A 57671-nucleotide genomic window follows, 5' to 3' on the forward strand; every position below is an offset into this window, starting at 1 on the left:
CTCCGAATGTGCTCTTCTGACGCTCGCGCGTAACGCGAAGTCTTCGTTCGATCAAGATGATCCCCGCAGTTACGACTTCAACCAAGAAAAAGCCGGCCAAGGCATCCATGATTACGTGTTGCTTCACGAATAAAGTGGACATAATAATAAGGCTGGACATCCCCGTAATAAGCGTTACGTTCCATTTATTGCGGAAGCTGCTGGTCCAGATTGCCCTCATGACCATATAGCTTGAGAAGCAATGGATGCTTGGAAAACAGTTAAAGGGTTGGTCCCGATTATAAATGTATCTCATTAGATGAGAGAAAGGATCGCTACCGACAATCATCGGACGGTCCACAGTCGTCTGGAATACGGAATAGATCAAGTAACAGAGCAATGCGCAGACGACATAAGTCATCAGCGAACGATAATAGACGTTAATGTCTTTCTTGAAAAAATAAAACAAGCAAACGTAAATGTAGAAAATCCAGATCGAATACGGCAACGCAAAAAATTTAATGAACGGGATAGCCTCGTCTACGCTCGTAATTAATCTGTAAACCTCTTGATCCTCTATATTATTGGTCAAAGCGTACATCCAACCCAGAACCGGAAAAACCAGCATCAACAGTAGCGGCGCGTACTTTTTCCATTCTATATTTTTAAGTACCACTATCTGACCCCCCTAATCATTCTATAACGCCAAGTGATCATTCATGCTTCGGCAAGTGGCTGACATAACTGTCGGATAATCGCAAAAGCTCCAACGCACGATTATATTCACTTTCAGTAGAATCGGTCTCACTTGGTTTACCGCCATCATACATGTAATGAATTCCGTCATCATAATTGAGACCCGGCACGAAAATTCCTTTATCGTTTACGAATGAGCCCGAAGGCAGATAATAACGTTGCGGCAGCAAGTTATGCGTCGTATTGAGAAGATCTTGCCCGAAATGAATATGCCCTTGCAAAGAAACACCCAGCAGGTTAGCGAGCGTCGGCATAATATCGACTTGGCCGCCCGTCTGCTCCATTCTCTTCGGCTCCGTTATCCCAGGAGCTATAACCATCAATGGGATGTTCAACATTTCGGAGTACTTATAATCGCGATTATAAATTTCTTTCATGAGATTCATCTCGCGATCGCTTAGCGAATAGATGGGCAGTCCAAGATGATCCCCGTAAATGACGATCACCGATTTGTCCCACAAGCCGTTGGCTTTCAACTTGTCTATGAACGTCCCAAGCGCATAGTCCGTATAGTTCTGAGCCTGGATGTAGTCCCCCACTAACGTGTTCTTATATCTCTCCGGAAGCTGAAAACGGATTTTACGGTCCGGGATATTAAACGGATGATGGGAAGACATCGAGATAATCTGCGAATAAAACGGTTGGCCGGTTTGACTCATCTTCAGCAATTCATCGGCCGTCTTATCATACAATACTTCATCGGAAGGGCCGAAGAACACCATATCGTCGCTGCCGAAAAACTTAGCATCATAGTATTGATCGAAGCCGATGGCTTTATAAAGCTCTTTGCGATTCCAGAACTGTACATCATTCGTATGGAACGTCGCCGTCTGATATCCGTGTTCCTTCAACACCTTAGGCATGCTCGGAAGCTCACGATCTCCATAATCCTGAGCCGCCGCTCCGTGTTGAGGAATATAGAACGAAGTGTTAACGACGAATTCGGCATCCGAAGTGTTGCCTTGTCCGACCTGCTGATAGAAATGCGGGAAATAGAAATGTTCCTTCATCAGCTTGTTCATAACGGGAGTGACTTCTTGCCCGTCGATCTTAAGATCGAGCAGGAAATTCTGAGCCGCTTCGAGCTGCAGAACAATTACGTTCTTCCCTTCGGCCTTGCCCCAGTAGAGCGGAACTGCAGGTTCTTGCCAGGCCTTTAGGTTGCGGATAGCATCCTCCGTTACGTTGCTAGGGTCTTCCACCTCTTGCGTCGCGCTAGCGAATACCGCGTAGGCTTCGTAGTTCAAGATCCCCATATTCTCCGCTTGTTTAAGCTCGTTGATGCTGTCTTGATGCGTCCAGACCGTCGTTACTGACGTTATTAGAGATAGGGAGAACAGGGATGCAATCCATACGTTCGATTCGCGAACCGCAAGCGATCTGCCCCAGTTCCTAAACCGCCGGCTCATATATAACAGTAAGAACACGACCACGTCTGTATAAATAAACAAGAAGTACGGGTGAAGCAAGGAGAAAACGCTCCCTCTCACCTCCGTTACTTGGTTCACTTGCTGTAAGGCATGGTAAGTAACGATAACCCCGAAATATTTGTAATACATGATAACCGCGAAAAAGATCGTCGTGAGCAGGAGATTAACCGTTATATAAACACCTAATTTTCTCCGTGGCGCAAGCCACTCGATCAGGCAGAATATCACCCACACCGACGGAATACCCGTCGCGAGTTGAAGCCACGCCGACGAACTGTCGAAAATGACGATTCTCGCTAAGTAGATCTTGATCACCATCAATAGAGTGAAAAAAATAAACGGTTTGGATATCCATGCTCCTAACCTTGAAGACTTCATGCTATTCACCTCCGTAACCTCATTTATTATAACGAATGTAAACTCAGTGTTAAAGTGTTACATCAAGGGAGATCATCTAAAGGTTGGCTAAAGAATAAAGTGTCGCGTATAATGAAACAAAACTTGAGAGGGGCATCCCCTATGGCAATCGCATATACAAGAGCATATGATCACATTCTCGATGACTTGTCCCGCGCTTTATCTACAGTACCTCAATTTTATGAAGCTTTCGAAATGGAAACGAATGACTGGGAGAGCCTCAGCAAAGACGAGCGCGAAGTTTGCATTCGCACGCTCGCCGATGATCTGTTCTATGTGCTGGGTACGGAATCTTCAACGGAAGTCGGATCGGGAACGGCTGAGTACGACTCTGGCCACGCGGTCATTAAAATTACGGCCAATCCGCAGCTCGTTCATCTCATCTCATTGCGGGAGTAGCTTGCCCGGACTGCGCCGATTTGGAAAGCTAGATAGATGAAGAATAGCGTTAATACCGCTCCGATTCCCATTACGGAGTGATTGACAGGCACATTCATCTGCCTAAGCATCAAGTACAGGAACAATCCGATAACCGTCAAGGAGTTCTCCACGAAATTTTGCACGGCTATCGTTCTGCCCGAGCCGATGGCGGATTTCCCTTCCTCCTGCAACATCGTATTCAGCGGGATTAGGAAAATACCGCCCATCACCCCGGTAATGAATAGCAACGTTACCGTCAACCACAGTTCGTTCGTAAAGTTGGCGGCCATAACGGCTGAAACCATCGCGATTCCATAATAAAATCCCCGATAAAGCCTGCCCTCCGGCACTAACTTAGGCGTCAGCCAAGCACTAGCCACGACTCCGAGCGCCGTTACTCCGATAATCATCGATTGTTGGTCCGTGTCTTCGATTCCTAGATTCAAAGGAAGCCATGCTATAAGAGCAATACGCAGTACCGATGCAGTCAGCCAGAATGCCCCGGTGCCGATTAACGAGAAGCGGCTCCTGCGGCTTCGGAACAACTTGAATACATCGCGGAAAAATTGTCCTGCGGCTTGCTGATAACGAATATCGGGATTTCCTGCCCTTACCGGGACGAGGAACGTCATGCTCAGAGACAATAAATAGATAAATAAACAAACGAGAATAGCCGGCAGGTCCGAATTCGCTGCGAGGAATCCTCCGGCAACCGTACCCAACAGGATCGCAAGGATCGTAGATCCCTCTACCTGCGCGTTTGCCCTTAACAGATCCCGTTCGTTATTCGTTAATTCCGAGAGTATGCCATACTTTCCGGGAGAATAGACGACTGCGCCTACTCCGACGAAAAAGTAGCAGAATGCGGGAGGAACCCCGACTAGCAACAACATGATTCCAGTCGCTTTAAGTATATTACCTAGCAATAAGACGTGCGACTTGGCTTTCTTATCCGCGAACGCGCCTACGATAGGAGCTAGTATAACATAGGCAATTAAGAACGCCATTTGAATGTAGGTGACCATCCCGTCGGGATCGGACGCGCCTTCTCTTTTGACCAATCCTACGATTAAAAAGAAATTCAAGTTATCAGCGAACGCGCTTAAGAATTGCGTCCATACGACCGCATTAAGCGGCGAAAGCTTCTTTCTCAAACCCAACAACTTCCTCCACCCTTTCTATTCAGCCCCCTTATTATACTCTTTCACTATTGGTTCGTCTTTATTAGATGTTACTTTTTTACATAAGATTTAGACTTGGTCACTCGTTTGACAAAAACGGTCTCGCGACGTTATGCTTAAACCCACAAGTGATAATGATTATCATAATCAGAGTAGGTGAAATCCCCTTGGACTTGAAAATGTTCGAAGAGCATTTCCATATCTCAACCAGCGGCTCGGACGATCCGATCCTATCCGTCCCGCTGACAGACGTACTTCATGCTGACAAAATGAAAGAAGTATTACAGCAGGGATCGATATTGGTGAAAGGAATCGGTCTCGAGCTCGCCGTCTCTTTCATCGGCCTAGCTTTCTTCGGTCTCGCGGCTACCAAGCAGATCGTCATGTCCCAATATAATCGAAAATTGGATCTCTCCCTGGACAATTTAACGCTACAATTAGAAGCCCATAATGATCACGCCCATGTCGTCTTCCAAATCAAGGAGCTGAAGTGGATCGACCTGCCAACGATCGACCGAGATGCGGCTATGGTAGAGGAATGGACGCGTTACTTCTCCGACACCGTGAATCCGCTCGTTGAAACGGCAGCTTCCGCGGCAGGATTGAAACCAGCCATCATCTGGAACCAATACGGCGCCCGAATCGCATATGTCATGGATTACTTGCGGCAAATCACTCCCGAAGGGCCTCTCCGACAAGTGATCGACGCCGATTATTTGTTGTTGGCCGGACTGCCCGGGGAAACCTTTAATCGCAGGAAGAACCCCTTCGACCACACGCCTTGTTACCTTGACAGCCCCTACAGTCCCGGGAGTCAAATCATCTTAAGATCGGCATGCTGCATGTATTATAAACGAGAGAATGGAACAAAATGTTACAACTGCCCTATCCTCAAAGTGGATGAACGCGCTGAGCTGAAGTTGAAAATCGAATCGGCAAGGGAAGGACAGACCGCTTAAATACATCATGAACTAAACCGGCTGGATGACCAGCCGGTTTATTCGCGTATGCTTTATATTTAACGTCTGTAAGGTTTGACCGCTTCGCAAATGAGCTCTATCGTACGGTTTAAGTCCACGTTCTCGAAGACATGCTCGCACGATTTACGATAAGTTACTTCTTCCATGTAATGTTCCAAGTAGTTCTCTACGACCTCGTATCCGACGCCTTTGCTTTCCAGACGTTCGCGCACCGTTTGTTTGTCCACATAGATGAATAATCGTACAACTTTGTCCCCGTAACGTTGTTTAAGCGCAGACGCCCCTTCCCGGTTAAGAATGAGGTACACGTCCCGCTCCCCTGTTAATGCCGATTCCAAATCCTGAAGCAGTACGCCGTATTTGTTCTTATCAATCATCACCGTCTGTACGAACTTGCCTGCCTGCTCCCATTCATCGAATTGCTCACGACTAATATATTGATAATCGCCATCAGGTTGGTCTGGATTACGAGGCACGCGGGTCGTACAGGATCGCACCGACACCCAACCGAGCTTCTCTCCCGTCTTCCGGGCAACCGTTTTACGTCCTGATCCGCTAGTACCGGTTAATACGAAGATCGTTGGCTTCGACATAAGAAGCACCCCCATTTCATGGTTCGTACTATATATATCGGCATTTTACCTAGTGAATGTTTAATGTTGTCAAATGGTTGCCGCGCATGGGCTATACGACTTAGGACCTAGAGGAAACACAACCTAAGACCGCACGTGTCTCCCGGCACATTAGTCATCCCGGCTGTATCAAACCCTTCTCAATTATGATTAGCTTATAAAGCCACCATTTGGCAAATGATAATCAGGAGGATCCTCATGCGTCGCTTGACCGTATTTGCATTAATGATTACCTTATTTTGCACAAGCAGCATTGCTTATGCGCAACAACAATTGCCCTTCAAGGATATTAAAGGCCATTGGGCCGAGAAAACGATAACCGACATGGTCAATAAAGGGATTCTGGACGGCTATCCTAACGGAACCTTCCAACCCAATCAACCCGTTAAAGTCGACCAATTCATCAAGATGCTCATCCTCTCTTACTCCGATCTGCATCAGAACGGGGAACGAAGCTGGACGCCCAGCTTCTTGCAATCGTTGAGTTCGGAGAATCAGACGATCATTAAGCAAGATTACCGTTATTATAATTTCAAACCGGCTACGGTAGGCTACTGGGCCAAACCCTACATTGATGTCGCGAGCGATCTTCATTTCTTGAACAGAAGCCGTTACAGCGATTTCCAAAGCGATATGACTCGGGAGAACGTAGCGGAAATCATCTACTATACGCTTCAGGAAACGGAATTTCTGGAGGATAGCCAATTCAGCCAGAAGCTCGCTCAATCGTACGGGGATTTAATGAGCGCATCGGAACGCGAGCAGAAATTCATCGCGGAGGCTTTGGCCAAAGGAATTATGCAGGGCTATCCGAACGGTTACTTCGGTGTTGGCGACAAAGTCACCCGAGCGCAATCGCTTGTGCTCCTGAATAGGCTCACGAACAAAAAAGAAAGAATCGCCGTTACAAACTCCTCCGCGGACCGGCTTCAACTGTCCGTGCCTACGATCGGCGGGGGAACGAAAGTAATCGTATTCCCCGACCAAAGAATGCGGGATGCCTACGACGTGCTGAAGCAGGCAGGTCAATTAAGAGGCGCAAATCATGAGTTGCTGGACACGACGCTTCGGTTGTACAAAGACCAGAAGGAGAAAGACAGCGTAACGGCATCGTCCTCCGGGAAAACGAAGCAGCAGGAAGAAGTCGCTTTATGGCTAGATCCTCTATACAACACCTACGGGATTACGATTCAACTTCGCGAAGGTACATTTGCACGTAATGAGGAAGCGGTCGAAACGTTCTCTAACTACTTGTTCGGATATAACGCCGCTACTTTCCACAAATGGTTTACTGAAGTTTGCACCCATGTGGAAGCCGGAACGATCGTATCCTCTAAGCAAGTTACTATCGGCAACGATACGGTTAACATTAGCATCGATGCCAACACCAAGACCGTTATCTTCTCTATCGCCAAGAAAAGTTAGTTGAAGCCAACGCAGGACACAAGAAATGCACCCCATGGAATGGACATTGAGACAAAACCTTTCAATGATGTCCTATTCTAGGGGTGCATTTCCTATTCGTCGTGTTTGCGAGGACCTGCGTCCGGTTCAAAAAGACAAAAAGAAAAAGAGCACCTCTCGCGGTGCTCTCCAACAAGTTTGGTTATCCGATTGTAACGCCTTTACGAGTGGATTTCTGATCCTTGCTCGTGTTTACAAGCTGAGGAAGCATCTTCATCCCGCTTTCCATCGGCTTGTGGCAAATGCCGCAAGTCGGCGCTGTTTCGAAAGCGAAATTATCTCTCATCCACCCATTGCAATCATCACTCGTACAGGACCAGATCGCCGTCATTTCTTCAGGAATTTCTTCGAACACCTTTTTCCGTGAGTACATGGACGAGCCCCCTTCTCCATTAGCATAACCTAAAAAAATGCCCTTAACTAACCGTTAAGGGCATTTTTGTACTGGATTTACAGTTTAACAACGTTCTCCGCTTGTGGTCCGCGGTTGCCTTGTACCACGTTGAATTGAACGCGTTGTCCTTCGTCCAAAGTTTTGAAGCCTTCACCCGTGATCGCGCTGAAGTGCACGAATACGTCGTTGCCGCCTTCAACCTCGATAAAACCGAAGCCTTTGTCTGCATTGAACCATTTCACTGTACCTGTTTGCATGTAATTCACCTCCAACTTCTATTGCCTCATGAACTTTTTTATTCATACGAATAAAAAATCCACAACATGGCGAGGGTTTAATTCAAAATTATAACCCTTTCCATTTTGTGAATCCAGGTCACGATTTCGATAGTTTTTACTATAACAGGTTCCCTCATAAAAAGCAAACTTAATTATCTGCTTACGTAACCATCCACACAACTCCTTTTTCCCTATAACAATAGCCGGATACAAGCGACGCTTCATCTACAAGCGCCGCTGGTTTAGTTTACCCTTCTTAGAAGGTTATATGCGCCTTTTATTGTCCTAGGTTAACCGGGCTGGCAACCGTTGCCCAGTCCCCTATCGGGGTTACAGCATACTTTTTGCCGACTTGCAGTTGGCCGTCGTTAAGAAGATCGAATACGCCGACCGCACCTTTGCGGGACTGGAATTTATATTGCGCCGTTAGCACCGTTCCATCATCGGCCGTCAGCGTGACTCCGCGTCCTGCGAACAATTCGTCTTTGGGATCCGCAGCCAACGTAATTTCAAGCGAAGTGGCGCTTGTTTGCTTGGCGCTCTCGATAACGAGTGGAGCGGCTTGCTGAGCCACGAAAGTCTGATTCTTCAGCGTAAACCAATCCGCCGTTACCGTATAAGAAGTTCCAACCTTCAAAGATTGACCTGCAGGCAACCGGAATTTCGCACCCTGGCGGCCATCCGTAGATTGGGTGAACGGCACATAGGCTGCCACAATCGGTTCACCGCCTTGCGGTGTGATTGTTGCCACGCGATCTCTAAGGGAAGAAATGATTTGAAAGGCTTGTCCGTTGTATTGATTGTCCTCGTCCAGCGCGAAGGCTAAGGAGCCGCGTCCGCCAGCATAAGCTTGGATCACATACCCGTAATCCACCACGCCGTCAGTCCTAAGCGATTCGACCTCGAACGTGTCCGACGTTACAGAACGCGTGGAATCCATGCGGATATTCTCTTGGCTGGATGCGAATGAACCAGCCATTTTGCCTTTATAGGAGAATGTATATGTCGTAGCCGCCTTCTGAGTCGTTACCGGTACGATATAAGTCGAAATCGAGCCGCTTTTCAGCCGGGGGACGTTGACGATTTGCAAACCGTTATTGAAAGTCAAGTTTTTTTGGGCCAAATCCAGATTCGCTTCTTCCTCGGCGATAGGCTTGGACAAGACAATCTCTACCGTCATTTTACTAAGCGACTTGACGCGCATCACTTTAACCGGCGCATTTGCCAGAGCTTCCTGAGCGGAGGTAACGACTTGCGCGATCTCCGCGCGGGTTATGACCGCCAGAGGAGAGTATTGAGACAGCCATGAAGTAACGGTCGCCATATCTATTTGGGTAATGCGAGAAACTACAAGCGCCAGCTGAGCTTGAGTAACAGGTGCAGCAGGCTTGAATGTAGTGGCTGAGGTTCCATTCATGATTCCGAGTCCGCTTATGACGTTGATATACTGCGAATGCCAAGCTCCGTTAGGGACGTCGGAGAATGTTTTTGCCGTAGCGCTTCCTAGCTCTAGCTTGAAGGCTAGCTGCGCGATCTTAGCCAACTCCGCGCGGCTTGCTTGTTGCTCAGGCTTCAACCCTTGCGTTCCGTATCCGTTCAGCACGCCCTGCCTCACCAATTCATTCATTGCCGCTTCGCCATTAACGGCCATAGCCGCATTCGTCGTATCTGCTTCTGCAGCGAAGGCTTGTCCGGCAACCGTTGCGCCTACCGCCGCAACCAGCGCCATCGAAACAATCTTCTTATTGATCTTCATGATGCGAATCACTCCTCTTGATTTGTTTAACGTTGCTCACAGACTTCATCTTAAGCGGTCATTCTAAACTCAGCCTAAACGGGATATTAATCATTTCTTAAATCCATCCAATCATTTGATTAAATCATTGCAAGAGCACCGATTGCCGCTATCGCCACATCCGCAATCGCCTTAAATAAAAAAGAGATCTTCCGATAAGTCGAGTGACTTATTCGAAAAACCCCTTGCTTACAAACGATAGGAGAGTTCCCAGGTTGAATCACACCGTAAACCGGTACCCCGCCCCCCACACGGTCTCTATATATTGAGGATCGGATGGATCCGTTTCGATCTTCTCTCTCAACTTGCGAATATGAACGGTAACGGTCGAAAGATCCCCTGCGGCATCGAACCCCCATAGTTGCTCGAACAGATGCTCCTTGCTGAATACCCGGTTAGGATGATCGGCGAGAAAAGTGAGGAGGTCGAATTCCTTCGCGGTTACCGTTATCTCCTTATCGTTAACGAATACGCGGTGCGCCGCGCGGTCAATTTTCAATCCGCGGATGTTGATTTCATTCAACCGCGCTATAGGGTCACCCCTCAGACGGTCATAACGTGCTAAATGCGCCTTAACTCGGGCCACCATCTCGCCGGGACTGAACGGCTTGATCATGTAATCGTCTGCCCCCAGCCCAAGTGCGCGAATTTTGTCCAACTCTTCCTTCTTGGCGGAAATGAATATAATCGGAATGTCGATCTTCGACCGGATTGTCCGGCACACCTCGAATCCATCGGCCTTGGGCAACATGATGTCGAGCAGAATCAGATCGTATTGATTGCTTAACGATTGCCTAATCCCCGCATCCCCGTCCGCCACGATATCCGCGGCGAACCCGTTGATCTCCAAGTAATCCCTTTGTAGCTGGGCGATGCTCGGCTCATCTTCTATGATCAATATTTTTTTCAAATGTCCGTCCCCCCTTCCAATCGCTTTAACGTGAACGAAAGGGTCGTCCCTTCGCCTTCCCGACTCGTGGCCCAGATGCTGCCGCCATGCTCGTGAATGATTTGTTTGACGATGGAGAGCCCGAGTCCGCTTCCGCCCGTCTGCAAACTCCTCGACTGCTCAGCCCGATAAAATCGCTCAAAAATATACGGAACCGCTTCAGCCTCGATCCCCGGACCATTATCGCTCAACTCGACGAGAATTTCATCGTGTGACAGGACGGATAACGTAATCCGAATCTCTTTAAGAGGCTTGTCCATGTACTTCACGCTGTTGTCCGTCATATTGAACATCGCTCGCTTAAGCTTATCTCGGTCGACTTTGGCATACAGCGGACCGCCATGCGGAGAGAGGTATCGAATGGAGATTTGCCGCTCGGCCAGATCCATCTCCAACTCCTCTACCAAGTCCTCCATATACCGCCCGATATTCACCTTCTCGAAGTTAAACGGAACTTTCCCCAGATCAAGCTTAGAGAACAAAAACAACTCGTCGATCAACCGATCCATCGCGACGGCTTTGGAATAGATCGTCGACAAATAATTGTCCAGCTTGTCCGGCGTATTGGCCACCCCATCCCGAATCCCTTCCACATAACCTTTAATCGTCGTGATTGGCGTCTTCAGGTCGTGGGATATATTCGACAGCAATTCCTTGCGATTCTCCTCGTATTGTAGCTGCAGCTTGACCGACTGCTCCAACCTCCGCCGCATTTCCTCGAACGAATGAAACAATTGTCCGATCTCGTCTCGAGAACCCGTGCGGACCTCGAACGCCAAGTCTCCTTCACGTATTTGATCCGTAGCTTGCTTCAGCTCTTTAAGAGGATTAACGATGCTTCGCGAAACGAAATAATTAAGCAAACCATTCACGAGCAACGGCAATATCAATAAGAGTGCGATCATGACCGGAAACCACTCGCTCGTCATTTCTCCGTAGGGGCTGACTTGCTTTACGATGTAAATACTGCCGGGAGTTTGATTAGGGAATAGAAAATCGAATTTCACGTACGTAAAAAACCGATCGTCCGCCGACCAGGTCCCCCGTACATTAATATTGACCATCTCGTACGGTGGCAGTTCGACGGCTGCGCTCGACAACTTAAGTGCCGGCGTGGCATATAGGATGCGTTCGTCCTCCCTCACGATCAAGCCGGATTGTACCGAGGGCAACCGGATATCGAGGGTGGACAACAACTCTGCGTCAAATAGGCGATTCGGGGTTTTCTTCGCTAAGTACCTTACTTCGTCGAAAGCATTTTGCTCTTCTATGGATATTGGTTTAAGCGCGTACTGCTTGTCGAATAAATTGCGGACTCCGGTCAAATCGCCCGTAATGGCGATCGCCACCGTTAGCAGCAACGCCAGGATCGACAGCACGGATACGAGCATCATAACCGTGTAAGAAAGCAGCATTCGCCTCCGGATCGGCATCGGAACTCCTCGTTTCTATAGTATTGAACTACCTTTTTGAATGGTGGCATATTCAGGATGCCCTCCGATTCTATACTATAGGACAGAAATTAACCGCATCTAAATCGGTTCTTAAATCTTTATTAACTGGGTACGGGTGAAACGGGGCTGTAGTTGGGTTTTTCCGAACTCTAATTGAATGCGCCACGGAGATGCAAATCCACATCATTAGCCAAGAGCAGGTAAGGAATTCCTTTTGCGTAACGGATATTTCAGCGCTTTATTTTACGGTATACTGGCTGTATAGATTGGAGCGTGAAGAGAAGCATGGCAACAACAACCGATACCATGACCGTCCGGTCGGTCTGTCCTTTCGACTGCCCGGACACTTGCAGCTTAAATGTAAAAATGAACGATGGCGTTATTGCTTCTATCGACGGAAATCCCGACCACCCGGTTACCCAAGGGGCGATTTGCAACAAAGTCCGCCATCTCAACGAACGCGTCTATCATCCCGACAGACTTATGTATCCCATGAGGAGAGTAGGTCCGAAAGGAACGATGGAATTCGAGAGGATGAGTTGGGAGGAAGCTTATGAAGAGATCGCGACCCGGTTAAATAAAGCGATCGCCGATAAGGGAGCGGAGACGATTCTTCCTTACAGCTTCTATGGAAACATGGGAATTCTCAATGCCGAGGGAATGGATCGCCGTTTCTTCCATCGACTCGGCGCGAGCCAGCTGGATCGAACGATCTGCAACGCGGCCGGATCGGAAGGCTACCGGTATACAATGGGCGCCTCGATGGGAATCGATCCCGAGGACACGGTTCATTCGAAGTACGTGCTCATCTGGGGCTGCAACTTGGTTTCGACTAACATGCATCAAGTCATGTACCTAAACGAAGCACGTAAACGCGGAGCCAAAATCGTTCATATCGATGTGCACCGGAACAGAACATCCGTCTGGGCGGACGAGTTCATCCCGATTATTCCCGGCACGGACACCGCGTTGGCGCTCGGGATGATGCATGTGCTTATCCGGGAAAAGTTGACGGACGAGGAGTTCATCGGAAAGTATACGAAAGGATTTGAACAGCTCATCGCTCAAGCGGAATCGTACACTCCGGAACGGGTAGCGGAAATTACGGGCATTCCGGCTGACGTTATCGTAAGGCTGGCATGCGAGTACGGCAACGCATCATCCTCGTTCATTCGGATCGGCAACGGACTTCAGCATCACGACAACGGAGGCATGACCATTCGTTCGATCGTTTGCTTGCCGGCGCTAACCGGGCAATGGGAGAAACTCGGCGGCGGAGCGATCAAAGGCAATAGCCACTATTCCGCAGTGAATAGCTACAAGTTAGAACGCCCCGATCTCATGCCGAATCGTAACGTGCGCTCCATTAACATGAACCGGCTAGGAGAAGCTTTGCTTGCCGCGGAACCTTCCGTTGATTTTCTATTCGTATATAACAGCAATCCTGCGGTCGTTGCACCCGATCAGAATCAAGTGCGCCAGGGCATGCTGAGAGAAGATTTGTTCACCGTCGTACACGACTTATTTTTAACCGATACTTGTCTTTATGCCGATATCGTTTTGCCGGCTACGAGCCACTTCGAGAATCTCGATCTATTCGCTTCCTACTGGCACTTGTACCTTCAACTGCATGAACCGATCATCGAACCCATGGGAGAATGCAAATCCAACTTTACGCTATTCAAGGAGCTTGGTTTGCGGATGGGTTTCGAACCGGAGGCGTTCGACTTGACCGAGGAACAGATGATCCGGCAGGCGCTAGACCGCAATACGCCTTATTTGAACGGACTCACTTATGAGGAACTCGCGCAGAACGGCTGGGCGAAAATGAAGCTGGAGAAGTCTACGATGCTTCCAGAGCGGATCCCTACCCCTTCCGGCAAAATAGAGCTGTATTCGGAGGCTATGCTGCGGGCAGGACTCCCTCCCCTACCGGAATATGTGCCGATTCAGGAACCGGAGGATTTTCCTTTCCTAATCGTGACCGGACCTAATCACAGTTACATCAATTCGACCTTCGGCAATCAGGATCGATTGAAGCGGCTGGAGAAGCAACCGACCGCGGACATGAACGCCGAAGATGCCGCAGCCCGTGGACTACAGCACGGAGATCGAGTTCGTCTCTGGAACGACCGCGGGGAATGCCGGATGACGATCAAGGTCGCGAACAACGTGCTGCCCGGAGTGCTTGTATGCCAAGGCTTATGGTGGGAGCACGGCAACGAAGGCGTTCAAGCCGTCAATTCGTTGACGTCCCAGCGGTTATCCGACATGGGCGGCGGCGCGACCTTCTTCTCCACTCGGGTCGACGTGGAGAAAATATAAGTTGCGGAGCGCCTTGAAGATGCGAGCATCTTCGGGGCGCTCCGGTTTTACCTGACTACAGCACCATTTCAGCTCACTTTGCACCATGCAGTCCTGTTTTTCCGATTTTGAGCCTGTTCCTCGCCACAAAAAAAGAACCCATCCACTGGGAACAGGTCCTTTAATACAAGTTCTTAAGTACAGGTTCTTGAAACCAGGTTCTCGCCAACAGCGCCCTCAATCCTCAAACTTGAACCAGCACGGAATGCTGCGTAACCGTGTGAAGATCTCGCCAAATTCGATTGATCAGGTTGTCTTCCATTAGCACGGCCATTCCGAGCAGCGGGAAAATCGCATGCGCATATGCTAATGTACTTCTAGCTAATCCTCGGCTCGCTTGCTCGACTTCAAGTTGCCGCTCCTCCGTTAAAGCTCCTTGGCCGACGAAGAGTTCCCAAGTCCGTTCGACCGTTTCATAGAACCGTTCGGCTGCCGTTTCCAACATTGCCTCTTGCTCGCCAAGCGTACGGAGTAACCCTTCCAGACGTTCCGGACGAGTGTTCGACCACTCTTCCCGTTTTCCTTCGGCGAATGCGCGGGACTCGTCCACCATATGTCGGCATATACCGAGACATACCGAAGCGAAAGAAGTTTGTGCAAAAGGCATGAAAGGATATCGGAAAATGGGGTCGTCATAGTTAGGCGCGCTCATGATATCGAAAGTACGCTCAGTTGGAACGAACGCGTTATGTACCGCAATCGAATGACTCTCCGTCACCTTCAATCCAAAGGAATTCCAATCGCGAATAATGTTCACTTGTTCAGGTAAGAATGCGAAAGATCGGATCTCCGTCCCGTCTCCGCCATCCACTCGGCAATTGGCGGTAAACACGCTAGCGTAGGTAGATCCGCTACAATATTTCCATTGTCCGTTTACGGCATAACCGCCATCTACTCGTCGCGCGATTCCGTTAGCATGTCCGCTGCCCGCCACGACTGCGTTCGCGCCGCTAAACAGAGCTTTAGCTTGATCGGGAGGCAACGTCGCCGAGAAAAAACCTCCTCCGGAGCCGATCGTAACCAACCAGCCGAAACTGCCTTCAATCCGCGATGCCTGCTCGAACACGCGCAACGCTTCAGGCAAAGGGAGCATCAGTCCATTCAATTCCTTCGGAACGAATAACTTGAATAACTTGGCTTCATAAATGTAGTCCAAAATACGCGGGGTCAATTGTCCCGCATGATCTCCGCGATCGGCATTCTCGCGTACTTCGCGTACTATATCTTCCGGAATCGTAATCATGATGTTATCCTCATTTCTATTCGCGAATCTTCCGTTTACGACGGATTAACCCGAACGGCCGCTTGTTTACCGCTAACTTGAATTCCGGTTTCCTTCTTGCCGACACTTGCCAGATCCTTCAGCAATCGCTCTATCAACTCCTTCGCTTTCGGACCTTCCTTGCCTTGTACTTTAACAACCAACTGAACCGCGTTACCCGAGGCGAGCAGTTTCTCGGCTTGCCGATATTTCGTATCGTAATCATGGTCTTCGATATTCGCGGTGAGCCGGATCTCCTTCAGCTTCATAGGTTGATCCTTCTTCCTCTCCTCTTGCTTCTGCTTCGTCGCCTCTTGCTTAGCCGCTCCTCTCGAAACAAGTTTGCAAGGAGGAGGACTGCTGTACAACGAGGTGCACACCAAATCCACCTTGAGCTGACGAGCCATAGCCAGCGCCTCGTCCCGTGAGACGATTCCTAAATCTTCACCGTTTATTCCGGTTAACAGCACTTCCGACGCTTTTATTTTCTCGTTCAGAATCATTGCGTACCCTCCAACTGTTCTATGCCTATAACCTTATAATAAGTTGTCTTAGCCCCTCCGGCAAACTAGTGGCAATAAGATCCCCAAATATACTTACTTTAGTTGAGAAACAATAGTATTTTTAGTAGACTATAGGTATTGAGGGAGGCGAATCACAATGGCCGATTCGGCAATGAATATGGAAATTGGAATAAGTACGTTCTTAGAGGCGACGAAAGACCCGGTGACGGGAGTAGCCTTTAACCATGCGGAGCGGTTGCGTAATGCAGTCGAGGAGATCGTTCTGGCAGATCAGGTTGGCCTTGATGTCTACGGAGTCGGAGAACACCATCGAGCCGACTATGCAGGCTCCTCGCCAGCCGTCGTTTTAGCCGCCGCGGCAGGCATGACTAAGCGAATTAGACTTACAAGTGCGGTTACCGTCTTGTCCTCGGACGATCCGGTCCGCGTATATCAAGCTTTCTCCACGTTGGACGGCATCTCTAACGGACGGGCTGAAATCATGGCGGGGCGGGGGTCGTTCATCGAATCCTTCCCGCTATTCGGATATAGCTTAGACGATTATGATGAATTGTTCGAAGAAAACTTGGAGCTGCTCCTTGCTATCAGAGCTTCGGAGAAGGTCACTTGGCGCGGCGGCCATCGGCCGGCTATCCAGAACCTAGGGGTTTATCCCCGCTCCGTCCAGAGCCCGCTTCCGGTGTGGATCGCAAGCGGCGGGAATCCGGAATCTGCCGTGCGCGCCGGAGCTTTGGGCCTACCTATCGCCTTCGCCATCATCGGCGGAATGCCGGAGCGGTTCGCTCCGTTAGTCAACCTGTATAAGGAAGCCGCAGCCCGCGCCGGACACAATCCGGATACGTTGCAAATCGCGACGCATTCGCATGGATTCGTCGGAGACACGACCGAACAAGCCGCCGACTTATTTTTCCCTCCGACGCAAGCCCAGATGAACGTATTAGGGCGAGAACGGGGATGGCCGCCTTACGACCGCGGGGCTTTCGATGCCGCGCGCAGCCTTCGGGGCGCCCTCTATGTCGGAGATCCCGAATTCGTCGCCGAGAAGATCCTTCTGCTGCGCAGAAATTTAGGGATCACACGCTTCTTCCTGCACGTGAACGTCGGCACGATGCCTCACCGCGAAGTGTTGCGAGCAATTGAGTTGCTCGGCACCCGAGTCGCGCCTATCGTACGCAAGGAACTCGCACGAATCTCGAACTAAGCATAAGCAAGGCCCGAATTCGCTCTAATCGAGCTGAATTCGGGCCTTCTCTATTCTAACTATCTCTGGGAACCCCTAATTCGTCAGCCGCAGCCTCCATAAACTCAGGGCAGTAATAATAACCTTTGATCTCCACGATATGTTCGTATTCCGTCTCTATCGTTAACACTTCATTTAGCGCTAGCGGTTTGGCATCTTCGCCGACTCTGTAGAAAATAACCACAGTTCTATCCCACAACATCGTCACAACTGCTTGAATGTCTTCGTTCTCGTAATGAGCCGGGTTGTGCGATGCATTAATAATTGTATCGCGTCCGTATTCTTTGCTAGCTTGAGTAACGAAGCTAAAGACGGAATGTTCGGCCAGCAACCCGGCTAAGCCATGGAAATCTCTCGCGTTAAAATACTCGACGTACTTCTGCACGATCACCGCATCGCAAGCCGGCACATGCTTCTTCTCGATATGCTCGGATTCGCTTCGCCTCATTTTCCGCAAGTTTCTTCTTCCGCGAAATACCAAAGCATTAACCGCGCCTTCCGTTGTCCCCATAATGTCAGCAGCTTCGTTCGCCGTAAAATCGAAGGCCTCTACGAGAACGATGGCAACCACCTGTTTCGGCGGCAGATAACCCAGCAGGTGCTCGATCGATTCATACACCTCGAATGCTTCGGGGCGGGCATCGCTCGACTCTTCCCCGTATTCCTCAACGTACTCTTCTGCGGTATGCTTTTGCCTTTTTCTGCAGCTATCGATCCAATGGTTGGTCGCTACGCGGAAAAAGTACGATTTGGGATGCAACACTTGCGATTGAATCGAGATGGAGGATAAGGAAGTAAACATTTTCATAATCGTGTCCTGATACAGATCTTCTCCATCCCAAGTGTTTCCCGCAATCTTCCGGCAATAATTCCACAGATCGCGTTGATAAGGAGCGATAATGCCCCAGAATCGATCGAACATCGGCCGAGTATCGCGTCCCAGCATCTGAAGCGGCGTTGGTTCCGTCATTTTCTTTTCCTCCGCATTTCCCGTTTGCCTATAAGACGATAAAACTCAGCTAATCTTTACGCGTGGGAAAAACTTTTTTTTAGCGGAGCCTAATTCAACCCTCGACCAAGCCGAATTCCCGGCCTTCCGGATCGAAGAAACTGAATCCTCGCCTCGTACCGATTGAGAGGAGAGGAGTAACCCGAACGCCTTTTTCTAGCAAAAAGGCATGGTCCGCCGCGGCATCCAAAGTGCGATAATCGCAAAATTTGTGGGCCACGGCTACTCCGGGCGATTCGAATAACGTAAAGGTAACACCGCGGAAGTAGCACATCCTAGCCTCAGGAGACGAGCTCGTTGCCACCGTAAAGTCGTATTCGATATCCGTTCCGAGCACGTCGAGGTACCATTCCAAAGTCGATGCGAAACGGGCCGACCCCAAGAAAATACCGTCCAGCTGAAAATAATTATTCGGGTGAGGCGCCCATGCCGGATCGCTAATGACACCAATCGGATTACCGTCCGGATCACGGAAATTGAAGTCCACGTAATGGTGCCAGTCTACCGCCTCCGTGCACTGTACGGCCTGCTTCACTAGTTCTCCGTGTGCTCGACGCGCGTCATTGCATTTGATATGAACGGGCAAGCTCTCATATGTATTCCTGTTCACTGACTCGATTAACGCTAAAGAGGCACCGCCGGATAGTCTTAAACGTAGATGCTCGCCGTCCCTTTCCTCTTCCGTCATCCCGAAATGTTTCATAAACCACTCCGCCGAACGACGCGCGTCCGTTACGGGTAAATACACGCAATCAAGCGCCGTGATGTTTAGTCTGTTATGTTGAACTGTCATTCTCCAACACTCCCCTTAGACTTATTTTCGGCTTAAGACCGGGACCATCAAGGTGTAGGTCATCTCTTCCTTGAAAGCCATTTTCCGTAACGGTTCGCGAAATGCTGGACATGGCGACGTCCGCTTGCCGAAGGCTATTCACGAGCTGCGCCGTTTCTATCTGAGAGTCCGAATATTGCCGATAGCCATTAGCGGAACGAAGCTCGGGAACGATCAATCCCGTTTCCTCGTAATATCTCAGTATTTTAGGCCGCAGTCCTGTCCGTTCGCTGAACTGGCTGATCGTCATCACGCCGTTCCCGTCTCCTATCGATAAATAATAGAACGTTCTATAGTTGAGTATAAAGGTTCCGGTAACCGGAAGGTCAAGCATAATTTAATTGTCGTAGCCGTTAGTTCGGACTAAGGGGCAAACCTAGCCTCCTCAAGTTTACGGCCTAAGTCCGAAGTGAATTCGGACTTAGGCCGTAAAATTTTCGCCTTATGATTACTAACTGTTCGCTCTCAGGAAGAATAGATTTCACGAATGACGTCCTCGATCGGGATATTGCGGATGTTGATGTCCTGTACCGGCAGCTTGCCGAGCAGCTCGTAAACGAACTGGCGCAAGTCTCCCTCTGCGAGATCTAGCTCGATCGTCGCCGTCAATTCATCCGATGCGAGTAGCGTGTACTCTTTCAACATGTCCGGCGCGAGCGGCTCCTGAAACTGAACGTCGATCAGCTTCTTTTGCGAAAAATACCGGTTCAACTGGGACAGGCTATCGTCGTATACGACTCTACCTTTGTTGATAATCGTCACATTCTCGCACAAGTTCTCGAGGTCGGACAAATCGTGCGTCGTCAGAATAAACGTCGTACGCAAATCCTGATTCACCTGTTTGATGAACTTGCGAATGTTCTCCTTCGAGATGATGTCGAGGCCGATTGTCGGCTCATCGAGGAATACCAGCTCAGGCTCGTGCAGCATCGCGCACACGAATTCGCACTTCATCCGCTCGCCTAGCGACAACTGGCGGACAGGCTTATGAACGACGCCTTCGATCTGCAGCAGCTCCTTGAAGTAATCAATAAGCTCGTCGTATCGCTTCCTCGGAACATGGTACATTTCCCGGTTGAGCGCATACGTATCGATCGGCGGCAAATCCCACCATAGCTGCGATTTCTGGCCGAACACGACGCCAAGCTTCTTGACGAACTTCTGGCGCTCCTTCCACGGGACGAAGCCCATGATATCGACTTTCCCTTCCTCCGGATGAAGGATGCCCGACATGATCTTGATCGTCGTCGACTTTCCCGCGCCGTTCGGTCCGATCAGTCCACGTATCTCTCCCCTGCGAACTTTCAGGTCGATGCCGTCCACGCCGTACACCGTCTCGTGATTGCGACTCCACAGCGACTTGATCGCGGCCCCGAAGCCCTCTTCCCTTTTGGACACTTTGAATGCCTTTTTCAATCCTGTAACGTTGATAATGTATTCGTTCTCTCCCATCTCTCTTTAACCCCCTGCGCTCGTATAACGATTCAAACTGCGATTCCAAATCCAAACACTGATCGCGAAAACGGTGAAACATCCGATCACCGCCATCACAATATCTGAGCCCAAACGATCCAGAAGCGCCTGCGAAGGCACGTACGCCCATATGGCGAACGGGAAAACCGTCAGGAACAGTTGTTGCAGAAATCGCGGATAGATATTGATAGGATAATCGCCGAAACCGAGAATTCGGTCGACGAGCTCTTCCAGCCTGCCGACTTGGACAAGCATAATGACCATCGTACACAGCAACGTAGTGACGCCCATGTACAGGATAATGCTGCAAACGATCGATACAAGGGCGAGCAGAACCTGCAAAGGACTGGGCATAACGTCGAGCCTCGAGAACGCGTAAATCGTCAGCGCTCCTCCCGAGATCAAGGAACCGATCCCCTTCAAGTTAAACCCGCTTGTCAACAGCGTGCCGAGCGGCGGATACGGCTTGACAAGCAGACGGTCGAAATCACCTTTGCGCACAAGCTGATGGGCTACGTCCATGACGTTGCCGAACAACGTCTCGCGCAATCCGAGCCACAGCAGCAATATTCCTTGGAACAACATGATTTGGTTCAAGTTCCAGCCGGGATACCCTCTCGTCTGCGTGAAGAAGATATATTGCAGGAACGGTGCCGTCCCGGAAAATAATATCGAAGTCAACACGCCAATAATGAAGTCCAAACGGTAAGCCATCGATCGTGACACGCTTAGCTTCATGTTCCAGTAATACAACCTCAACAATCCCGTTAATGTAGTCGCCATTATGGCTCACCCCCCCACCGCGCAGAACTTCCGAATCGCTAGCTTCCAGAGCACGTGGCACAGCAAGTAACCCCCGGCGATCCACGCCAGCTGCGTCAGTACGATCGAACCCCACTCGTTCCAGGAGTTGACGCTCTCTTTATTCAGGAAGATTTGAATCGGATAATAGAATATATATTTGAAAGGCAAGAAATCACATATCCGCTGCAACCACGCAGGGTAGAAGTCAAGCGGGAGCAATCCGCCGCCGAGCAGATTCATCGAGATATAGACGAACTCGTTTAGCCCCGAATTGCTTTTGAGCGCGAACGCGGTCATGCCGATCAAATAATTGATGAGGAAAAACAAGCAGAAGCTCAGCACGCAAACGATAACAAACTTAGCCAGCGACAGAGCGGTCAGAAAACTCGGCGGATAAATAACGCTATATACGATGATGTCCGGCACGAATTCCAGCAGGATGCCGGTCATGCGAAGCGCTACGGCCGCCGACAGTTCATACCAGAAAATATTAATCGGTTTTAGGAGATGAATGCTAAGGTCTCCCGTAACGACATAATCCGATATTCTTCGTTCCGCGAAGTTCCAGATGAAAATCCAGACGAACGTAATTCCCGCCGTATACCATATCATTTCGGTCAACGTGTACCCTTTGATCTGCTCCGCGCCATTGTGCGCGAATATGCTCCGGTACAGGAAAATGTTCAAGAGCAGAATAAACGGATGAATGGCGATGGAAATCAGGAAGCTGTTCCGGTACTGAAGGAACTGCTTCATATTCGTCTGTACGGCTTTGAGAAAAAACATTAAGCGCATCCCCTTGAAGTGGTAATAGGCTTAAGTATAATGACCTCGAATTGGAAAATACAGGTGCATTTCTATGGCAAAGATGTGCTTTGTTTCGATAAGTTTTCGTTAATGAAAAAAGGCCACCTAGGTGGCCTTTAATTTAGTAGCTCTTACTTTTTTATAGACTTCTCTTATCCTTTTTTGATATATTTTGGTATTCATTTATTTTGCAACCGTTTCCTAAAATTCTATGGAGGTATCTGCATGCGGAAATATTTGCTTCTCTCAATGCTCTGCATTTGTTGCTGTATCTTCGCTTCCGGCTGTAACTTGATGCTCAGTAGGTCACATGCAACAGAATTCACCTGGAAAACGGCCGATCCGAAAGACAAGGGAATGGATGCCGAGCAATTGGTTGCGTTGGATAATAAAGTCTCGATGAATAAGAAAATTACAAGCTTGCTCATCGTGAAAGATGACAATATCGTATTCGAGAAATATTACAACGGAGGTGACCCGAATAATCCTGAAGGTGTATTCTCGGTTACCAAGAGCATTGTCTCGGCATTAACGGGAATCGCCATCGATCAGGGCCTGATCGGAGGACTGGATACTAAAATTTCTGAAATCATGCCGGAATATTTCGTAAATGAACAAGATTCCCGCAAGAAAGACATCACGGTCGAAAATGCACTGACGTTGACGGGTGGCCTAAAGCCGGCGGATGATGATTTTCAAAATTTTATTAACAGCCCGGACCTATTCGACTTTGCGATCAAGCAGCCCATAGTGAGTAAGCCGGGGACCAAGTTCGCTTACAACACCGGACTTCCCCAGTTTTTATCCGCGATGATCACCAAGAAGGCAAAGATGTCCGCCCAAGAATTCGCAGATCGTAATCTATTCGGGCCACTCGGTATCCAAAACTACGACTGGATGTCCGACAGAAACGGCATCAACGTAGGGGGAACGAATTTATCTATGGTCCCGCGCGATATGGCGAAGTTCGGTTTACTTTATCTTCATAAAGGCAAATGGCAGGGGAATCAGATAGTTTCCATGAAATGGGTGGTCGCCTCCACGGAGCGTCATATTTCCACGAATACAACTGAACCCGGAGATCAATACGGTTATCTGTTCTGGCTTTCGGACATCAAGGGTAGCGATGGAAAAAGCCATTTCAGCTATGAAGCCAACGGGTACGGCGCTCAAATTATTCGTGTCATTCCCGACCTGAAAACAGTCATCGTCATGACTTTTAATGCGTTTTCCCAAGAAGAGGCAGACCCCGAACGCATGCTTCGAGAGGATGTTATTCCGGTACTCGAGAAGGTCAAGCAATGAAAACAACGATCAAAGATGAGCGGCAGCTACAGACGTGTTTGAACGTCGCAGCCCCATCCACCGATAAGGTGGACCGGGCTTTTTCTTTGTCACGCACATAGCCTACACCTATATTCAAACCCATGCCCCGACAAGGAATTCCGCAAAGTACGTCTGCGTCTATTCCAAAACCTTGTGCACAGCCATAAGAACCCGTTCCTTATCGAAAGGCTTCACAATCAAATCTTTAGCCCCCGAAGCACGACTCTGCTTGCTCAGAACGTATTACTTTGCGTCGATGACTGCCGTCCAGTTGTCGGCGTCCCATATGACGTTAGCGTCGAGAGCTTCACTGGCGAAGCGGAGTGGAACGTAAGTGGAACCTTCCTTCGATGTGAACGGCGCTGATGTTAATGTTATCTTCTTACCGTTGACCGTTGCCGTCTTGTTGCCGAGTTGCAAATGAATCTTCGTGCTACCCTTCGTGATTTCGATTGAATGATCGATTTGGTGCCAAAACACTTTAGCAGAAAGGACTTCGAATACCCCTCTGAGGGGAATGAAGATACTGTTGTTGATCATTTGGGGTTTCGAGTTTACCGCTACGTATTCACCGTTGATCTTGATGCCGATGTTGCTTCGGCTGTATGGGGTTGAGATGATGCTTGTAGTAGTGGTTGTCGTTTTGGAATGGTCAGTTGAGATCGAACCCGATGGGGTTGTGCTGGTTGGGTTATCGTTTTCCGTGGTGAAAGACCAAGTCTTGTTAAAGATCTTACCCGCGTCGGAACCCGTCCAAGGCGTGAACGTTACCGTGACGGTGTAGGTCTCGTTGTACGCTAGCGGTGACTTCGGAACGATATGCCAGTAATTCGATGCAGTAAAAGGCTCAAAGAACGGTACCCCCTCGCCTGATCTGTTCGTGAAGGTTACATCTATGCTTGAAAGCAGGTAAGGGGTCTTGAGCGTGATGATCTGCCCTGACTGAGCCACCCCAAATGGCGCGATGGGGTTGGGGATTTCATGCCCGGAGAAGGTCGTGACCACGTCGGTCTGACCATCGTAAGGATACATGACGTATCCCATAGTGTTTGCCGCGCAAGCGATCTCCATAACGACGGCACTGCCCTGCATACCGAAACCGATCTCAGTGGCGTCTGGCGAGATCAATGGCTCGCGATGGTACGCCGTGTTGAGAAACTCTTCAATGATGGCCTTAGGATCGGCTTCGTCCACGGTCATGATTTCCCACGTCTGACTCAATGTATCTCCGCCTACTGCGTTGATTCGATCAACGTGGGTTACCCCTGTGAATCTCTTGCCGTGCGGGTTCTCGTCGTGGTTGTAGTCGCCATTTGCGGCAATGTAACCGGCGTGGTTCTGGGCTGCTTGGGTGAGATGCTGGTTGAGCTTGACAGCGGATAGACCCATTGCCGTCCGAACGGAGTTGAGGTAGTTCAATACTTGAGTCGCTTTATCCATTTCGCTGTAATCGGTTGAGACGACCTGTGTTGCCGGCGCGGATGTCGTCGCCGCCAGAGATGGCGTCGCTTGACTTCCCAGTAGCACGGCAAGGGCTAAACCTACGGCGCCAATCTTCTTCTTGTTCATGGTAGCCCTCCAACGTTCGTCAAAGTGAAAGAGGCTTTTCCTTTGTCGGGAAAAGCCCCTCTTCATCGCTTTTTTAGAGCTCTCTTGGGATAATTCCAATTATGCCGTCGCCGTTGACGATCAATATGCCGCTATCGAGCCATTCGGTTATGGCCTCGCTAAGTTCATCGGTGATATTATTCCCTGCCTGGACGAATATCCCATTATCCTCAATCACAATGGTGCCGTTGTTGGAAAACGATGGACTGCCCTTGACCTTTAAATTGCCCTCGATGGTAAGCGTTGCGCCTGCACTCACCACAAATGTATCACTCACAATAAGCATTACGCCTTCCGGGATTGTCAAATTACCCGTTAATGTAGCTGGGCCTAATAGGGATACTTCCGTGTTAGATACTTGTGTGAGATTCGTCAATCCTGCTGCGTGGGCAGCCACGATCCATGTAGGTATAATGTCATCAGCGATCTGCACTGCATTCGTGGCACTTCCTAAAGGGTCTACGCCGACAGTAACCGAAACTGCCAGCTTCCTGCCTCCATATTCTGCCCGAACCGTGTAGCTTGCTGTCTTGGCGTCAGCACCTTTTGCATTCACAAAGGTCCCGCTTCCTGGTATATCTTCCACATTCCACTGATACGTAACGCGGCCGCCTGGCGGATTTCCATCCGCCATCAAGACATCCGCATGCAGAGTATCTCCTACTCTAGGATTTGTATTGTCTATAGTAGGATAATTATCAAAACCAGCGATTACCGCATTGGTTACTGCGGTTTTTGTTCCGGTAACCGGACCTACGCCCGTCACGATGACTTGCAACTTTTTGCCTATATCTCCTACTTCAGGATAGTAAAATCCGACTCCCTGGGATTCGAGAACATTACCTGTTGCATTCTGATACGTCCCGCTCCCCGCTGCCGTTTCTACTTGCCATTGATAAGTTACTCGGCCGTCTGCCGGATTGCCATCACTCATCGTTACTTTGGCATAGACGCTACCATTTACACCGCGCCAACCAACGCCCGGATTTACATTGGGAATCGTTATACTAGAGATATAGATAGAATCGAGCACTGTGCTTGTTGTTGCGGTTTGTGTTCCGGTCGCCGGGCTTACACCCATCACCACAACTTGCAGTTTCTTACCCCAGTCTGCCGCTGCAACCGTATAGCTTGCTGTTGCGTTACCCGTCCCAGTTGCATTCTGGTACGTCCCACTCGCTGCTGCCGTTTCTACTTTCCATTGGTAGGTCACTCGGCTGCCTGCTTCATTACCATCACCCATCGTTACGCTGGCCGTAAGGATCGCATCAATGGTCGGATATATATTATCTATCGTTACTCCCGCGACACCAACAGGCACCGCGCTTGTTGCTGCGCTTGTTGCCGTTCCCGATGCTCCCGATGTACCCGTCACCACAACTTGCAGTTTCTTACCCGAATCTGCTTCTGCAACCGTGTATATTGCGGTTTGGCTGCCCGTGCCCGCTGCATCCTGGTACGTTCCACTCCCTGCCGTCGTTTCTACTTTCCATTGGTAGTTCACTCGGTTGCCCGCTGCATTGCCATCTCCCATGGCGACATTGGCAGCAAGGGTATCTCCCACGGCAGGATTGACGTTATTGATCGTTACCCCTGAGACAGGTATGAGCACTGCACTAGTTGCTATACTCGTTTCTGTTCCCGTTGCTTCCTTTGCGCCGGTGACCACAACTCTCAGTTTCTTACCCATATCCGCCATTGCAATCGTGTAACTCGAAGTTGTGTTACCCGAACCAGTGGCATTCTGGTACGCCCCAGTCCCTACACCCGTTTCTACTTGCCATTGATATGCCACGCGGTCGCCTACTGGATTACCATCACTTATGGTGGCAATAGCCGTAAGGGTATCTCCCACTTTATAAGACGATTGACCGGTTATACCTGCATAATTTACTGAGGGGCCTGTCTTCCATTGAGCAGTATACGTAATATCCTGCGCGGGCATTGTTCCAGGCATGGTGGAAAGTAAAGGTGACCAATCCTTGAATACATTGCCTGCCTTTGTCACTTGCGGCGCAGAGACGTTGGACGTGGATGCACCATATGCCACATTAATAGTGGTTCCACCCGTACCTCCATTAGCATCGAACGTCACCTTATAGTTGTTGCGCGTGTAATACAGCTTTAATTGAAGTGGGCTATTCGTCGAATCCCCCACTACCCCTGATGCGACAGTACCCGACACGCCACTGTCATACGTGAAGCCTTCATAACTCTTGGGTGTTGCGGTAACCGTATTATTGGCTGGAGCAACTATTGTTTCAGTTTCGTTTATCGTATATGCACCCGTTAGATCTTGCCTAATATGGTCCACCACATAAGAACCCTGTTTCCATTGTGCTGTGAAACTGAGGTTATGCCCTGGCATTGTCGCGGGTACGGAAGGTGACCATCCCATGAACACGGCATTTCCATTGGTTGCTATAGGTGTCCATTTGCTCATGTTCTGACCATAATAAATCGACACGTTAATTGGGTTGGTATAACCGCCAGTAAGCGTACCTCCGTTCGGATCAAATGTTGCGATATACCAATTGCGTTTGTAGTACACCTTTAGAACAGTGGTCCCATCAGCCGCGATTGTACTCGTGAGAAGTGTGCCTGGGGCATAGCTGTCATAGCTAAAGCCCTCATAATTTTTAGGCGTTGCGGTGATCGTCGTATCCGTCGTTCCTTTTAATAATTCCACATCAGCGATTGTGTATGTGTTACCTCCGATGGGATATCCGTATTGGTCCTTTCCCATATCCTGCTGCAAGTATACGATTTTGTAAGGTGTATCGTTTCTGGCTGTCCACGTCGCTGTGTACGTTGTGTCTTGACTCGGCATGGCGTTCGGAACGGATGGCGACCATCCGGTGAACGAATAGCCCGGTCTTGTCATTAAAGGTATGCGATTGGAAATGTCTTTCCCGATTGGCGCGCTTACAGAACTTCCGGCAGATGAAGATCCGTAGCCCAATTTGAAAGTCATCGTTCTATTCACCGGCTGATAATAAATTCTGGCGACTGCCGAGCCATCACCCTTAATGTACACGCCTCTTACAGCGCCTGCTAAATAGCCTTGGGCTGCGAACTTGTCGGAGGTTATATTAATCTCCGTATCTGTTGTTCCTTGCAAGTTCTCTGTAGCCGCAAGAGTAGCACTCCCGCTGTTCGAATCTATCAGATAATGTTCAACGGTATACGGCGTATTCGTGTTCGGCACCCAGTGCGCATAAAGGTGGAGATCCTTCGCCGGCATTGTGTTAGAAATCGTATACTTCGCGCCGCCGTCAAGGGCTGTATACCAACCGTCAAAGGTATATCCTGAATATACGGGAGCCTGAACATCAATTCTTGCATTATATGGCGCAGAAATGACTCTGTTGATCTCACCGTTCCTCAGTTCCAGTTCGATCGTATAATTACCCTGTCTAGATGACCAATACAATGGCAACGTGCGCTTTATTGGGGATGCGCTGAAAGCCAAGGGCGCATTCTTCCATGTAATAACCAAGTTGCCCGCGCTCACCGACTTGCTCTTGTTGACAACTTCTATCGTCCTGGTGCTCGGATTATACTTGAAATCAGGATTATCCACCTGGATATCGAACTTGGATGGATCATAAACTTTGGCAGTCGCGTCTCCTGTTTTCAAATCCATCCCATTCATCGTGAACAATTTGTCCGGAACTTGGAAGGATGTCGCAGCAGGCACGAATGTAAATCCAAGCGAATCATCCTGAGGGTATGCGAAGTCATCGGCATTGTTTTGTGCCCCCGCAGAATAAAGCAGCCATTCATTCTCGTACAGCGGAACATCTCCGGAGAGCAAACCGTCGCCCAACTGTGCCCCGACTGCGGAAACCAAGTAAACTCCCGATTCCAAATACAGTGCGCCTAGAGAATCGGCCGTCTTGCCGGCGGACGTATTCGTCAGTTGGTAGTAGAAATATCCCCATAATTTCATATAAAGTCCCGCATCTACAGAGACGCCTATACTATCCAATTTAACACTTAAAATACCTGCCTTAAGTTCCATTAGAAGACCTGCGCGCAATCCTATAGTACCCAGGACATAGAACTTAAACTGATAGTTACCATCACCTTGTAAACTTAAGGTGCTGCTGCTGCCTGTAAAAGAATAAACCTTCACGGTAGCCGTATATCTCTTGGCGCTCTGATAACTATAATCCGCACCCACCGTCAGATTCGGATTGACACTGACGACAAGAGTAGCCGTAAATTCAACTTGAACTAGGCCCGCGCAAACACTTTGACGCTTATTCACGAGTTCTTTGCTTAGGAACGGAACCCATTCCGTCTCGTTCTTCAGCAGGCTCTGATACTTATTCTTCAATGTAGTTGTGGAGATTGCCCCGGAATCATCGACACCTTCAAGCAGCGCTTGGATCTGCTGAGCGATGTTTATTGCGTTGTTTATCTTATTCCAGTCCTTTAAAGCATCCTTTAAATTAGTCTTTGCGATGGTGCCGATCTCGGCCGTTATCGTGATGCCTGTGTACGTATAGGCATCTAGATTGGCCGTTATGACATAGTCATCTATGATAGGGACGAACAAAATTTTATGGGTCTGCGTCTGGCCATTAATACTGAGGCCAAAATGCATTTCTTCGACGAATGTGCTCGTCAGATGAATAATAATGACATCTCTATTGTCGTTGTTGGGATCAATGACGATATCGCACTTCACTTGGAGAGAGACGCTAACACCCGTATATCCCGGAAAATGCTGCAATTTACTGCCTATCGAAGGTACGATAGTTAGATTTTCCACGCTTACTTTTTTGCCGGGGTTTGTTGCAGCCATCGGTGCAAGCGCGTTGTACTGCTGCTTGAAGCTGTCGGTTTGCAGCGCCACAGTGGACAAATAATTAGCCGCTTGATTGACGAATCCACTTGCTACGGCTTGCTGCTTGATTTGCCCTTCCAGACTCGCGACTTCGGCATCCGACAATAACTGATCTCCGTCGAGCGTTTGCTTCTGATAGAAATTCAGAGGGTTCTCTAGTTGTTCCTCCGTTGCATCTGTATAAGTAATGATATCCATATCTTCCGCATGCGTGATCGACGTGATGAGTCCGTATCCTGCAGAAGTGGCTCCGCTGCCGAATTCACCATTGTAGAACGCGATAAAGTCCCCTGCTTTTACAACGGTGAGCTCATCTAGACCCAGCGGCGCATACTTACTATTACTATAGTTCATCGTTGTATGCTCTACCGTGATAGAGTGGTTCGTCTCGCTTCCATCCGTGTCCGCTGTCGTGCTCACAGGAAGAACATTCGGTTTAACTAACACTTTCTCGGGATCTGCATGGGTATAGGTGTAGGTGTTGCCGCTTTTCGCCGTGATCTCTACATAAGCCACATCGCCGTTGCCGGCGTCGCTTGTATGTACAGTACGCTGATCAGGCCGAACACCTGTATATATGGCAACGGTATCGCCAACTTGAACCGAATGACCGTCATAATCGAAAGTACCGTTTAGAACGTTAACTGAGCCCAGACTTGTTCCGCTATCGCCAACCCCCGCAGTGATAACCGGAATCGATGGGGAGTTCACATCCGTACCGTTCTCCGTCATGTTCGATACATCCGAGAACGGCACATAAACCATGTCATGGTTTAGCGGTAACTGCACGACCTCTTGTTTGGCAATGTCAAAAACATAGATGGTGGTCGTAGGGTCTTGACCTGCAAAAGAAAGATGGGCGTCCGTAAGCGTAAGCTGGTATGTGTTCCCTTCCCCGAACGCTCCGCCTTTGGCAACTACAATGAAGTGACCATGCGAGCCGGTTACTTCAATGCCTGCAAATTGGGGATTACCCGGCGATTCAAACTTCATTCCAGCTTTCACTTGGTCTGCCGTCATATTGTCCGTAGCATCGTTCACTTCGATCGTGAAGCTCGGCGCTTGATCCAGAACCGTAATACTCGGAATACTTTGAACGGCATCATTGAGGCTTTCAATATATTTGGCATACAACGTCATGTTGTCGTTGACTGCACTGCCATCGGCGAATATTCGTGTAAGATCACTGTCCTTATACCAACCTTGAAAAATAAACCCTTGCTTCACTGGAACCGGAAGCTTGCTAAGAGTTTCACCTTTATGGAGCTTAAGGTTAGTAATAGCCGGTCCGCCATTTGTTACAAACGTAATGGTATAAGTAGCAATGTCGCTACTTCCTGAGTTACTGCCACCGCCGCTGTTAGCATTCTCGTTTTTTGGTGTTGGCGTTGGTGATGGCGAAGGTGTTGGAGCTACTTGATTTTGGCTCGCCCAAACCTTCACAACTTCGTTGCTGCGCATGCAAAAAGCAGCCGCTTCAACACGAGTTGCGTTAGACTTGGGTTTGAAATTACCATTCTCATCTCCGGTAAGCAAGCCTGCCTGCCATAGCTTGACAACCGCATCGACCGCCCAAGGAGAAATATCCGCGATGTCACTCGGTAACGTCGTTACTTTGACGTCCGTTTGATAAGCGATGTTCTCATTTTCAAAATATCGTAATGTCAGCGTCACCATCATTTCTCTTGATAGAGTCTCGTTGGGTGAGAAGCTGTCGCTACCCGTACCGCTTGTAATGCCTTTCTCAACTGCCCATTGCACATAAGGCGCATACCAAGCAGTCAGCGGCACATCTGTAAATACAGAAGTGGTGAATTTACCTACATCAACACCTGCGATTCGTCCAAGCACCGTTACATACATAGCACGAGTCATTGTACCCTTCGGTGAGAAGGTGTCTTTTCCCGTACCCGTGAATATACCATTGTGCAGCACATACATTACAGCATCATAGAACCAATCCGTTGATTTCACATCTTGAAATGTATTTTGCGCTGTCCCTGCATTCTGTGATGCATCATGCCATGTTATTGGCGTAGAAGAGGAACCTGTTGGGGCGACCGCACTTGTTGGAGCAGCAAATGCCCCCGTTGATAATAACGATACCAGCATGGAAAATAAAAGTAAGAAGCTAATCGTTCGCTTATGCCACTTGTTCAAGTCCAACATCCTTCCGATATTATGATCAATCTAGTAACTGTCCCGCTCCATTAGGCATTTTTCGAAAGTTTAGGCGCCGATAAAATTAGACAAAATAACTACTACAATGTCGATATTCTGCTACAACTTAGCACAGCAGGTCTAAACAAACCCTAAACAATTCGCTCATAGAAAAGGAGTATCCCTCAGTCATCCTCGATGACTGAGGGATACTCCCTTCCAAGAAGAAAATGCTTCAGTTTATATCCAGCAGTCTCCTGACCGCTTCCTTTGGCTCCATCCCGAACTCGGTCAACAACATCTTCTGGAGCGCCTCATATTGCTTGATCGCTGAAAAGCGGTCACCTGCCAACACCATCACGCGGATGAGCAGCTCATGAATATAATCATTCAACGGATCGCGCGCAAGTGCCTGCCTCAGCAGTTCCGCAGCGGCATCATATTGTCCCTTTTCCTTCTCACGTTCATGGAGGCGAAGCAACGTCGCGACGTACTGGTTTTCCAGGCGAACTCGCGTCGGCTCTGCCCATACGTATGAAGTTCCTGCCATATAGCCTTCTCCATATAATTGAACTAGCTCACTGGCAAAGTCCCGCAGCTTGATGTCATCGATCTGCGTCTGAGCAGCCAGCAAACGATCCCAATCAACGAGATCACATTCCAACTGACCCATATCGATTCGGTAACCGTCTCCCACATGCTGAACGATGCCATCAAGGCCGATTTGGCTTAAAGCCTTGCGTAAATAGTGAGCCGTCGTATTAAACTGGGCCCCTGCCCTTTCAACTTGCACCTCTCCCCACAAAGAATCGAGAATTCGATCCCTGCTCACCGCCTCGCCGCGATGGTGAAGGAGAAAGGCCATCAACTCCTCGGTTTTGGATGTCCGCCACTTGATTGCAGAGCCGTTCTCTGCCTCTACTCGCAACCTCCCAAAACATCGAATCTTCATTCGCGGTGAAGCACGGTGGTCGTTGAGCGCATGTAGTAAGAGACTCGCATAATTTGACACTTCTTTTGATTCCACAACTTTGTCTCCATACGACTGCACATAAATAGACAACAGCTCCGCCATCGCCGAGCCTTCGTCCACGAAGCTGCGGATGAACCCTTGCGGCTTCGCGATACGCAGTGCGATATCCAGCTTCGCCATCGCCGGCTCAATCCGACCGTCATGATATAACGCCATACTTTGCAATATCAGAATATGAATGCGGTCCCGCAGACGGTCTTCCTTCGTCAAAAGATGATACAGCCGCTCTGCGAGAGTTAGCGCCGGCTCGAACTGTCCGCAGGCGGCAAGCACGCGCACGAGCGCCAGCTGTTCGGGCACTTGGTCCAGCGTTGCTTCGTCCGAGTAAGACATCCCGCATTGCTTCAACCACCGCTGAGCAGACGCCAAGTCGCCTTGACGCACCGCAAGGCTCGCCTGCTCCGCTTCGATTTTGCGTAGGAAGATTTCATAATCCGGTGAATCGATCTTCAGCTTAAGTTGTTCTAGCAGCATCGCAGCTTCAAATGAACGGCCTCTCGCTTGTTGAATTCTCGAAGCCGCCACATATAATTGATACAAATTGCGAGGAACTGGCGCGAGTCTGTCAGCACGTTTCATACGGTTGATCCAATCTTCCGCTTCCTCTAACCGATTCCACTCGCACAATAGCTTCGCGTTTGAAGCATACATCGGCGACGCATACGGATGGTTTACGTGATTCCGCCAATGATCCGTCATCCTGATGAATAATTGTGTCGCGCCATGATAGTTGTTAATGTAGCTCAGATGATCATCGAATTCTTCAACAGCATAATGTCTATTGTTGCCGCCTTGAATAAACAAGCTTTGCTCCGGTGCAAGCTCATCACCGCGGATAAAATATTCGGCTGTGCTGGCAAGGTCTTTGGTAATGTAGGCAGCGGAAGCGCAGATGTAATAGATTTCTCCCATCGTCGCGCGCCATACGTCAGCGTCTATAAGATTCTTCATCGCTTCGAAACGGACTCGAAGCCGTTCTGCTCGTTCCGGAAGGCCGCTAAACTGCCGAGCACCGATCATCGCATACAGATAAAAAAGCTCAAGGAACGGCTTACTCGATACGTATTGCTCGGGCACTTGCATCACCCAGCGAGCAACGACGACGTTTTTACCGCCAATCAGAAATTCATGCAGATGACCCTCGATCAGGCGAACGGCGTCATCATACTGCTGCCCTGCCAAATAGTGCTCTGCCGCTTGTTCGGCAAAGCCGTTATTTTCAAGCCATTGCGCAGCACGCATATTGGCCTGAATCCACAGCTCGGGCTCTGTTCGAGCGAGCATCGACTGCAGGAAATCAGACAGCAGATGATGATAGCGATACCAGCTGCGTTGATCATCCAACGGAATAATGAATAGCTGAAGCAGTTCCAATTGTTCCAACTGTTGCTGGCCTCCCGCCTGACCGGTCACCGCCTCGCACAAGGCGTAATTCATCTGGCTTAACACGGAGGTTTGCAGCAAAAAACCGCGCATCGCCTCCGGCAGATCGCGAATGACTTCCTCCAGCAAGTAATCGGATACGAGCTGCTGCTGACCGCTGAACTGACGGATCATTTCAGCCACATTGCCGCTCCGTTGCAGGGAGATAGCCGCCAGACGCAAGCCACTAATCCAGCCTTCGGTTTGGTTGTACAATATATTGAGTTGCTCCGCCGACAGTTTCAATTCCGTCGTCTCTTGGAAGAAATCGGATACTTCCTCAGGTCGGAACCGCAATTGTTCGATCGTAATCCGTCGCATCTCGCCTTTCGCCAACAATCTTGTTGTCGGGAAGGATAGGTCATTGCGGCTTGCGATATATAAATGAATATGGTCGGGAAGGTATTCGAGCAAGTAGCTCATCGACTTCTGGATGGCTGGCATCGTCACCAGATGATAATCGTCAAACATGATGACCAGCTCGCCTGGCAGTCGATTTAACTCGTTCAGCAGCACAGTCATCGCCGGCTCCATCGACGCAGAAGACGCAGAAGGCCCCTCCGCCAGCAACGGCCATAAGGTCTGGCCAAAGCCGTCGACACGATTCTGGATCGAAGCGATGACCGTCTTCCAGAATGTGATCCACTCATCATCCTGCTTGCCCAGTGACACCCACGCAACAAGCTTGCCGCTTTGTTTGGCCCATTCGCTTAATGCCGTCGTTTTCCCATAGCCGGATGGCGCGAATAAGAGCGTCAGCTTCGCATCCATGCCCTCGTTTAGCAGTAGAAGCAGTTCCGATCGGACAACCAACGCATTCCGTTCATACGGGATATGGAGCTTAGTTGCAGCAATCATTCGGTAGCCCTCCATATTAAATAGACAGAAAATGAGTAATTAGGTATAAATTCGACACTTCCTCATAAATTCCTATGCTTTATAAGAAACATCTGTCTCAGTAATGACTCGTTCTATTTTCGCCCTACTTATGATACGGTTCACCTTATCACTCTGACGGCGAAATCGAAAGGCACCCGATTGGGTGCCTTGATCTGTTTATATAGACGAATAGCGGAGCGACGATTTGACGACTCGATATCGCGCCTGTCAGGTGGCCCTTTCTGCTGCCGCATCATTCTCCGCGATCAACCGGCGAATCTTGCTTGCCGTGTCGTAATCAGCCAAAGGCGTACTCACTTTAATTTGCAGATCCGGATTCTCGTTCGCTTGAAATGACACATTCTCAAAGGCCAGATTGCCCGCAGTCGGGTGGTAGATGAGTTTCTTCCCCTCTGGCGAGTAAAGCACGTCCCGATCCGGCCACCACTGCCGAAACTCCGGGCTGATCCGGATCAATTCTTGAATCCGTTCCGTCCACCACGGATCGCCTACGAACCGGCCGTAACCGGCACGGAAACGGGCCAATTGCCGTCTTGCATGCTCTTCCCAACCTTCTCTCAGCAGCTCGCGCATGTATGGCGACATAAAGGTGCGCCATACCGAGTTCCGTTCCAACTCCGACATCACGGCGTAATCGCCGTAAATGGCGGATGCAGCCTTGTTCCAGGCAATCACCGTAATCGTGGGATCGACGACAAACGCGGGGGCAACCTCCTGCAAGTCGAGAAAACGCTGCAACGCCGGAGACACGGTAGGCCGCGGCGACTGTGACTCAAGCGGCTCTTGCTTAAGCGCCAGGTGGAATAAATGTCTACGGTCATTGACGCTCAACCGCAGCGCGCGCGCGATGCTGTCCAGCACCTGCGTTGACACCTGGATGTCTCTTCCTTGCTCTAACCTCGTATACCAATCGATACTAACGCCGGCCAGAGCGGCGACCTCTTCACGCCGCAGTCCAGGCGTACGCCGTCGTCCGCCTTCCGGCAAGTCGGCACGTTCCGGAGTAAGGCGTTCACGGCGACTGCGCAAAAAATGGGATAGCTCCAGAAGGCGATCGTACTTCGTTTGTTCCACTTGAACGTCCCCCTATCCTACGAGTTTCTATCCCAGGATAAACTCACTTCTCGTTGGGTGCTTTTTTCCATTGTACACTATAGAACGCATAGAATACTCATATTTTGGAAATGGGGCGGCCTGACATGAATCAATCATCCCTTACGCAAGCGTATGCGACGAAGCCAACAACGCACTCTCTCCTGTTGATTGGACTTTCCCTCGGCTATTTTATCGTTCTGCTCGACATGACCGTATTAAACGTGGCCCTCCCGGCAATCAGATCCGATTTGGGCGGCGGATTCGCAGGCATGCAATGGGCTTCCAACGCCTACACGATCGTATACGCATGCTTGCTGCTGGCGGCAGGCTCGCTGGCCGACCGCTTCGGCGCCAAACGGCTGTTCATCGCGGGTCTTACCGTCTTTCTCGCTGCTTCCGTTCTATCTGCCGCTGCGTCTTCGCTCACCATGCTGATCACCGCGCGGGCATTACTCGGGATAGGTGGCGCGGCGTTACTGCCAGCTTCAATGGCCTTGTTCGCTCACGCGTACCCGAACCCAGCCGCCCGCGCCCGCGCGCTCGGCGTCTGGGCTTCGATATCCGGTATCGCGATGGCGGCCGGGCCGGTCGTCGGAGGCGTGCTCGTAGATTCGTTTGGCTGGCGCAGTATTTTCCTGTTGAATGTACCCATTGCACTCGTAAGCATCGCCGTAGCCGCAGCGGGAACGCGCGAGACGTCTCGTCGCCCTGAAGCTAGCTTCGACGCTGGAGGACAACTTACCGCTATCGTCGCCGTTGGTGCGCTCACCTTCGGCCTGGTACAGGGCGGTGCGATCGGCTGGTCCGCTCCGCAGGTCACAATCGCTTTTATCGTTGCTGCGGTCGGTGCGGCGCTGTTCGTGCTGTTCGAAGCACTCGGCAAGTCGCCGATGCTGCCGCTCGGCCTATTCCGCGTTTCCAATTTCTCTACGGGGCTAGCAGCGGGGTTAGCGGTTAATTTCGCCTTTTCCGGCCTGCTGTTTCTGCTATCGCTTTACTTCCAACAGACGCTCGGCTACTCCACGTTCGCCGCTGGTCTTGCGTTCCTGCCGTTCATGCTTCCACCGACCTTCAACCCGATGCTGACCGGGAGGCTCGTAGGCCGGATCGGTCCCAAAATACCGGCGGTGATCGGCTTTGTGCTTCTGACCGCAGGCTCGCTGGTGCTGCTCTTGGCGAAAGAGAACAGTTCGTATGTCATCGCCTTGATCGCGCAGCTTCTTGCCGGCTTTGGCGTTTCCTTCGCCATTCCGTCGCTGATCGCCGCCGTCGTCTCTTCCGTGCCCAAAGAGCAAGCCGGCATCGCTTCAGGAGCGCTTAACTCCAGCCGACAACTCGGCGCCGTGCTCGGCGTTGCTCTTCTGGGTGCGATCGCCAACTCAAACGACTCGTTCGTCAGCGGCTTGCATACCGCATTGATCGTCGCTTCGACCGTGCTGCTTGCCGGCGGCGTGCTGTCACTGCTGCGTCTTGGCCACCGTGGCCGCTGAGCAGACGCCTGTCGCGGCGCGAGCGTGTTTCCGCTGCTTACCGGATTCACAAAAATATTCGCGAACAGGATAACTCAGTCTGTAACGGCAATTTTTCCAAGTTAAAAAAGAAGCCCCATCTTAAAGGGCTTCTTTAAGAATTCCTATGCTAAGAAGTAACATCCTCGAAATTCTGCAAAAGGCGCAACTCCAGCCCTTTTTCGTTTGTTGTTAGTTCTTGCATGATCGGAATCGTCATATCGGTATTGGGGTTGTATTTCAGGCCCCAGTGCATAATGGCAAATACGACCGGAAACAAGTCAAGCGCCTTTTGCGTGGGTCGGTACATAGTTTGTGCGCGGTTTGAATCTCCTTCTGTCTTGACGAGCAGGCCTGCGTCAACGAGCGATTGAAGACGTGCACTCAAAATATTGGTCGAGATGCGCTCGCGCGAAGCAAGAAACTCGCGGTAATGCCGCTTGTTATGGATAAGGACGTCACGAAGTATGACTAGGCTCCATGGATCACCCCATATGTCGAGCGCATATACGATTGGACAAACTGTAGACGGTCGCTTTTTCATAAGCAAGATTATACGCTCTGTGCTTGCATTTTGCAATTAAATGTACTTGCATATCGCAAGTACATGATCTATACTCACTAGTGAAGTTAACAAATAATGGGTAGGTGTTTTCCGAATGGATCAAAATTACAGTACTTCTTTTACCGTAGACCAAAGTCCCGAAGAAGTCTTCGCCGCCATCAATAACGCACGCGGATGGTGGTCGGAAGATCTCGAAGGCAGAACCGACGAACTTGGCGAATTTAAGCATCACTACCGAGACATTCACCGCTGCACTATCGAAATCACTGAGCTTATTCCAGGTAAAAAGGTTGTTTGGCACGTTACAGACAACTACTTTAACTTCGTAACGGACAAGAGCGAGTGGAAGGACACCGACATTGTCTTTGAAATCGCCAAGAAAGGCGACCAAACGGAGGTTCGCTTTACGCACGTAGGTCTAGTGCCCACATACGAATGCTACAGCGTCTGCTCGGACTCCTGGGGCACCTATATCAACGGCAGCCTGCGCAGCTTGATTACGGAAGGTAAGGGCCATCCCAACCAGAGCGAGCGAATTGTAAACAAACACGGCTTAGAAAACTCTTAAAAAGGCCTGGCTATCCCATATGCGCTTACCGTTTCCCGCATTGCTTGAATGGGCCTCTCCGTATCATCCTAATCATCCTATAGAGCGAAGTAGAAGGCACCCGTTTGGGTGCCTTCGGCATGTCGATTCGGTACAAGGCCCCATTCCTGCCTGCTGGCGGCTGCAGGTAGGAAAGCGACGTCCTATTGACTCTTATCCTTCGGGATGAGAAGTTAATGCTTGCTTTAGATGTTGATAAAGCTTCTGACTCGCCAGTTGGAACGGGTATGCCGATTCCTTGCATAAGATCCCGAATGTCATATCGATTAGGCTTCCGGTGATCGTCCTGACCGTAGATCCCTTTATACCGGATTCCACCGTTATTTTAGGGACAAGGGCGATCCCCAGCCCGTTCTCGACATAATATTTCAACGCCGTCATACTCCCGATCTCCATGGTGTTAAGCGTCACATTCCCCTTCTCCTGCATCGTCATCTCCAACTTCCTTCGATACGGACAACTCGCCGATGTGACGAGGAGACGATACTCCTGAAAATCTTCCGGTTCAATGACCGCTTTCTGCGCAAGCGGATGATCCTCGGGCAATAGTGCCACAAACTCTTCCTTAAATAAGGGCTCGAAATATAAATCCGACCCTAAGCTAGGTGCCGTGCAAAGCGAATAATCGATTTCTCCCTTAAGGATCTGCTCTGTAAGGTGTGTCGTACTCGAGATTTCTAAGGAGATGCGAATTTTCGGGTACATGGACATAAACTTCTTCAGAATACCTGGCAAACGATAACTGGCCGTAGGCTCCGTTACTCCAATGCGTATGTGCCCTGCTTCGCCGGATTTCAAATCCGATAAGCTTGCTCGAAGCTGCTCCATATTCTTTACGATTTGTAGACTCTGGTCATAAAACAGCCTTCCCGCCTCCGTAAGGCCGACTTCTTTCCCCCGTTCGATAAGCTGAACACCCAATTCCGATTCAAGCTTTTGTATTTGCATCGTAACTGTCGATTGCACGTAGTTCATTTCTTGTGCTGCACGGTTAAAGCTTCCGTGTTTCACGATCATTTGAAAGGTTTTCAGCGTTTTGAGATCCACGATCCATCCCCCTAATGCGGTTCAAGAAAATTGAACCAAACGTTCAGTTAGTTCAATTATACAAATTCCGTTAATCAAATTACAATATAAGTAAAAAAACTGAGGGAGTGGATTTTAGATGGAATTAATGAACAAAGTAGCCCTTGTTACGGGCGGCGGTACGGGGATTGGCAGGGCAACCAGTGTTGCTCTGGCTAAGCGGGGAGCAATCGTGATCGTGAACTATTCGCGTTCTCAAGTTGATGCGGATGAAACCGTGCAAAGGATCAACGATGAGGGAGGGCGAGCTATAGCCATCCAAGCTGACGTATCCCAAGATGGAGAAGTACGGGCCATGGTTCAAACTGCCGTGCAGCGATTCGGTACGGTCGACCTGCTCGTTAATAATGCCAGCATCACCAAGCATATTTCGATGGATAATTTGGAGGCGGCAACGGAGGAAGTATGGGACGAATTATTCGATGTGAATGTGAAGGGCATGTTTTACTGCGCTCGGGCTGTTGCCCCGTATATGAAGGAAAATATTCAAGGAGCGATCGTCAATCTAGGCAGTATCGCCGGACAGACCGGATTGGGCTCTTCACTTCCCTACGCTGTATCCAAAGCAGCTGTTCACGGTCTAACGAAGTCGCTAGCAAAAGCCTTGGCCCCCGATATTCGGGTTAACTGTATCGTGCCGGGAGCCGTCGCTACAAGATGGTGGGTCGGAAGAGAAGAACAAATGAACAAGCTTGCACCCCGCCTTCTCTTGAAGCGCATCTCGACACCTGAAGATATCGCATCCATGATCTGCGCGGCCTTGGAACAGGATGCGATGACCGGCCAGATCATCACGGTTGACAGCGGACAGTCTTTGTAAGAGACGAGAATCCGCTACGATCGGATAGAAGTTAAGAAACTTCGCTTTACTTGTGATACGGTTCAGCTTAGCGGGTCTATCGGCGAAAAATGCGCCGCGGCACTTAACCGCCAAAGGAGAATACGATACTGGACGGTGTCAAAATCAACGGGGAAGCTCCTGCTTTACCACCTGTGCCGGAAGGCTAGCGAGTTCTCTTTATCCGCAGAACAAAGAGAACTATCACATCGTAGAGGTTGGATACAATCAAAGTTATACATAGATAATCTGATAGGGCACCCTTTGGGTGCCCCATCGTCTGTTCATCGTATATAACTCTCCAAAGACGCTTGTGCATTTTTCAATAGCCTGATCATTAGTCTAGTTGCTTACAGAATGTGTCCTTACTGAATTCCGCAATGTAATTACTTTCTACGGAATCTGAACGCCTTGTTCCCCATCGTCCGTATTTTTACCGGCTGCATGATTAATTGAAGCTTCCTGAATATAGCCAAACGCCCAATGCGTCGCAGGGACGTCCGTCCATTTCGGATTCACACCGCTTAGCGGACCTCTCTCAAGCAGCTTACTAATCATTGTAATGGCCTCAGCACGGGACAATTCTGCTTCCGGACGGAAAGTTCCATCTGGATAACCATTAATAATGCCGACTGCTTTCGCACTTACTATCGCTTTTTGCGCCCAATGGCCATCCACATCAGGGAACATACTTCCATTGAAGTTAGCTGCAATATCGCCCTTCATCCGGACAACCATACTTGCCATTTCAGCCCGTGTGATGGTTTGCTCGGGTTTAAAGCTGCCGTCCGGATAACCCTTCATCAATCCCATTTTCGTCACACGATCAATTGCATCCTTCGCCCAATGTGCCGCTGGAACATCCGTAAAGGAGATGGATGTTGCCCTCATTTCTTTATCCAGCACCCTTGCGGCTATAGTCGCCATCTCTGCACGGGTAATACGGGCATCAGGTTTAAACAATCCGTCTGAGTATCCGGAAACGAATGCTTTGTGAGATGTCTTATCTGCTCTTGCTACCTTATTCCAATTTTCCATATAAACAATCGTAAACGTACTAAATTTATTGATTACAAAGCGAATGCCTAATTTACCTGACTCACCATAGGTGACGATTTCGCCTTTGACAAACTCTTTCGTCCCGTCGCTATGCTCGATGAAAATTCCCAAATCGTCTAATTGCTGCTTAGTCAGTGATACTTCGCTCAAAGGCAGTACCAGTGTAACCGGACGGTTTTGCAGATTCGTTTCAATGATCATCGGACGACCGATTACGTCCGCGCTCTTGCTGCCAGTTCCAAGCTGTACCTTCTGCTCTGCTCTTGCACGCTGCTCAGTTTCCTTGCGCTTTTCCTCTTCTTTCACTGGAACAACACGGAAATAAATATCTTCCTTTAATCCCTGCATCGAATCACTTGGTATGTCAATTCGCACATTACTTGTGACAAGCTCGATCTCTATTCCATTTTCACCCAAGAGTTCAGCAGAAGCTTTCGGAAAAGTAACATTCAATTCCGACACTTCATCTTTTGTATCAGGTATCACGATTCGAGCTGATGAAGAACCGGCTGCCGCAAGCTGCTCCACCAGTTTAGCGACTTGCTCCGTTGTGAAATTGAAGTCGTCCTTCTTTTGACCCTTTGCGTCTGTCGTACGTCTGATGATCACTGTTGATACAACGGTTTTATTCGCATTGCCTGCATTTTCAACATTCGCCGTGATGAATTCAATTTGTGAGGAGTTGCCACCCGAGCTAGAAGAGCCAGAAGAAGTTGCCCTTAACTCAATGGCAGCCGAAATCACTTGTGTTGCCACATTACCTGCTTTATCTTTGAGCGCCATATACACGGTCTTTGTCCCGCTGCCGCCTGTCAGTGTCCATGCTTTGGTTGCGACAACAGTTTCCCATGCACTCCAGTCGACATTATCATTGGAAAACCGCATCTGTATATCTCCCGAACCGTTGCCATCTGTACTTGACACCGATAATGCGACTGCTATCGTGGCGGTCGACGAAGCGCCGCTGTTGATAAGGAGTGTCCCTGATGGCGGTACGTTATCCAAGATCACGCTGCTTCCGTCGGTTGTTGTGCTTACTGTATTTCCAGCATTCCCAACACTATCCGCATAATCAATTGTAAACGCTACAACTCCTTCAGGTTCAATTCCCCTGAATGTATACTTAGCCGTGTAAACAGAGCTGCCAACACTTGCAACGTCTGCAGAATGACCTGCTATTACAACGGTAGGAAGTCCGTTTAAGTCTTTATTCGCCGTAAATGTCAATGTCACCGTGTCTCCAGCTTTAGCTAAATCCGAATGCGGATTATCGCTGGATACGTTAACTGCTGATAGTGTAGGGAGCACAACCGCTTCCGGTGTCACGACCACTTCGTTGGAGTATGTGCTGCTGTTTTCTGTACTACCCGCCTTGATTGCAAAATAATAGGTTGTGTCGTTCGTTAGATTTATCGCGTTGTAATGATAAGTAGTGCCCGATACAGTCGCTACTGGTGTGTGACTATAAGTATTGGATGCAGTTCCTTGATAAATATTATAATAAGTAGCTCCGGTCACAGAGCTCCACGATATCATGGCCTGCTGATCCCCAACTATCGCTGTCACATTCGCAGGCGCTGAAAGCGGCAATAACGACGTCCATTTTGCATATAGCGTAATATTTGTTGTTATTGTCGTTGATTCAAAGTCGAACAGTGACGTCGTCTCAGTATCGGTATACCAACCAGCGAAAGTATAGCCGGTCCTTATCGGCACTTGCGGTTGATTGGCTTTAGTATTAATTGGCACGCCTTGGCTGCTCACAGTCGTTCCACCCTTGCTGTCAAAGCTAACCATTGCGCCTCTTATGTACACGCCATTACCTGCCACAGCAACGAAAGTATTTTTCCCGAAGATGACGTCCCTATAATACCCTAACCCGGGTGTTGCTGTTTCAATTTTCCAATTAATCCCATCAATTGAAGTAATAATCGCACCACTCATGCCTACTGCAACATAGAGCCCGCCGTTGCCGCTGTCATAGGCCACTTTATTAAGAGTACTGTTGACAGGAGAGGTTACGGCTACAGTTGGTAGAAGAGGACTTGTAGTAGCGTCTGTACGAAAAATTGTTCCGCCATCACCGACCGCAATGACTTGGTTGCCATCCGACGCTATACCATTTAAACGACTCACATTGGTAAGCGATACGTCTGATTCCCATGTGGTTCCCGTATTGTCCACAGACTGTCTAACTACTCCAACTCTGTTGTCTATACTGCTGCCAACTAGAACAAAACGGTTACTAACATATGTAATGTCATAATAACGGGGAGCACCCACTCCAACTGTCGTATTACTCCAAGCTGCACCTGTGGAAGATTGTTCAATCCCTCCACCATTAGATGAGGTTGCCAGGTACTTGTTATTCGCATAAGCAATTGAAGAAAATTCATAGGAATTATAGTTTGTACTGCTGGTCCCGGCACTCCAATTTGTGCCGTCACTTGAATAGATGAAAAAAGCTCCCGTCCTGCCATCGTCCCGTCCAGTTGCGGCATGAAATTTTCCATTTAAAAATTTAACGGTATTAACTCCCTTATTGGTCTGGGCACTCACATCCTGCTGCGTCCAGGTCACTAAGTCCGGTGAGGTGTAGATAAGTCCGTTTAGCCCTGCTCCTACATAAAGGTTATTTCCATATGCAATAGCTCTCAAGACCACTGGACTTGTTAATGTCCATACGTAGGTTTCTTCGGCTGAATCCGCCTTAGCTGGAGTCGGTGCAAATAGCCCTGAACTAATTAGCAAGGTGACGATCATAAAAATGGACATGCTTCTTCGCAAATAATGCTGCAACTTTCTCACCACTCCTATGTTATAAAGCGTTTCTTCTTTTTCACTCCTTATATTTTAACAAGTATTAAAACGACTTTTATTAATGAAATATTAATGGAATTTCAATACCTTGACATTTTCTCGATGAAAAGTTTGACATTATGCTCTGCATAACTTTATGCGGAAGATCGTAGCGGATTATTAATGGAAGCAGCGTACTGGATGAAATGGCTGTTCTAGGCTAAAAAAAACGACCTTCCAAAGGAAGGCCGATTGAGAGGTATGCGTTACTTACTCCGATTCCGGTCCGGCGTAAAATTGCAGGTAGTTGTCTACTTGGCTGCTCCAATAAGCATCATCATGGTGTCCGCCCTTAGTTACGTGGAACTGGAATGATTTCGTTTTTACCCCGCTGAAAATATCACTTAATTTCTTAGTGGCGTCCTTGAAGTCGTCTTGGTCGCCCAAGTCGAGGTAAATTTGTACTTTATTCAATTTTTGGTTTGCCGCCAAGCTAAGAGGATCGCTTACTTTTCTAACGTCTTGAGTCGGGTAAACCAATTTCTCTAGCGGTTCCCACATTTGCCCGACGAATATCGCTGGAGAGTGTCCGCCCACTTTACCGAATAGATTAGGATTGCGAAGGCCAATATGAAGCGCCGCGAATCCGCCCATCGATGTACCTCCGATATAACGGCTGTTGCGTGATTTAATCGTATTAAAATGAGTATCTACGTAGGAAATGACGTCCTTCGTTACGTAATCCTCATAAGGTCCGGTCGTTAACACCCCTTCGTCGCCCGGCTTCCCACTCTCCGCTATATACCCTGGCTTATCGGAAGAGTTCACGCCAAAGCTATTATCCATCTCCGGCGCAACAATGATCAGCGGCTCGATTTTCCCGCTCGCGATCAGAGCATCCGCCTTTTGCGTAATTTTCAACGCATCGAACCAATGGTTTTCATTAAGCTTGTAAGAATGCAGAACGTACAAGACGGGATATTTGTCCTGTCCATCATAGTTAGGCGGTAAGTAGACGTTCAACCTCATGTCCTTCTGCATCGCCTCGCTGAAAAATGTAACCTTGAGCGTAGAAGAAGTCGCACGACTTGCCCGTGGAGCCGCAGAAACAACAACCGATTGTCCTAATATGCACAAAAGAAGAATAAATCCCAATACTCTTAATCGCTTCATAATTCCTATCTCCTGCTTTCGTTTTTAGGGTGATGTTTCCGTATTTCTGGGCCCTTCTGAATTCTAACAATAACTTTTTCCCGTGTGTACTGAATATCCACAGCACGTTCCTGACTATCGACAGCTTTCATAGAACGTGCTGCAACGCAACAAAAAAAGCGCCCCCGAAGGGAGCGCCTATGACCTCATCAACTAAGCATAGTACAATACTTCGTTATGTACTCGGCTGGGGAGTGGCCCGAATATTTCCGGAACTGCCTAATGAAGTGGGCATCGTCCCGAATCCCGACCATCTCCATAATTTCCGATATGGGAAGCGTCGTATTGCGCAGCATGGGGTCCGCAATGCGCATTCGGATCTGGCATAAGTAAGAGATGACCGAATGGCCCGTCGATTGTTTGAACCAGTCGTTCAACGTCGTCCGGTTCACATGGAATCGGGAAGTTAAATCCTCTAGCTTGATCTTGTATTTATAGTTCGTATGCAAATATTCAATGATCGGTCTAATGGCTTCCGGCCCGGTTTGGGGGATAGCTGACGGCGTATAGCCGATCCGCGGATACAATAGGCGAATTCTGAATAGCAACTCCATCAGATACGAGCGACTGCGGCAAGGCCAGTACGAATCGGGCTGAACCGTCAAGTTGCTGCCGACCTCGTTCAAGATCTCCTCCACGTACTTGGCGGCAGAACTGTCCAGAAGCATACAACCGTAATAGGCCGAAGAACGTTCGATAAAAGGCTCCAACATCCATATATCCTGAAAATCGGTCCCCGCTCCGTTCTTTCCTACATAATGATCCTGCAACAGCTGAGTCATCTGATCATTGATTACGCTGGGATCGAACAATAAAGATAGGCTCTTCAGCGAAGCGCTTGTCCGAAACCTCACTTTGTCCTTATCATTCAGGCAATAGAGGCCCGGAGCGACTACGGGATAGAGAACGTCCCCTACCTGCATCATACCGGTCCCTTCCCTAACTAAGAGAATACGGTAACCGAGCGGAACCTCACGATCTTCATGGCTGTAATCTTCCGATGCGTATGCCATCCCTATCCGGATTCCCGTATAATAGGTTTTCCCTTCCGTCCAGAGCTGCATAATATTTGGCCTACCCCCACACCAAATTAAAAACCAATTTATTCCTTAAATCATCATACCTACACCTTCTTTGTTCGTAAAGCACATTCCTTGGATCGATGGCAGCGACAAAAAAGGAGACCCCTATTTCTAGAGGTCTCCCTAAACGTTCTCAGATCGTATCCACGCGAATCTTGACTACCGCTTTTTTGATCTTTGTCCCTAACTGTCCCATGCCGGGACTATGGAATTAATTTCACCATAAATTTAATCGTGAAATATATTTCCACCATTGCGGAAAATCCAAAATCGGCAACTGCGCCATAGTATTAATCAGATTTCCCTCCGCTATGCGAATGTTGGATTTCTTCCGGTCTAGAATGGCAAATAAGCCTCCAATCCGCAGTCTTGCTTCGGATTGGAGGCTTATGGGGCTCAGTGCACTTTATCGTTGTTGAGGATAAAGTCGTTTGCGTCGCCGCTGTTCATCCAACAGCTTGATCATCTGTTGGTGAATGCTCTGGGTGTACTCTGTGGTATTCGCGTAAGCAAGATTACGTATTTCCAAGGGATCCTCGGATAAGTGATATAGCTCATATTCGTCCTGAACCGCCGGCGGGTTCCAGGGCTGGACATTATCGAAATATCGGGAGTACTTCCACAATTCCTTCTTATCATTTCGTTGAATGGTCGTGATGACGGTCTCGATGCGGTTAGGCTGAACAACCGGGGAATAGGGTATTCCCAAAGGACTCACTTGGTGCTGGCCGCGGGTTATATCGTCGTCGGTCATGAAATAAACCGGTTCATCGACAATACCGGATGGATTACGTTCTCTCACATAGGGAGCAAGATTACGCCCAACGAAGGGATGAACTTCGCTGAATCTGTTCCTCAATCGATCTTGAATCTCTGTCACATCGGCATTAGCTAACCCTAGCATCGTAGGCAGCAGATCCATATGGCTGGTCAATGCCTGACAGTCATCTTTCCGGGGAAAAAGATGTTGATTGTATATGAGCAAAGGGACATGCAAAATTTCCTCGTAGGCGCTGTACATTTTCTGAAACTGGCGGCCATGAGCCCCGAGCAGGTCCCCGTGGTCGGACGTGAAAATCACGATCGTGTTGTCATAGAAGGAGGAGCGGGTTAACGCTTCGAAAACCCTGTGCATTTGCTTATCCGCATTTTTCTGTAGCTGATAGTAAAGTTTGCGGTAGTGCGTCTGATCGGTAATGGGCTGCAAGGCTATCGGATAGAGATCCCGATAACTGGCCTGGCATCGCGGTTTTGTGGCTAACGATTCATCCAAGGTCGGAGGAGGAGCGACTTCCGGCATCGGTTCGACGTCGAACTGAAATACGGGGAGCCGGGCCGTAACGTCTCCATACAAAACAATGTCGTGCGGATTCACGAAGGAAGCTACGATTAACCATGGAGGGGCTTCCCGGTCCTCATGATGTTGACGGTCGAGCGTCTCTATTAACCGGGCCGCTTCCGCACCGTAGACTTCATCTCGGCCGCTTAGGCCGATCGCCGCGGAAGAACCCGAATTTCTCGGATTTCTGCCGTGCGGCTCCGGACCGATCCAACCGTTGAACCCAAAGCTATCCAATCGATCGGCATTCTCATAGAGGGCCTCCCGCGGTATGTCGGGCACCCCCGTGACGGGATTGTAGCTGGCAAGGCCGTTATGCGTTCCGGGAATGACGATGTCTTCATAGGAGATGTGCCATTTTCCCCGATAGTAGGTTTGATATCCGGCTTCGCGAAAGTAATCCCCCATCGTCGGCACCGTATTGCGATCCAGCCAGAACATATCCGAATCGAAAGCTCGCTTCGCAATCCCGGTCGTCTGACTAACGCCGTGAAGCGATGGATATTGGCCCGTAAACAATGTCGCCCGGCTAGGACAGCATGCGCTGCTTCCAATATAATGCCTATGGAATTCCAGGCTATGAGATCTTAGCCGTTCCTGCGTAATGAGATTGCTCTTGCGCCATAGTTTGATTTCCGGGTTCTCGTAAATAGGAGGATACCGTTCCTCATCGACGAGCAGCACGAGAAAATTTGGTTTTTCGAGCAGCGAACGCCTATCCTTATCCTTCATGGCAACCACATCCCTAGATCGGGTTTTTACCATAGATATGTCGCCAAGGGTTCATAAAGTCATACCCTGATCGTTTTCGGTCGTTTACACCTTAAAGTTCCCTACCAGTGCCTGCAATTCCTCGAGATTGCGAGGAGATCTCGGCTATGGCATTGGCGATTTCATTGAAGGATGAGTCGAGTCGCGATGCTCATGGGGCACGAAGGCCAAAAAAGTGCCTTCATTGAGCCGATTCTCGATACTCATGGGGACCAAGGCCAAAAAAGTGCCTTCATTGAGCCGACTTCGATGCTCATGGGGCACCAAGGCCAAAAAAGTGCCTATATTGAGCCGATTCTCGATACTCATGGGGCACCAAGGCCAAAAAAGTGCCTTCATTGAGCCGATTCTCGATACTCATGGGGACCAAGGCCAAAAAAGTGCCTTCATTGAGCCGACTTCGATGCTCATGGGGCACCAAGGCCAAAAAAGTGCCTATATTGAGCCGATTCTCGATACTCATGGGGCACCAAGGCCAAAAAAGTGCCTTCATTGAGCCGATTCTCGATACTCATGGGGACCAAGGCCAAAAAAGTGCCTTCATTGAGCCGACTTCGATGCTCATGGGGCACCAAGGCCAAAAAAGTGCCTATATTGAGCCGATTCTCGATACTCATGGGGCACCAAGGCCAAAAAAGTGCCTTCATTGAGCCGATTCTCGATACTCATGGGCACGAAGGCCAAAAAAGTGCCTTCATTGAGCCGATTCTCCGCCGATAGCCTTGCGATGAACATTCAATCGAAACTTTACCGTATTGATAGCGCCCCTATTGGCTGATCATAAGAAAGGGGAGCCACGTTCATGGCTCCCCTTATAACCTTTTACTTATTCTTTTGTTCCAATAGCTTCAACAGAACCGTTACCGCTTCTGCTCTCGTCGCAGAGTCTTGCGGGGAGAATTTGTTGCCCTTTTTCCCTTGTACAATGCCGGCTTGCTTCACGATAGCAATGCTGCTCTTCGCCCAAGCTGGAATGTCCTTGTCATCTGCGAAGCCGGTTGCAGCATTCGCTTCGATAGATTGACCCAGAGCGCTGGCAATCATCACGGCCATCTCGGCACGCGTAACCTCTGCATTTGGACGGAAGCTGCCATCATTACTGCCTTTAATAAGACCTGCTTGTACCCCTTGAGCCACTGCTTTCTTGGCCCATGCTCCGATCTTCGCGTTATCCGAGAAAGCCAGCTCCGCTCCATTCCCTTGCGGCTTCAACGCATTCATCAGCATAACCGCGAATTCTGCGCGGGTCACGGTAGCGTTCGGCTTAAACGTGCCGTTGGAGTACCCTTTGACGATCCCTTTACCCACTGCTTGTTTGATGCTCGACTCCGCCCAATGTCCGGAAATATCGGTGAATTTAACTTCCGCTTTGGGATCGGTTATAGGGTCCGTCGATTGCTCCGTTACAGGCAATCCTGTTTTCTCGTCCACGACAAGTGCCGCGAACTTGGTGAAATGATTGACGTCCACGCTGATGAGATTTTTGCTGATCTTGCCGCCTTCGACTTTCACCCATGCTTTCTTCACTTCATCATAATAGAAGATCGCTACCGTCTGGCCGCTCTTCAATTTCGACGGATCGAACGTAATGGTGATCGTAACCGGTTTATCGAAGTTCTCCTTGAAATTTTTCAGTATTTCGTAAACAGAGCTCGCCAGAATCTCTTTATTGCTAAGTAACCCTTGCGTACTCAATACTTTCTCGATTGTAAGTTCCAATTGCTTGCTTGAAGCATTGGCCGGAATGGTAATTTGGATATCATTATCCAGGCTGACTTGACCGGCTTTCCCTACTGGAAGGATGAGTTTCCCGTCCTTAGATGTAACGATGCTCGATCCCCCACCGCCTCCGCTTGAAGGAGTAGGCGTAACAGGGGCAGCTGCACGGGTTACGGTTACCGTGTAGGTAGTGCCGCTGCCATCCTGAGCCAAGACGACAATCTCTATTTTATTGATCCCTACGTTAAGTGGCATTGGGCTGCTAATTTGTCCGCTAGCCAAGTCGATCGGTCCAAACACAAGAGTATTCCCGCTATTGTACACGTTAGCGGTCACGCTACGGTAAACAGCATCTTGCACGGTAGCCGTCACAGCGGTGCTCGTTACCGTGTTCGGCACGCTCGCCGTATACGAATAGAGGTTTCCACTCACGGGTTGATCTAGCGTTACTCCGCTTAAGCTTAGCGAGCTCAAGCTCGCATGAGAGCTTAGTGTTGTAAAGGCAACATCTTGACCGTAGAAAACTTTACCCGCACTAATCGCATAAGCCCGAGCATGGTAGGCCGTACTGGATTGAAGTCCAACCAGACTAACCGTAAAGGCTCCTGTTCCTTCTGCTGCTACCACTTTAGTAGCACCGTATGACGGATTTGCATTCTTGGAATATACGATTCCCCGTTCCGATACAGGGCTGCTTCCACTAGTAACAACGGTGCCACCCACAGTCGCCGTCATGGACGTAACCGTGCTTACGTTATCAGTAACGACTGTTGTCGATGGATTAGAGTCAGGTACTGTGAACCGATAGGTGTTTGAGAGGCTGAAGCCGATATTATTTAAAGCAAGAACTTTCCAATAATATACGGTCCCTTCTTCCAAGCCGCTCAGGGTATAGAATGTATCTGTAATGGGTTGATTCAGTCCCCCCTGATTCAATAACGAGTCGGGTGAAAACTTGGCATCCTTTGCCACAATCAAAATGTAAGTAGCATCTGCTCTGCTCGTGTTATTCCATTTGAATTCTACTTCCGTAGACGAACTGGACCCATCCGCCGGACTTACAAGCGTCGACGGAGCAGGGTAATCAGCAGAAATCAATAATACAGGATTATAGTCGGCATTTCTTGTTACAACATAGCTTGTCGGACCGTTAGGGCTAAAACGAACCGCTTGTTTTTCGGCCAATTTCCCCGAAAACGAACAATTCCAATAATCATTATTATTATTACTCTCGCTACTAAGTTCAATCCAACTAGCTCCATTTCCGGAATTTGCGGCCATGAGATAGGGATATTGAAATTGAATGGATTTATCCGATTCCTGATATACGATTTGAAAAGTTCCAGACCCGGCTCCGCCATTCAATGACATATTCGTATATTGAATCACGATTTTCCGATTCGGAGCTTCTCCAATAGTCGCATATAGGACTTTACTATTCTGGTTATAAGATAGTGGTTGTACAATTTCACTATAATAATCTTGATTATCAAACCATAAATTTCCGTTCTTGCCGATTTCGACCTCACTATAGCGTCCATTATAAATTTGAACTTCAAACGGTAAATCGATAGCTACTGAATAATTATAGCCAAAAGGGATTTCCTCGCCCTGAATTAGCGTTTCCACAGGCTGGTTTAGCGGCGACGCCGTATCTGCGTCAAAAGGCACTTCGAAATGATAAGTGTTCGAAAAAGTATAATTACCCACATCGTTTACGGAAATGATCTTCCAATAATAAGCTCCGCCTTCCAGCCCCGCGACGTCATAAGAGGTTTGCCCGATATTACTTTCATCCACCTCGATCGTCTTAAACTCGGCATCTTTGGCAATCAACACCCGATATGAAGTTGCTCCGGCGACGGCCTTCCATTGGAAGGTTGCACTCGAAGAGACATAAGAACCGTCTACCGGGTTTACCGGTGTCGTAATTCCAGGCAAGGAAACAAGGCTAAGTAACGTAAGATCTAATGCCGGGTTATTTTGGATAACATACTTGCCTGTTAGAACGCTGTTTCCATCCTTTTCCGGAGTAAATAATACGGCCTGTTTTTCGGCCAAACTTTTCTGATTCAAAGAGTATAGTATTTCCCCTCCGGCATTTTTAACCCCTATTAAAGCATGTTGCCCAAACGCCCGATCTGGGGTATGAGTTCCGACAAGATAGGGATATTGGAATTGAATGTTATTCGTTCCTTCGCTTAGGATTACTTGATAAGTTCCGAATAAATCGGTGTCGTCATTATTGTTAATAGACAGCATATTCGTATACTGAATAATAAACTTGCGATTAGGAGATTCGCCGATTGTCGCGTATAACACTTTACTATTCTGATTTATATATAAATCGTCGAAAAAAGGAGCAATGTATTCCGCTGGCCTTCTCGAATTATCATATGACGTAGACTTACCGGTGAAGGTTAAATGTCCATTGGTTGAGGCGTATAACTGGGTGTACGACGTACCGTTCAAATCAAACTTAAAATCAAACCCGATCGGAAGCAGGTCAGTAGCGCAATCATCGCTGCAGTCGCCGAAACTAGCTTCATTTACCCCCGCAGTAAGGGTTTGTTCTACGGGCTGTCCCATAGGCGTTACAGGCGAATTGGCAGCCGAAGCCTTAGTAGAACTAAACATCGTACCCCAGCTTGCGATTAATGCCAAACATAAAAACAATAATAAGCTCTTTCTCAAACTCTTTGTTACTCGCATTATCATTTCTCCTTTTTCAACTATGAATCATCGTACAATCAAGCCTAAATACCCATTTCACACGGAGAAAATATAACACCCTACTATGAAAAAAGAACCTAACGAAAGTTAGTTTTGCGCAAATAAAGTCGAAAAAAGCCAACAACAGAGCGCTTGCAGCTCTAATTGTTGGCTTTCCCTTGATATATCCTATGCAGCTAGTCCAATAGCCCCAACTCTCTCGCGCGTGCGATCGCCTGAGCTCTCCGTTTGGCACCTAGCTTGCTATACAAATGAAAGATGTAATTTTTGACCGTACCTTCCGTTAAGCCGAAACGAAAGGCGACTTCCTTATTGGAAAGTCCATCCGCCAACGCGTACAAAATTTCCGTTTCACGGTTCGTCAATGAATCGACGAGCGGCTGTAACTCTTTGGCCGAGCTTGGCGATGAACTGTTCACCGATTCGCCAGACACACTTATCTGGGCACGGGAATCCTCCAAAGACTTTACGTACACCATTCGGGTGATCATAAGCTCAAGCACTTCCAGCCTCTCCGAAGTAAATACGCCGGGAATCAGATTATTTTCCAAATAAAGCACGGAGGATTGCGATTGTCCCGGAAAAAGAACAGGCATACATAGAACCGACTTTGACTGGCTGGAGCGAATATAAGGATCTGCGGCATAAGAACTAAGGGAAGCATCGGCTAGTACGACCGATTCCCCCGTCTTGACGACATAGCGTACGATCGCCTCCGCATAAGACCCTTCGCCTTGGCTAGGTTCCCTTCCGCCCCACTGCTTTTCAATAGATAAACCATTTTCGCGACTTTTCAATATATATCCTTTTTCCGCGCCCGAATCACTAATCGCCGACTCTAGGAAAAGGTGTATCACATCTTCACCGGACCGCGACCACCCCGAGATCTTCTTCATGAGCGCTTTTTCGTCAACGAATATTTGCATCGTATTTGTCGCAGGTATAACTTCCCTTGCTTCATCGGCTACGGAAACCGTATCCTCATGCCGTTCAACGGTCGCCAATCGAAGCTCGGGGTACGCCTCTCTCAATTTTCTTGCTTTAGCTGTTGCTCCCCATGCCGAATAGGCATCGCTTGCATCCGCCAACAGAACGTCCGCTCCGGTAGCACTCCCCGCTTCCCTATAAAATAAGGATGCCCGTTCGCAAGCGATGGCTTCGATCAATCTGTCCCTTTCTCTGCGCGCTTCCCGGATCGCGTCCTCGTATCCTCTTGCGGCAGCCACCCGTTTTCCGTCGATTCGCTGCAACTCAGCGAAGATGAGCAAGTAAATGGATGACTTGTATCCGTAATAGCCCGACCATTTCTTCATCTCTCTTAATTGCTGACCAAGCTTAGAGCGGATGTCTTTGCGTTCTTCATCCGGCACCTCCGCATGAATAGCGGCAAGCGTCAGCGAATGATAAACATGCTGTTTGCGAACTTGCATCCGAGTTTGCCTGAAAGTGTTGAATTTTCCTTGCTCCACCCATTCGAGCGCTTCGCTGTAGCGTCCGAACAAATAAGCGATTTCGATCTTACAGGAACACGTATAATAGACCTCGTTATTCAAGGATTCCTCGAAGCGCTCGTTCTGCACCGGCATTATGGCTTCATCGTTGTCGCCAACTTCTCCCCGTAATTGTGCCATATACCATCTCGCTATACGAAAGATGTTGAGCGTAACTTCATCCACAAGCTGCTGCGAAATTTCTTCATAATTCGTTACCCGCGCGGACAATGTATCTAAATCCCCGATGTGGGTCGTCGTACTAATCAGCATCGCGATACTCGCAAATGGCAGATTAGCGGATTCCATCCCATAGCGCACGGATTGCTCAAAATGCTCTACGCTTTTATCAGGATTCTGTAAGTTCACGGCAAGTCCCATAATAGAATGCAGTCGACAGAGCAAATCCGTGCTCCCGCATTCGGATGATAGTTGAAATGCTGTCTTCATATAGTGAAGCCCCGTGTGGGCGAAAGAAACTTTGTTTCTCGAAATGACAAGGCCGTAACCCGCAAGAACATAGGCGAAGGCTTCATTGTTACCGCGCTTCAATCCATAGCGAACAAACCTTGCAAACAACATGGCGGACAACTCCAAGCTAAATGTAAACACCGAAGCTGACATTGCCATGACCAGATCCGACAGCGCTTTGTAATGGGAATCGCGATTTAACGGAAGGTGCGGCAACCTTTTACGCATGCCGTTCAATGCGATCTGCGTCAGGGCCACTTCTTTAATAATAAGCGATTTGGAGGGCTTGCTCGGCAGCTTCCAGCCGAATTCCGCCAGCGCTTGCAGACCGATGCTCACGGCGAGACGATCTCTTTTTAAATAAGCATTCATCGTGATCCTAATTAGGTAAATATGGGAACGCTCAGTCGCATCCGTCGTGCGGCTCATTAAAGTATCGAGCAACTCTTCCGCGCGATCAACGCGTCCGCACATATATTCGCATTCGGGCATCTCCAGCATTAAGCGATAGGAAAGCGAATTCGTCCCTCCCCCATCGTCCCTAGCAAGATCCAAGCCGATTTCAAGATAATGCAAAGCAGCCGCATAGGCTGTTGTTGCCTTTGATTTCAGTCCTGCCTGAAGATTAAAGCTCGCTAGTTCTACTCTCTCCGCGTCATCCGTCATCTCGCCGCGACCCAAGTTCATATGATAGACCTTATCGAAGATAGAATGAGCGGGCTGGTCCTGCGAAAGATCGCGCATGGCCCGTCCGATCTTAAGATGCAAGCGCGCTTGTTCCTCCGGTAGGATCATTTGATAAGCAACCTGCTGAACCCGGTCATGCAGAAAAGTATAATAGGCGTCGTCCGTCCCTGCGTTATCGGCATCCATCTCCTGCGATAATAAGCCCTCTTCCTCGACCGAATGCAGAAGCTTACGGATATCAGGCAAGGATCGGCCGGTTACCAGAACAAGGGTTGACGGATGGAAGCGATGGCCGATGGCGGCCGCTATGGCAAGTAGTTCAATCGTTTCAGGAGGGAACATGCGAATGCGGGTTCCAATTAAATAGAGAATGTCCGGATCCTCGGGGATCTGCGTGAATACAGCGGCATCCCATTGCCAAGCCGCCTGGTCCTCATCGTAATAAAGCTTTTTCTCCCGGTAGAGACTATCCAGAAGTCGATGCAAATATAACGAATTACCACCTGTTCGATGGTATAGGAACTCAGCTAGTGATCGGATACGTGCCGAATTTTCATTCAGAAGATAGGATACGAATTGTCTCACATCGATGTAGGATAGACAATCGAGTGCAATATGCCGGAGCTGTGTCGAAGTATTGGCTCTTTTCAAAAAAAAGGAATGCTCGATCCATGCCGCTGCCGCGTCTTGGATTTCCCCGTTAACGGCCCAAGCCGGTACCGGTTCGTCTCGGAATGCGCCAATCATTAATAAATGTTGCAAGGTCCGGTCATGTACGACCGATCGAAGAACATCCATCGTAGCCGGATCTGCCCATTGAAGATCGTCGAGGAAGATAATGAGGGGAAATTCCCTGCTGGCAA

General features: G+C 49.0%; 38 protein-coding genes and 1 pseudogene (2 of these 39 running past the window's edge). 9 read left to right on the forward strand and 30 right to left on the reverse strand.

Going from position 1 to position 57671, the window contains the following annotated elements:
- Nucleotides 1-655, reverse strand: the 5' portion of a protein-coding gene (locus L3D05_RS11455; RefSeq protein WP_239616189.1) for a phosphatase PAP2 family protein. 5 nt of this gene lie to the left of the window's left edge; the window shows 655 of its 660 coding nt (coding positions 1-655); it begins with the start codon at nucleotides 653-655; its stop codon lies beyond the left edge, outside the window.
- A gap of 37 nt (nucleotides 656-692) precedes the next feature.
- Entirely contained in the window at nucleotides 693-2543 is a 1851-nt protein-coding gene (locus tag L3D05_RS11460; protein WP_239616190.1) for an LTA synthase family protein, read from the reverse strand.
- Nucleotides 2544-2684: 141 nt separating this feature from the next.
- On the opposite strand from L3D05_RS11460, the gene L3D05_RS11465 reads away from it, so the two are divergent.
- Nucleotides 2685-2981: a hypothetical protein gene (locus L3D05_RS11465; RefSeq protein ID WP_239616191.1), complete on the forward strand. Its 297-nt coding sequence runs from the start codon at nucleotides 2685-2687 to the stop codon at nucleotides 2979-2981.
- Here the strand turns inward: L3D05_RS11465 and lplT are convergent.
- A complete protein-coding gene (gene lplT, locus L3D05_RS11470; RefSeq protein WP_239616192.1) occupies nucleotides 2957-4156 on the reverse strand; it encodes a lysophospholipid transporter LplT in 1200 nt (399 codons plus the stop codon). The genes L3D05_RS11465 and lplT overlap by 25 nt on opposite strands.
- A gap of 194 nt (nucleotides 4157-4350) precedes the next feature.
- On the opposite strand from lplT, the gene L3D05_RS11475 reads away from it, so the two are divergent.
- Nucleotides 4351-5142, forward strand: coding sequence for a (2Fe-2S)-binding protein (locus L3D05_RS11475; protein WP_239616193.1), 792 nt, complete (start codon nucleotides 4351-4353; stop codon nucleotides 5140-5142).
- A gap of 59 nt (nucleotides 5143-5201) precedes the next feature.
- Here L3D05_RS11475 and L3D05_RS11480 read toward each other — a convergent pair whose 3' ends face one another.
- Nucleotides 5202-5756 carry a guanylate kinase gene (locus tag L3D05_RS11480; protein WP_239616194.1) on the reverse strand — a complete coding sequence of 185 codons (555 nt, stop codon included), beginning with the start codon at nucleotides 5754-5756 and terminating at the stop codon, nucleotides 5202-5204.
- A gap of 237 nt (nucleotides 5757-5993) precedes the next feature.
- Between L3D05_RS11480 and L3D05_RS11485 the strand changes: the two genes are divergently transcribed.
- On the forward strand, nucleotides 5994-7220 hold the full coding sequence (locus L3D05_RS11485; RefSeq protein WP_239616195.1) for an S-layer homology domain-containing protein: 1227 nt from the start codon (nucleotides 5994-5996) through the stop codon (nucleotides 7218-7220).
- 181 nt (nucleotides 7221-7401) lie between these two features.
- On the opposite strand, the gene L3D05_RS11490 is transcribed toward L3D05_RS11485, so the two are convergent.
- The 5 genes from L3D05_RS11490 to L3D05_RS11510 form a co-directional block, all read right to left on the reverse strand.
- Nucleotides 7402-7632 (reverse strand): cold-shock protein, encoded by a 231-nt coding sequence (locus L3D05_RS11490; protein WP_239616196.1) that lies wholly within the window; start codon nucleotides 7630-7632, stop codon nucleotides 7402-7404.
- A gap of 77 nt (nucleotides 7633-7709) precedes the next feature.
- Nucleotides 7710-7910, reverse strand: coding sequence for a cold-shock protein (locus L3D05_RS11495; protein WP_041059099.1), 201 nt, complete (start codon nucleotides 7908-7910; stop codon nucleotides 7710-7712).
- A 298-nt stretch (nucleotides 7911-8208) separates the two neighbouring features.
- Nucleotides 8209-9687 (reverse strand): S-layer homology domain-containing protein, encoded by a 1479-nt coding sequence (locus L3D05_RS11500; RefSeq protein WP_239616197.1) that lies wholly within the window; start codon nucleotides 9685-9687, stop codon nucleotides 8209-8211.
- A gap of 259 nt (nucleotides 9688-9946) precedes the next feature.
- On the reverse strand, nucleotides 9947-10636 hold the full coding sequence (locus L3D05_RS11505) for a response regulator transcription factor (RefSeq protein WP_239616198.1): 690 nt from the start codon (nucleotides 10634-10636) through the stop codon (nucleotides 9947-9949).
- On the reverse strand, nucleotides 10633-12108 hold the full coding sequence (locus L3D05_RS11510; protein ID WP_239616199.1) for a sensor histidine kinase: 1476 nt from the start codon (nucleotides 12106-12108) through the stop codon (nucleotides 10633-10635). Before L3D05_RS11510 ends, L3D05_RS11505 begins: the two co-directional genes overlap by 4 nt.
- Before the next feature lie 306 nt (nucleotides 12109-12414).
- On the opposite strand from L3D05_RS11510, the gene L3D05_RS11515 reads away from it, so the two are divergent.
- Nucleotides 12415-14454, forward strand: coding sequence for a molybdopterin-containing oxidoreductase family protein (locus tag L3D05_RS11515; RefSeq protein ID WP_239616200.1), 2040 nt, complete (start codon nucleotides 12415-12417; stop codon nucleotides 14452-14454).
- Between the two features lie 223 nt (nucleotides 14455-14677).
- Here the strand turns inward: L3D05_RS11515 and L3D05_RS11520 are convergent, their stop codons facing one another.
- Together L3D05_RS11520 and infC are read right to left on the reverse strand one after the other, a co-directional pair.
- On the reverse strand, nucleotides 14678-15736 hold the full coding sequence (locus L3D05_RS11520) for an acyl-CoA dehydrogenase family protein (RefSeq protein WP_239616201.1): 1059 nt from the start codon (nucleotides 15734-15736) through the stop codon (nucleotides 14678-14680).
- A 35-nt stretch (nucleotides 15737-15771) separates the two neighbouring features.
- Nucleotides 15772-16257, reverse strand: a complete 486-nt coding sequence (infC, locus tag L3D05_RS11525) for a translation initiation factor IF-3 (protein WP_239616202.1) — start codon at nucleotides 16255-16257, stop codon at nucleotides 15772-15774.
- Between the two features lie 157 nt (nucleotides 16258-16414).
- Here infC and L3D05_RS11530 point away from each other — a divergent pair, with 157 nt between their 5' ends.
- Nucleotides 16415-17479: an LLM class flavin-dependent oxidoreductase gene (locus tag L3D05_RS11530; RefSeq protein ID WP_239616203.1), complete on the forward strand. Its 1065-nt coding sequence runs from the start codon at nucleotides 16415-16417 to the stop codon at nucleotides 17477-17479.
- Between the two features lie 55 nt (nucleotides 17480-17534).
- On the opposite strand, the gene L3D05_RS11535 is transcribed toward L3D05_RS11530, so the two are convergent.
- The 6 genes from L3D05_RS11535 to L3D05_RS11560 all read right to left on the reverse strand — a co-directional run bounded on the left by L3D05_RS11535 (nucleotide 17535) and on the right by L3D05_RS11560 (nucleotide 22422).
- Nucleotides 17535-18488 carry an RNA polymerase sigma factor gene (locus L3D05_RS11535; RefSeq protein WP_239616204.1) on the reverse strand — a complete coding sequence of 318 codons (954 nt, stop codon included), beginning with the start codon at nucleotides 18486-18488 and terminating at the stop codon, nucleotides 17535-17537.
- A gap of 94 nt (nucleotides 18489-18582) precedes the next feature.
- Entirely contained in the window at nucleotides 18583-19320 is a 738-nt protein-coding gene (locus tag L3D05_RS11540; protein ID WP_239616205.1) for a VOC family protein, read from the reverse strand.
- A complete protein-coding gene (locus L3D05_RS11545) occupies nucleotides 19304-19609 on the reverse strand; it encodes a MerR family transcriptional regulator (protein ID WP_239616475.1) in 306 nt (101 codons plus the stop codon). Before L3D05_RS11545 ends, L3D05_RS11540 begins: the two co-directional genes overlap by 17 nt.
- A gap of 215 nt (nucleotides 19610-19824) precedes the next feature.
- On the reverse strand, nucleotides 19825-20811 hold the full coding sequence (locus L3D05_RS11550) for an ABC transporter ATP-binding protein (protein ID WP_239616206.1): 987 nt from the start codon (nucleotides 20809-20811) through the stop codon (nucleotides 19825-19827).
- A gap of 6 nt (nucleotides 20812-20817) precedes the next feature.
- Nucleotides 20818-21615 (reverse strand): ABC transporter permease, encoded by a 798-nt coding sequence (locus tag L3D05_RS11555; protein WP_239616207.1) that lies wholly within the window; start codon nucleotides 21613-21615, stop codon nucleotides 20818-20820.
- A 6-nt stretch (nucleotides 21616-21621) separates the two neighbouring features.
- Nucleotides 21622-22422, reverse strand: a complete 801-nt coding sequence (locus L3D05_RS11560) for an ABC transporter permease (protein WP_239616208.1) — start codon at nucleotides 22420-22422, stop codon at nucleotides 21622-21624.
- A gap of 246 nt (nucleotides 22423-22668) precedes the next feature.
- On the opposite strand from L3D05_RS11560, the gene L3D05_RS11565 reads away from it, so the two are divergent.
- Complete coding sequence (locus tag L3D05_RS11565) at nucleotides 22669-23748, forward strand: serine hydrolase domain-containing protein (RefSeq protein WP_239616209.1); 1080 nt, start codon at nucleotides 22669-22671, stop codon at nucleotides 23746-23748.
- A gap of 264 nt (nucleotides 23749-24012) precedes the next feature.
- Here the strand turns inward: L3D05_RS11565 and L3D05_RS11570 are convergent, their stop codons facing one another.
- The 5 genes and pseudogenes from L3D05_RS11570 to L3D05_RS11585 all read right to left on the reverse strand — a co-directional run bounded on the left by L3D05_RS11570 (nucleotide 24013) and on the right by L3D05_RS11585 (nucleotide 36821).
- Nucleotides 24013-25338: a stalk domain-containing protein gene (locus L3D05_RS11570; RefSeq protein WP_239616210.1), complete on the reverse strand. Its 1326-nt coding sequence runs from the start codon at nucleotides 25336-25338 to the stop codon at nucleotides 24013-24015.
- A gap of 73 nt (nucleotides 25339-25411) precedes the next feature.
- On the reverse strand, nucleotides 25412-32107 hold the full coding sequence (locus tag L3D05_RS11575; protein WP_239616211.1) for an InlB B-repeat-containing protein: 6696 nt from the start codon (nucleotides 32105-32107) through the stop codon (nucleotides 25412-25414).
- Nucleotides 32108-32401: pseudogene (locus L3D05_RS26715) on the reverse strand (S-layer homology domain-containing protein); the annotation flags it as partial.
- A gap of 226 nt (nucleotides 32402-32627) precedes the next feature.
- Complete coding sequence (locus L3D05_RS11580; RefSeq protein WP_239616212.1) at nucleotides 32628-35705, reverse strand: AfsR/SARP family transcriptional regulator; 3078 nt, start codon at nucleotides 35703-35705, stop codon at nucleotides 32628-32630.
- 249 nt (nucleotides 35706-35954) lie between these two features.
- Complete coding sequence (locus L3D05_RS11585; protein ID WP_239616213.1) at nucleotides 35955-36821, reverse strand: helix-turn-helix transcriptional regulator; 867 nt, start codon at nucleotides 36819-36821, stop codon at nucleotides 35955-35957.
- A gap of 125 nt (nucleotides 36822-36946) precedes the next feature.
- On the opposite strand from L3D05_RS11585, the gene L3D05_RS11590 reads away from it, so the two are divergent.
- On the forward strand, nucleotides 36947-38332 hold the full coding sequence (locus L3D05_RS11590) for an MFS transporter (protein WP_239616214.1): 1386 nt from the start codon (nucleotides 36947-36949) through the stop codon (nucleotides 38330-38332).
- 148 nt (nucleotides 38333-38480) lie between these two features.
- Here L3D05_RS11590 and L3D05_RS11595 read toward each other — a convergent pair whose 3' ends face one another.
- Nucleotides 38481-38894: a winged helix-turn-helix transcriptional regulator gene (locus L3D05_RS11595; RefSeq protein WP_239616476.1), complete on the reverse strand. Its 414-nt coding sequence runs from the start codon at nucleotides 38892-38894 to the stop codon at nucleotides 38481-38483.
- A gap of 115 nt (nucleotides 38895-39009) precedes the next feature.
- Here L3D05_RS11595 and L3D05_RS11600 point away from each other — a divergent pair, with 115 nt between their 5' ends.
- Nucleotides 39010-39483: an SRPBCC family protein gene (locus tag L3D05_RS11600; protein WP_239616215.1), complete on the forward strand. Its 474-nt coding sequence runs from the start codon at nucleotides 39010-39012 to the stop codon at nucleotides 39481-39483.
- Nucleotides 39484-39675: 192 nt separating this feature from the next.
- On the opposite strand, the gene L3D05_RS11605 is transcribed toward L3D05_RS11600, so the two are convergent.
- The gene (locus tag L3D05_RS11605) at nucleotides 39676-40569 is read right to left on the reverse strand and encodes a LysR family transcriptional regulator (RefSeq protein WP_239616216.1); all 894 of its coding nucleotides are present in this window, start codon (nucleotides 40567-40569) and stop codon (nucleotides 39676-39678) included.
- A gap of 118 nt (nucleotides 40570-40687) precedes the next feature.
- Here L3D05_RS11605 and L3D05_RS11610 point away from each other — a divergent pair, with 118 nt between their 5' ends.
- A complete protein-coding gene (locus tag L3D05_RS11610; protein ID WP_239616217.1) occupies nucleotides 40688-41428 on the forward strand; it encodes an SDR family NAD(P)-dependent oxidoreductase in 741 nt (246 codons plus the stop codon).
- Between the two features lie 411 nt (nucleotides 41429-41839).
- On the opposite strand, the gene L3D05_RS11615 is transcribed toward L3D05_RS11610, so the two are convergent.
- From L3D05_RS11615 to L3D05_RS11640, 6 genes are all read right to left on the reverse strand, one after another.
- Complete coding sequence (locus L3D05_RS11615; RefSeq protein ID WP_239616218.1) at nucleotides 41840-45304, reverse strand: S-layer homology domain-containing protein; 3465 nt, start codon at nucleotides 45302-45304, stop codon at nucleotides 41840-41842.
- Nucleotides 45305-45574: 270 nt separating this feature from the next.
- Nucleotides 45575-46477 (reverse strand): alpha/beta hydrolase, encoded by a 903-nt coding sequence (locus L3D05_RS11620; RefSeq protein WP_239616219.1) that lies wholly within the window; start codon nucleotides 46475-46477, stop codon nucleotides 45575-45577.
- A 188-nt stretch (nucleotides 46478-46665) separates the two neighbouring features.
- On the reverse strand, nucleotides 46666-47580 hold the full coding sequence (locus L3D05_RS11625; protein WP_239616220.1) for a helix-turn-helix transcriptional regulator: 915 nt from the start codon (nucleotides 47578-47580) through the stop codon (nucleotides 46666-46668).
- A 424-nt stretch (nucleotides 47581-48004) separates the two neighbouring features.
- The gene (locus L3D05_RS11630; protein ID WP_239616221.1) at nucleotides 48005-49669 is read right to left on the reverse strand and encodes a sulfatase family protein; all 1665 of its coding nucleotides are present in this window, start codon (nucleotides 49667-49669) and stop codon (nucleotides 48005-48007) included.
- Nucleotides 49670-50530: 861 nt separating this feature from the next.
- A complete protein-coding gene (locus L3D05_RS11635; protein ID WP_239616222.1) occupies nucleotides 50531-54139 on the reverse strand; it encodes an NIDO-like domain-containing protein in 3609 nt (1202 codons plus the stop codon).
- 197 nt (nucleotides 54140-54336) lie between these two features.
- Nucleotides 54337-57671, reverse strand: partial view of an AAA family ATPase gene (locus tag L3D05_RS11640; RefSeq protein ID WP_239616223.1) — the 3' portion only. The gene runs 979 nt beyond the window's last position; 3335 of the gene's 4314 nt are visible here — the last part of the coding sequence; its start codon lies beyond the right edge, outside the window; its stop codon occupies nucleotides 54337-54339.

Source organism: Cohnella mopanensis, from assembly GCF_022352055.1.
GTDB classification, from domain to species: Bacteria; Bacillota; Bacilli; order Paenibacillales; family Paenibacillaceae; genus Cohnella; species Cohnella mopanensis.

Bases quoted from the DNA above. Each gene is read 5' to 3' on its own strand.
- L3D05_RS11460 (WP_239616190.1), bottom strand. From the start codon at position 2,543: ATGAAGTCTTCAAGGTTAGGAGCATGGATATCCAAACCGTTTATTTTT.
- L3D05_RS11465 (WP_239616191.1), top strand. From the start codon at position 2,685: ATGGCAATCGCATATACAAGAGCATATGATCACATTCTCGATGACTTG.
- L3D05_RS11480 (WP_239616194.1), bottom strand. From the start codon at position 5,756: ATGTCGAAGCCAACGATCTTCGTATTAACCGGTACTAGCGGATCAGGA.
- L3D05_RS11485 (WP_239616195.1), top strand. From the start codon at position 5,994: ATGCGTCGCTTGACCGTATTTGCATTAATGATTACCTTATTTTGCACA.
- L3D05_RS11490 (WP_239616196.1), bottom strand. From the start codon at position 7,632: ATGTACTCACGGAAAAAGGTGTTCGAAGAAATTCCTGAAGAAATGACG.
- L3D05_RS11495 (WP_041059099.1), bottom strand. From the start codon at position 7,910: ATGCAAACAGGTACAGTGAAATGGTTCAATGCAGACAAAGGCTTCGGT.
- L3D05_RS11500 (WP_239616197.1), bottom strand. From the start codon at position 9,687: ATGAAGATCAATAAGAAGATTGTTTCGATGGCGCTGGTTGCGGCGGTA.
- L3D05_RS11510 (WP_239616199.1), bottom strand. From the start codon at position 12,108: ATGCCGATCCGGAGGCGAATGCTGCTTTCTTACACGGTTATGATGCTC.
- L3D05_RS11515 (WP_239616200.1), top strand. From the start codon at position 12,415: ATGGCAACAACAACCGATACCATGACCGTCCGGTCGGTCTGTCCTTTC.
- L3D05_RS11520 (WP_239616201.1), bottom strand. From the start codon at position 15,736: ATGATTACGATTCCGGAAGATATAGTACGCGAAGTACGCGAGAATGCC.
- infC (WP_239616202.1), bottom strand. From the start codon at position 16,257: ATGATTCTGAACGAGAAAATAAAAGCGTCGGAAGTGCTGTTAACCGGA.
- L3D05_RS11530 (WP_239616203.1), top strand. From the start codon at position 16,415: ATGGCCGATTCGGCAATGAATATGGAAATTGGAATAAGTACGTTCTTA.
- L3D05_RS11535 (WP_239616204.1), bottom strand. From the start codon at position 18,488: ATGACGGAACCAACGCCGCTTCAGATGCTGGGACGCGATACTCGGCCG.
- L3D05_RS11540 (WP_239616205.1), bottom strand. From the start codon at position 19,320: ATGACAGTTCAACATAACAGACTAAACATCACGGCGCTTGATTGCGTG.
- L3D05_RS11545 (WP_239616475.1), bottom strand. From the start codon at position 19,609: ATGACGATCAGCCAGTTCAGCGAACGGACAGGACTGCGGCCTAAAATA.
- L3D05_RS11550 (WP_239616206.1), bottom strand. From the start codon at position 20,811: ATGGGAGAGAACGAATACATTATCAACGTTACAGGATTGAAAAAGGCA.
- L3D05_RS11555 (WP_239616207.1), bottom strand. From the start codon at position 21,615: ATGGCGACTACATTAACGGGATTGTTGAGGTTGTATTACTGGAACATG.
- L3D05_RS11560 (WP_239616208.1), bottom strand. From the start codon at position 22,422: ATGTTTTTTCTCAAAGCCGTACAGACGAATATGAAGCAGTTCCTTCAG.
- L3D05_RS11565 (WP_239616209.1), top strand. From the start codon at position 22,669: ATGCGGAAATATTTGCTTCTCTCAATGCTCTGCATTTGTTGCTGTATC.
- L3D05_RS11570 (WP_239616210.1), bottom strand. From the start codon at position 25,338: ATGAACAAGAAGAAGATTGGCGCCGTAGGTTTAGCCCTTGCCGTGCTA.
- L3D05_RS11575 (WP_239616211.1), bottom strand. From the start codon at position 32,107: ATGACTCGTGCTATGTATGTAACGGTGCTTGGACGAATCGCAGGTGTT.
- L3D05_RS11580 (WP_239616212.1), bottom strand. From the start codon at position 35,705: ATGATTGCTGCAACTAAGCTCCATATCCCGTATGAACGGAATGCGTTG.
- L3D05_RS11590 (WP_239616214.1), top strand. From the start codon at position 36,947: ATGAATCAATCATCCCTTACGCAAGCGTATGCGACGAAGCCAACAACG.
- L3D05_RS11595 (WP_239616476.1), bottom strand. From the start codon at position 38,894: ATGAAAAAGCGACCGTCTACAGTTTGTCCAATCGTATATGCGCTCGAC.
- L3D05_RS11600 (WP_239616215.1), top strand. From the start codon at position 39,010: ATGGATCAAAATTACAGTACTTCTTTTACCGTAGACCAAAGTCCCGAA.
- L3D05_RS11610 (WP_239616217.1), top strand. From the start codon at position 40,688: ATGGAATTAATGAACAAAGTAGCCCTTGTTACGGGCGGCGGTACGGGG.
- L3D05_RS11620 (WP_239616219.1), bottom strand. From the start codon at position 46,477: ATGAAGCGATTAAGAGTATTGGGATTTATTCTTCTTTTGTGCATATTA.
- L3D05_RS11625 (WP_239616220.1), bottom strand. From the start codon at position 47,580: ATGCAGCTCTGGACGGAAGGGAAAACCTATTATACGGGAATCCGGATA.
- L3D05_RS11630 (WP_239616221.1), bottom strand. From the start codon at position 49,669: ATGAAGGATAAGGATAGGCGTTCGCTGCTCGAAAAACCAAATTTTCTC.
- L3D05_RS11635 (WP_239616222.1), bottom strand. From the start codon at position 54,139: ATGCGAGTAACAAAGAGTTTGAGAAAGAGCTTATTATTGTTTTTATGT.